This window comes from Nocardia sp. CNS-044 (assembly GCF_059570515.1).
In genome coordinates this window covers 1702797-1760316 of sequence record NZ_JCANSX010000005.1, presented here as the reverse complement: position 1 = coordinate 1760316, position 57520 = coordinate 1702797, and the positions used below count along the sequence as shown (strand labels likewise).

Below are 57520 nucleotides of genomic sequence, written 5' to 3'. Positions count from 1 at the left end.
CACCGCGTGGTGGGTCACCACGACCAGGCGCGCACCCTCGCCGTGCCCTTCCTGACGGACGGTCGAAATGCTCACCCCGTGCTTGGCGAATTCGCCCGCAACCTTGGCCAGGACGCCGGGGACGTCTTCGACCTGCAGGTTCACGTGGTAGCGGGTGGGCGTATCGCCGATCGGCGCGATCGGTAGCTCAGCATAAACCGATTCGCCCGGCGCGCGGCCACCGAAGAACTTGTTGCGTGCGGCCATCACCAGGTCACCCAGCACCGCGGAGGCGGTCGGAGCGCCGCCCGCGCCCTGCCCGTAGAACATCAGCCTGCCCGCGTTGTCCGCCTCGACGACCACGGCGTTGAACGCGCCACTGACCGCCGCCAGCGGGTGCTTGCGCGGGATCAGCGCCGGGTAGACCCGCACCGAGACGCGCTCCTTGCCGCCCTCGGCCAGGCTCGGCTCGCCGGGCCCCGCGTCCACGCGCTCGCAGATCGCCAGCAGCTTGACCGTGCAGTTCACCGCCGATGCGGTCTCCAGGTCCTCCGCGGTGATCTTGGAAATGCCCTCGCGGTACACATCGGCCGCGGTCACGCGGGTGTGGAAGGCCAGCGACGCCAGGATCGCGGCCTTGGCCGCCGCGTCGTAGCCTTCGACATCGGCGGTCGGGTCGGCCTCCGCGTAGCCGAGGCGGGTGGCCTCGGCGAGGGTCGCGGAGTAGTCCGCGCCGGTCTCGTCCATGGCCGAGAGGATGAAGTTCGTGGTGCCGTTGACGATGCCGACCACACGGTTCACCCGGTCGCCGGACAGCGACTGGATCAGCGGACGCACGACCGGGATGGCGCCCGCGACCGCGGCCTCGAAGTACAGGTCGGCGCGGTTGCGCTCGGCGGCCGCGGCGAGTTCGCCGGTGTAATCGGCCAGCAGGGCCTTGTTCGCGGTGACCACGGATTTGCCCGCGTTCAGCGCGGCCAGGATCAGACGGCGCGCGGGGTCGATGCCGCCGATGACCTCGACGACCAGGTCGACGTCCGGGCGGTCGACCAGCGCGTCCGCGTCGGTGGTCAGCAGTTCGGCGGGCAGACCGCGATCCTTGTCCAGGCTGCGCACCGCGACGCCGCGCAGCACGACGGGCGCGCCGACGCGCGAGCGCAGATCGTCGGCGTGCTCGCGCAGAATCCGCACGACCTCGGTGCCGACATTGCCCATGCCGAGGACCGCGACGCCGATCGGGCGATCGGTCCCCCAGGTACCGTTCTTGGCCACTTCGGTCATGCCTCAACCTCCAGACTCAGCAGATCCGCCACCGTTTCCCGGCGCAGCACCAGTCGCGGCTGACCGTCGCGAACGGCGACGACCGCCGGACGGGTCAACTGGTTGTATCGACTGGACATCGAATAGCAATACGCTCCGGTCGCGGCCACCGCCACCAGATCGCCGGGGCCGACGTCGGCGGGCATCCAGGTGTCGCGGATGACGATGTCGCCACTCTCGCAATGCTTTCCGACGACGCGCGCCACGACGGGCTGTGCGTCGGAGGAGCGCGAGACCAGGCGGCAGTCGTAATCGGCCTGGTAGAGCGCGGGGCGGATGTTGTCGCTCATACCGCCGTCGACGCTCACGTAGCGGCGGCGCAGGCCCGCGTCCAGCGAGACGTCCTTGGTGGTGCCGACCTCGTAGAGGGTGACGGTGCCGGGTCCGGCGATGGCGCGGCCCGGCTCGACCGCGATGGTCGGCTCGGGCAGACCCGCGCGGGCCGCCTCCTCGGCGACCAGGCGGCGCAGGTTCGCCGCGAACTCGCCGAGCGGCGGCGGGTCGTCGTTCGGCAAGTACGAAATACCCAGTCCGCCACCGAGATCCAGCGTCGAGATCTGCGCGGTGCGCTCCACGCCGAACTTGTCGATGGCCTCGCGCAGCAGGCCGAGCATGCGACGCGCGGCGATCTCGAAACCGTCGATCTCGAAGATCTGCGAACCGATGTGCGAGTGCAGTCCGACCAGCCGCAGGTTGCTGGCCTCGAAGACGCGGGCGAGCGCTTCCATGGCGTCGCCGCCCGCGATCGAGAAGCCGAACTTCTGGTCCTCGTGCGCGGTCGAAATGTATTCGTGAGTATGGGCTTCCACGCCGACGGTGACGCGGACCAGCACGTCCTGCACCACACCGGCGCGCCCGGCGACCGCCTCGAGCCGGTCGATCTCGATCAGCGAGTCGACCACCACGTGGCCGACACCGGCCTGCACCGCGACCTCCAGCTCGGTGACGGATTTGTTGTTGCCGTGCAACGCGATTCGCTCGGCGGGGAAGCCGGCGTGCAGCGCGATGGCGAGTTCGCCGCCGGAGCAGACGTCCAGCGAGAGGCCCTCGTCGCGGATCCAGCGGGCGATCTCGCCGCACAGGAACGCCTTGGACGCGTAGTGCACCCGGGCGTTGGGGCCGAAGGCCTGCACCATGTCCCGGCAGCGGGAACGGAAGTCGTCTTCGTCGACCACGAACAGCGGGGTGCCGAACTGCGCGGCGAGGTCGTGCACCGGCACACCGGCCAGCCGCACCACGCCGTCGGCGTCGCGAGAGGCGTTGCGCGGCCAGACATTCGCGGGCAGGTCGATCATCTGCTGCGGATCGGTCGGCCGCTCCGGCAGGTTGGGAGCGTGGGGCAGGCGCGTAGCCTGCGAAGCGCCCGAAGAACTCAGCTCCGCGTGGCGTGGCCCGGCGGGGTGCGCGCTCATAGTTGTTCCTTCCTTACCGCACGCGCCGAGCACGTGGACAGATACGAATTCACGAGTCGCCCGCGCACTACATACGCTCCGGTGCGCTGACACCCAGCAGGCCGAGGCCGTTGGCGAGCACCTGGCGGGTGGCCTTCACCAGCTCCAGGCGGGCGGACTTGAGCGGAGTGACCGGCTCGTCGCCCTTGGGCAGCACCCGCATGTCGTCGTCGGACTGGAACGGGTGGTAGGCGCCGGCGAGTTCCTCCAGGTAGCGCACGACCCGGTGCGGCTCCCGGTTCTCCGCCGCCGTCGCGACCACCCGGGGGTACTCGCCGAGGGTGCGGATCAGCTCGCCCTCGCGATCCGAGGTCATCAGGGCGAAATCCGGTGCGACCGAGGCGAAATCGAACGCGGCCGAGTTGTCGATGATGCGGCAGGAGCGGGCGTGCGCGTACTGCACGTAGTAGATGGGGTTGACGCTGTCCTGCTTGGTCCACAGGTCCAGGTCGATATCGATACTGGAGTTCACCGAGGACCGCACCAGCGAGTAGCGCGCGGCGTCGACGCCGATCGCCTCGACCAGGTCGTCGAGCGTGACCACGGTGCCCGCGCGCTTGCTCATGCGAACGGCCGCACCGTCTTTCAGCAGATTCACCATCTGGCCGATCAGCACCTCGACGGTGTCCGGGTCGTCGCCGAACGCCGCCGCGGCGGCCTTGAGGCGGCCGATGTAACCGTGGTGGTCGGCGCCGAGCATGTAGATGCACAGGTCGAAGCCGCGGGCGCGCTTGTCGTGGAAGTAGGCGATGTCACCGGCGATGTAGGCCGACTTGCCGTCGCTCTTGATGACCACGCGGTCCTTGTCGTCGCCGTACTCGGAGCTGGCGATCCACCAGGCGCCCTCCTTCTCGTACAGCTTGCCGGAGGACTTGAGCTCCTCGACGGCCTTGTCCACCGCGCCGGAGGCGAACAGCGAGCTCTCGTTGAAGTAGACGTCGAAGTCGGTGCCGAACTCGTGCAGGGTCTGCTTGATGTGGGCGAACATCAGCTCGACGCCCTCACGGCGGAACACCTCGTGCCGCTCGTCCTCGGGCAGGTCGACGACGCCCGGGTTCTCGGCGACCACCCGGTCGGCGATCTCACCGATGTAGGCGCCCGCGTACCCGTCCTCGGGGGTCGGCGCGCCGGTGGCGGCGGCGACCAGGGAGTTGGCGAACCGGTCGATCTGCGCGCCGTGGTCGTTGAAGTAGTACTCGCGGGTGACGTCGGCGCCCTGCGCGGCCAGGATGCGGCCCAGCGCGTCGCCGACCGATGCCCAGCGGGTGCCGCCGAGGTGGATCGGGCCGGTCGGGTTCGCCGAGACGAACTCCAGGTTGATCCGGGTGCCCGCGAGCGCGTCGGCGGTGCCGTAGGACGCGCCCGCCGTGAGCACCTTCCGCACGATCGCGCCCTGCGCGGCGGCGGCGAGGCGGATGTTCAGGAAGCCGGGGCCCGCGACCTCCGCCGAGGAAACGCTCTCGGTGGCGCTCAGCGCGTCGGCCAGCCAGGTGGCCAACTCGCGGGGATTCGTTCCGGCCTTCTTGGCCACCTGCATGGCCACATTCGTGGCATAGTCACCGTGTTCCGGATTGCGGGGGCGCTCCACGTTGACCTCGTCGGGCAGGACCGCGGGGTCCAGTCCACGTTCGACAAGCACCTTCGCCGCAGTGGAGCGAAGGAGATCTGCAAGGTCAGCTGGAGTCACGAGTCTCTATCCTATGGTCTGGGCAGGTGTACGCCGTCGGGCGGGCACTGCCCCGGATCCGTCCGCAATGAACAGCACAGCGGTTCATCACATCGAGAGAGCAACGAGCAATGCCGAGTAGCAACAGCGCCTCGAAGTCGGCCAAGGCCGTACGAGCCGCGGGGAAGGCGTCGCCTTCCCGCAAGGGGGGCGGCGGCAAGGGCCAACTTCCGAAGAAACGCCAGGTCTCGTGGTTGGCCATCGGCGCGGCCGCAGTAATCATCGCATTGATCGGTGCCCTCGCCTACAACCTGGTCCCCAAATACCGCGAACAGGCCGAACTGGACAAGTACACGCCCAGTGCGCAGAAGAAGGACCCGTCGGATCAGATCGCGGGCGTGGTGAAGAAGGACTACGCGCAGGGCGCGGGCAAGCACGTCGACCCGACGCAGCGGGTGGCCTACGACCAGACGCCGCCGTTCGGTGGTCCGCACGACCAGGCGTGGGCCGACTGCACCGGTGTCGTCTACGCGAAGCCGATCCGCACCGAGAACGCGGTGCACTCACTCGAGCACGGCGCGGTCTGGATCGCCTACAACCCCGACAAGGTGGACGCTGCGGGCATCGACACGCTGAAGAAGAAGGTCGAAGGCAAGCAGTACACGCTGATGTCGCCGTACCCGGGGCTGGACAGCGCGATCTCGCTGCAGTCGTGGGGCCACCAGTTGAAACTGGACGACCCGCAGGACAAGCGGATCAACCAGTTCATCACCGCGCTGCGGCAGAACCAGTACACCTATCCCGAGGTCGGCGCGGCCTGCTCCAACCCGTACTTCGACCGGGAGAACCCGGAACCGTTCGATCCCGCGCCGGCGGGGCCGGACGCGGTGCCGATGGATGGTGCGGGGATCCCGACCGATCCGTCCGAGCTCGGAGGTGGACTGCCGCCCGGTATTCCGGGTGTGCCGGGCCTTCCCGGTGTTCCCGGCCTGCCTGGTACGCCCGGCCTGCCCGGTACCCCTGGCGCGCCCGGCCTGCCCGGCACGCCGGGTCTGCCCGGTGCACCGGCCGCGCCGACGGCGGGTCCCTAGATGCAGGCCGACGCCGAAGCCGAGTCGGAGACCGGGTTCAAGGCGCAGGTGCGCAGGCAGGGGGTGGCGCTGCTGATCCTCGGCGCCATCGGCGCCATTTTGCTCGGGTTCGCCATCGGGACGCTCGTGCGTCTGCCGCTGGACGGCGGCTCCGGTGAACCCGACCCCAACGCGGTCGACATCGGCTTCGCCCAGGACATGTCCGCGCACCACGCACAGGCCGTGGAGATGGCGGGCATCGCCCTGCTGCGCTCGACGGACAACGACGTGCGCAGGCTGGCCTACGACATCATGACGACCCAGCAGAATCAGGTCGGGCGGATGCAGGGTTGGTTGCAGCTGTGGAACAAGCCCGCGCAGGGCGCCGAGGGTTTCATGGGCTGGATGAGCGAACCCGACTCCGGGCACGGGCACGGCGGCGAGCATCAGATGTCCGGGTCGATGGCGAGCATGCCCGGCATGGCGACCCAGGAGGAACTCGCCGCGTTGCGCCAAGCGCCCGTGCCCGAGGCCGACGCCATGTTCCTGCGGCTCATGCTGCGCCACCACCAGGGTGGCATCCCGATGATGGAGTACGCGACCAAGCACGCCGCGACCACCGCCGTGCGCACCCTCGCCGCCAGCATGGTCGAAACCCAACAGGCCGAATCCCGCCTGCTGACCACCATGCTGGCCGCCCGCGGCGGCACCCCCCTCCCCCTCAACTGACCCGGCGTCGGGCCGGACCGTTCGAAAGCGCCCGGCCCGACGCCCTTTTTGGCGTCCAGCGCGCGATGCGATACGCTTGCCCCGCCCGATCGGACCACCCGGCCCGACCGAGATCTATCCCGCCCTCGTAGCTCAGGGGATAGAGCGTCTGCCTCCGGAGCAGAAGGCCGCAGGTTCGAATCCTGCCGAGGGCACGCATGACAAAGGCCCCTGAGCAGCGCATCGGCTGTCGGGGCCTTTCTCGTTCACGATCTCAACTCGCGTCGATGACACGCGATGACACAACCTCGCCCAAAGTCTTCGCCGCTTCCCGAAGCGCATCGTCTTGCGAGTGGGTGTAGATCCTCGTGGTGACACTGGCATCGGCGTGCCCCAACCACGCGGCGATCACCGCCAACGGCACCTGGCGAACGAACATCAAGAACAAGTCAGCGGAACGCTTCAGTGTCGGACAGCTGCTCAAACTCGCCGACCGGCTTGACCTGAACTTCGGTTTCGAACTCTCCCTAATAGGCCTAATAGACCCGAGCTGGGCTTGATCAGGTGGTACCCGCCGATCGCGTCATGAGACACCACACCTAAGTGTCGTTCCCGCCCGCCGCCCTGCCAAGCTCATCAGGAACGGCAGCACCGCTGCCCTGACTACCTCGGACAGCTGAAGAATCGCGCCTAGGAGGTTCCCGAAGCCAAGCCCCGATCTCGGGAGTGAGAGCACCGCTGATGACGCCGAGATCGGCTCGCGCGCAATCGTAGAACTCGTTCCGCAGTCGACCCATCGTCTCAAAGAGCTGCACGTACTCCCCATGGTCGGGGTGCTCACTCAAGGCGAGGTGTCGGAAGCCCCAGATCGCTTCGTTCCATCGTTGCGCGGCGACAACGGCTTTCGGAGAGCCAAGCAAGAACAGCGCCTCCCAATTCGTGATCCTCTCCGCGTCAGTGGCGGCCAACTCCGCGATGGCAGCGTCACGATTGATCGGTGGCCACTCTGCCGAGTAGCCATGCCTCTCCGCCAAACGCATGCACACGATCAGGGCCTTCTTCATCCCGCTCGCGTAGTCGATGTACGCGGCCAGACGCTTGTCATCCCATCGGGTGTCGAGATTTCGCCTCCACTTCGTGCGTTCGATCAGCACGGTTGCCGAGAAGGTCGAACCTGCGCCGAGCACAACCGCGGCGAGCGTGAGAAGTTGTTGTACCACCGGGCTCATAGAGTGAATTTTGGCTAAGACGCAACAAGATCGGAGCCGATATCGACCACTACAGCGGGCGCCCCGATTGCCCTAGCACAGCGCAACCCTCCTGAACCCGAAGACACTAACCTCATGAGACGGCATACCTAGGACTCAATTCGACTGAGGTTTCGTGACATTCGAACGGCGCCGTCACGAAACTCGCACGCGCCTCGGTCTCTAAGAATCAAGGCAGTTGGGTTGATGGCTAGGCATCAACCCTCGGTTGTGATCGGGTACTCGTTCATGATCACTGTGCGCTCGGCGGGCCAGATCGACTCGACCACTTCGAGTGCTCTTCGTGGGTCGAGACGGCGGGCGGATGCGCGGAGACGCCATACGCAAGGCGTTCGCCCGCGCAAGAAGCAGGGTCGGCGTGAAAGTCACCTTCCACTACCTTCGGCACACTGGGCAGACTCTCGCCGCCTCGACAGGCGCCAGCCTGGCGGACCTCAAAAAGCGGCTAGGCCACGCCCTCCGACGCAGCAACGTCGAGATATCTCCACGCTGTCGACGGCCGCGACAAGGAGATTGCCGCCGAGCTGAGTAAGCTTGCCGCACGCAGCAGCGCCGCACCGTTGCCGAAGTCGATCGTGGTCGAGAACTGATGTCGCATTTATCGATACCGCTGGTCACTGCTGAGTGTGCACGCTCGCGGCATACTCACCGAAGGGTATCGCCGCGGCTGACGCCCGGCGCAACAGCGAGAATGCTCCTATGACCGAAGAACTGGTGAGGTTCCTCGAGGCGCGGCTGGATGAGGAGGCCGACTTGGCCCGGCGCTGCGACGGTGACGGATGCGGGGAGTGGTCCGCCCACGGACACACGGTCGACTTCTGTCAGGTCGACCTCTCGGGTTTCCACCCCACGATTGCTCTGCATGTGGCTCTGCACGACCCGGCCCGCGTCCTGCGCGAGATCGAGGCCAAGCGACGCATCCTGGCCCGTCACGCCCGCGATCCCTGGCCGTGCCACGACTTGCGTGACCTTGCTTCGCCCTACACCAACCATCCCGACTTCCCCGCGCAGGCCTGAAGCGGAGGAAGGGCGGCGCAACACACCGCATCTGCGGCCGTACCTCATCGAGCACCTGGAGAAGTGGGCGCATCGGCCTCATCGAGGTTCGCAGATCGAATTCGTTCTGGGAGCGCCGCCGGAGTGAGCGAAGTCGGTCGAGGCACACGAGGGGGTACCGCGCCAGCTGCGCGGTGAACAGCTCGGCAGCGCCGGTGATCCGCTGGGCGTGGACCTTGCGAAGGGCATCGTGCGCCTGCCCGGTGCGAAATGCGCGCAGCGTCAGTCGGACACGCTCGACACCTGATCGGAAGGCAGCCACGAATCCGCCCGGCACCTCGTCGAGGTGGACATAGTCGCGCCATCGGCTGTCCTCGCCTCGGGCGGGGAGCGGAATCGGTGTGTGGCGTTCTTGTCCGAGCCGTGCAGTACGGTCCCGAATCAGACGATCTTGGACGGCACGGTGGGTGTCGCGCCATCTGGTGACAGGCGGCGAGCTGCCTCGGCCGCGAGCGTCTTTTGCACCGGCACAGCGCATTTCGATATCAGAGAGAACTCATGGACCTGCATCAGTCCGCCAGCCGCTACTTCGGCGTCCCCGTTCCCGCTCGCGTGGCTGAGGCCGTCGACGATCGGCTGCTCGAGTATTGGACGGGCGATCGTGGCCCGCTTGTGGACGCCCACTTGGCGATCAACTACCCGTACTTCGGAGCGATCGACAAATCGCTGAGCGGATTCCTCGTCATCGATGACGAAGGGGACGACTACACGCTGCTGGATCTGCGCGGCGATGGCCAGGTGTGGTGGCAGGATCACGAAACCCGAGAACTGGACCTGTGGTTCGAGTCTTTCGATGACTGGCTGGCCTACCGGGACGAACTCGAGCGGGCCGAAGAGAACGACGAGGACGAGCGGTCGAGATTCGATATTCGCGACTCCTTCCGTCCGCCGTCATTCGCCGCGAATTCTGAGCCCGGCCCGACCAGCGCCGAATTGGCGAAGCGCTACCAGTGGCTGGTGTGGCTGTTGGCGCGGCCGTTGCTGCGCGACGGAAAGCCCACGCGGTCCGCGGCGGACCTGACCTCCAGCGCCGCAGGGCACTTCACGCACCTGTGGAGCGCGACCGAGGCCCAGCAGGTGCTCGAGGTGGAATTGCCTCTGCTGCACCGCGATCCACATCTGGCCATCTACTGGCTGTTGCACACGGGCCTGCTCGCACAGGACGACGACCGCGCCCGCGTACTCGCCGAGATCGGCCGTACCGAGGATCGCCCAGACCTGCTGGACGCCTTCGCCGAGGTCTTCGGCACGATGACGATCGACGGCGACGTGGCGTCCGTGCCGGACTTCCGCGTCCGCCGTTCGCTGCTCCAGCAGTTCGTCGCTTCCGATGACGAGGCGCGCACGCGGGCCGCGCTCACGGCCATGGAGATGGCGCCGGAGCACGTGCCGCTGGCCCGGGCGAGCTGGATCAATCACGGCTTGGACGACGGAACGCTCACCGCCGAACAGGTGGGCGCCGCCCTGGATCGGATGCCTGTCACGACCGGTACGGCACTGCTGCGAGCCGAAGCGGATCGGCGAGCTGGACGCGATCACAGCCCGGCCGCGGACACTCTCGTGCGTTTGCTGCCCGCATCCACCTGCGCCTGGTCGATTCGCGTGTGGGCGCTTTCGGTGGCGACGCCGCTGGTGCGCGACGGCGCGGCGCTCGCCGCGGCGGCCGGAGAGCTGCTCGGCAAAGATCCGTACAGCAGGGCCTGCCTGATCGCCCTGCGGCGGGCCCACGAGCTGTGCGAGACCGAACCGGTGCTGACCCGCGCGGAGCTCGACCTCCGCTGGGCCGACGCCGAGGTGTCGTCCCCCTACCTGCAGCGGCTGAGCGCAGGCGACCACGCCGCCGCCCTGGCCGAGATCGATGACTCCGAGCTGAGCGATGTTGTCGCACAACGCGTTCTGCTGCGCGCGGACATCGATGAGTCGCCCGCCGAAGTAATCGAATGGGCGCTCGACGCCATGCTCGGCAGTGCGCACCCGGATCGGGCCGCGCTGGCGGCCAGTGGTATCGAGCACCTGCCCGCCCAGGTGCGCACCCGCGTGGTCAAGGGCATGCGGGTGGACGCCCCGGACAGCGCCTTGGTTCCGGTACTTCTCCGGCTACTCGAGCACACACCGGATCCGGATGCCTCCGACATCGTCGCCGAGATGAACAACGACGAACTGAAGAAGGCCGTCTGCCTCGCCCTGGCTCCGGTCGCGCATCATCCGGAGGTGTTCGACGAACTGCTCCGGCTGGCGGCCCTGCCCGCACCGGCGAGCACGGTCGAAGCGCTGTGGGAGCAGCTGTTCCGGCCGAGCGGGGAGCAGTATGTGCTGCCACGGCTCTCGCCCGAGCAGGCCGTGCGGGCCGCCGCCGCCATGATCGATACCGTCTTGACCCATCCGGGGATAGGCGCTCGCAATACCGCTGGCCACCAGCTGTATCGCTTCCAGCACGCCGGTGCGCAGGACTTTCTCATCGCGGCGCTCGACGACTACGGTCGTCGCTACGCCGACTCCGACCCGGCGCACAGCGTGCTGCTCAGCCACGGGCAGACAGTGGACGACCAGCTCGAAACAGTGGTCGCCAACCTGTATTCGGCGGTACGGAACCTGAAGACCGACACCGCGCGCACGGCATTGATCGAGCGGCTGTTCACCGAACGGCGCAGCATCTGGCGCATGGGAAACGCACTCGGTGAGATCTTCTCGGCGGAGGTGCACCGGGATGTCCTGCGGCGGTTGCGCGATCGGCGCGACCATCGTGCCGCCGCGCACTACGCCAATGCCGTCACCGATCACGTGAAGCAGCGATGGCCTCTCGTCGAACTGCTGCGTGAGATCAGCGGCTGGGCCACACCGGCGGACGAGACCGAACAGCGGGTGTTCAAGTGCGCGCTGGCCGTCGGCATCATGGCCGCGTGGGAAGCCGACGAGTACGACCTCGTCCGAACCGCCTACGTCAGTTGGACGTCCATCGCGGTCGACGCCGTCGAGCCCGACGATCTTTCTCGCGGCCGGGACTGGTTCGATCCGCTCACCTCGGACGACATGCGCGCGCAGCTCGCCGAAGTGCTGTCAGGAGAGGCGGATTCGGCACGGAGCGCGCTGCTCGACAAGGGCGTGCGAGCCCGCGCGGCAGGGCGGCCGCTCGTTCGGATCGGTGACGACGACCTCGGCACCTTGGCGGGCACCACCGTGCGGCGCCGCCTGCTCACCGACCGAAGCACGGGCGAGGTGTGGTTCCTCGACTCGGACGGCGGAATCTACGCCTTCGACGGCTTCGGCATTCTGGGCGACAACCCCTTCCAGACGAGCCCGATCGGCTATCACGGGATGCGGGAGTTCCTGGGCGAGGCGCGCGAACAATCCGAGCGCGCGTTGCTGTGGACGACTTCAGGCAACGAATTCGTCGAACTGGTGCGCTATCTCGACCGAGTCGTCTATCGGTGGGGCGTCAACAACGGCCGCTTCGACACGGTCGGCCTCATCTTCCCCGACCCGGCCGCCGCCGGAAACGCCTTCACCCGAATGAAGACCACCTGCGCGGCGGCGAAATACACCGAATCCGATCCCTGGTATCTGCCCGGTCGTGCGGCCATCATGCGCACCTTCTACCGGCCCGACGCCGACAGCGAACGCCTGGTGGCCTTCGACCGGCCACGGTTCGCGGTGGACCCGGAACTCGCGGCGGCGCACGAACGCCGGGAGCTGGAGCTGTACCGCGACGGTGCGGCGCTGTCCACCCTGGAATGGGTGACCTGGAACGGCTACCGGGTACGCGAGGAACTGACCGTCGCCGAATGGGTCCGCGCCCGCATCCGCGACGACAATCAGGATCCGGCCTGGCATGTCACCGCCCTCGGCGAGATAGCTGAATACCTTGTGGCACAGGGATTCACCACACACTCACCCGGTCTGGACGAGTTGAAAGTGGAAGTCGGCCCGCCCGCCCCGGCCGAGGAGATCGACGCGCTCGAAGAGGCGCTCACGGCACCGCTGCCCGCGAGCCTGCGTACGCTCTGGGAGCGCATCGGCTACGCCGAGTGGCGGATCGGAAGGGCCGGTCTGCGACTGCTGAGTCCCGCCGAGGTACGGCGGGAGCGGGGGCCCATGCGCAAACTCGGGGCGAAGTACACGGTCGCGCTGCGCCCTGACGAGCAACTTCATTGGGACCCCGTGCTGTCGACCCTGAGTGCGCTCGTGGTCGGCCTCGACGGCACGATCGACACCGTATTCTCCGACGTGTCACCGAGTTCCGACGGCCGGGTCTTCACGAATTCGGATGCGCATCCGGCCTACTCGTGGTGGGAGAAGTCGCTGTCGTGGATCCTCGCGACCTCGTTCCTGAGCCTGTTCGCCGACCACCTCGAGCAGGCCGCGCCCGAAACCACCATGCTCTTCGGCGGCCAGCGGCGCGGCCCCGGGCTCACCCGCCGGTACTTCGAGGCCGTCGGGCCGAACGGCACGAAGTTCTGGGAGATCGTCACCGACCCCGGCCTCGATACCGTCGCCACCCGGCACGGTAAAGAAGGCAGCGTCGGCACCGTCAACACGAAGCGCTACGGCGACCCGGCCAAGGCCGCCGCCAAGGCCGCGAAAACGATTGCCGCGAAAGAGAAGAGCGGATACGAGGAGACCGTCGACTGACGCACGGGCCAGCCGAGCAGCTCAGTCCGTCACCGACGGCGGCCGAGCAGCTCGGCGCAGCGGTCCCCCGCACGCACCGCAGCCGACCTTTGGCAGGATGACACCGTGCGTTCTGTATTGCGGGTGGGGGCCGTTGTGGCCGCGATGATCGCCCTGAGTTCTTGTTATCCGGAGGATGTTCCGACATCGGCGTCCACCACGACGTCGGCGGCGGCGCCCACGAGTGTGCTGACGCCGGAGCAGCGGCGGCTTCAGGGCATGCTGGCCGAGGGTACGCGGATGGCGGATGTGCTCGCGCTGCCGACAGATATCGATCCGGAGGTCACGCTGTATGGGCGGGCGGGGGTGTTGACCTCGGCGATGCTGGTGGTGATGGCTGGGCACAGTCAGGAGATGAAGGCGGTGGCCGAGCGCAACGGGCTGCTCACCGGATTCATCTCGCATCGCACGAACGGTGATCGGGAGCGACGGAAAGACCTGACACACGGCGTGATGCGGTTCCCCGATGCCGATACGGCGACGAAGGCGGCCGAGGAATTCGGGGATACCGCGGCGAGCTCTCCCGGCCTGTTGCAGAACGAAGCGCAAACGCCCGCACCGCTGCCCGATGCCCCGGAAACGCGCTTCAGCTACCTGGAAGATCGGGGACGGTTCCGGGGAATGGCCTTCACCGCCGTGCGCGAGTACGTGATCTACACCTCGGTGGGGGCCACGACCCGCGCTGACCTGGAGCGAATCGCGCTGCGCGCCATCGAATTACAGCGTCCCCTGCTCGATGACTTCCGCGCGACACCACCCGCCGACTATCCCGATCTGCCCTACGACCCGGACGGCGTTTACGCCCTCGCCATCGGCGACGGTGACGCGCAGCGTGGCGCGTATCGCCGCCGCGGCGCGGTGCTCTTCGCGCAGGACCAGCCGCGGGCGGCGACTTTGTTCGGCGAAGTCGGATTGAACGCCATGGCGAACAAGGACACGACGGTCTATCGCACCGACGACTCCTCCGGAGCGCAGCGCCTGAGTGCGGCCCTGGCGGAGATGCAGCGCGAGCTGCAGCCCGCGCCGGCCGCTCCCGGCATCCCGTCTTCGTCGTGTCGGTCGGACCCGCAAGGCGGTGCCAATTCCTGGTTCTGCGTGGTGACCACGGGGCGGTACGTCGGCGAGATCTGGGCGAAGACCCAGGACGACGCCCACCGGCTGCTCGAAGACCAGCACCGAGTGCTGCTGGCCGCGAAGTAGATCGGATCGTACGGGCGTTTTGCCGTACCCTCGCGTTCATGAGCTGCTGCGGGCCGTCGCGCCGGACCCTGCTCGGCGCCTTCGCCTCCGCAGCCCTGCTTTCCGCGTTGCCCGCGGGTCGAGCGCGGGCGCACCGCGTTTCGCCGCTGGCGACGGATCTGGAAGTGGTCACCGTCACCGACCGCTCGGTCGCGCTGACCTGGACGACGGTGGCGCCGGACGACTCGGGACGCCTGACGCCGGTCCCCTCCGATGCCGAAGTTCGTTTGGGTCCGGCGGATTCCGCTGGCACGCCGGTCCCCGTCTTCGCCGATCCCGAGCGAACCCCCTTCCACTACGCGGAGATCGGCGGTTTGGAGCCGGGCCGACGCTACCGTTTCGAAGCTCGGTCGCAGGGCGTGCGGGCGACGCCCGCTCTCTCGCTGACGACGCTGACTCCCGGAACACCGGAAACCACCGGCGAATTCACCACCCTGGTGCCGCCGCCAGGCCGCCTGTTGCGCACCATCGCGCTGGCCAACGACGTGCACTACGGCGAGACGGTGAGCGGCCTTGTGGTCGGCGGGTTCCCGCCCGGGTTCCGCCAACTCGCCGGTCTGCCGCCCTACCCGGAAGTCATGCTGGACGCGCTGCTCGACGACCTGCGGGCCAGGGACGTGGACCAGCTGGTCGTCGCGGGTGACCTGACCAGCGAGGCGACGCCGGAGGAAGCGCGCGGCGTCCGCGCCCGGCTGGACACCTGGGGCGCGCTCGGCAGCGACTACCTGGTGACGAGAGGCAATCACGATCGCCCGCACGTCGGTTACCGGGGCTGCACGCACCTGGGCGAACACCGCGACTGCTGGGGCGACAACTTCCTGCCCAGGCAGCAACTGGTCGAACACGAGGTCGGCGGCCTGCGCCTGCTCGGCGTGGACACCAGTGAACTCGACGGCTCGGGTGGCCGCATCGAACGGCCGCAGTTCGATCACCTCGCCGAGGTGCTGCGCGCCGACCCGGACCGCCCGACCCTGGTCTTCGGCCACCACCCGGTGACCCGCGAGTCCGGGCTGACCAACACCGCGGGCCCCGGCTTCGTTCTCAACGGTCCGGACAGCGCGGAGCTACAGCGCCACTACGAGCGCGCGCCCGGCGTCTTCCTGCACCACAGCGGCCACACCCACCGCAACCGGCGCACCCGCCCGGACGCGAACATCGCGGTGGAATTCCTCGAGGTGGCCGCGGTGAAGGAGTATCCGGGTGGCTACAGCCTGCTGCGCGTGTACGAGGGCGGGTACATGGTGAACTTCTACAAGACGCGCGCCGAGGGCGCCCGGCGGTGGAGCAGCACCACCCGCGGCGAATACTTCGGTCTGTTACCCGACTACACCTTCGGCACTTTCGCCGATCGCAATCACGTTGTCGCGCGAGACTTTTCCGGCCTCGCATGAACGATGGCACGCACGCCACCCTGGATCGCCCGCGTCGTGGCGAACGGCCCACGGTGGGTGAACACCCATGCGACCACTCACCGCGTGCGGCAACCGTCGGCGACGCCCCCGATCCGACATCGAACCGGGGCGTCGACGACCGGCGCACCCTTTGCCTGGAGCGAGCGGCGGGAATCGAACCCGCGTAAACGGCTTTGCAGACCGTTGCCTGAACCACTCAGCCACGCCCGCCTCGCCTTCGAGAATGCCGGGCCGGGCATCGAGCGACCAGGCTTGGGCTCGAGGTGATTCGAAAGCGGGCCTGAACCCCGTGCGAGTGATAACGACGCCGGAACGTCGGCGCACGACACGGAAACGGCCACTCGGCATGGAATGATCGGGGACATGTCTCGGCCACGCCCGCTTCCAGTCGACCCGATCGAGGAGGCCCACCGCCAGTGGGTCGGCCACGGCTGGGGCGATGTCGCCGACGGCATGGCGGCGGTGACGTCGCTGGTGCGCGCCCAGCAAATCGTGATGGCCCGGGTGGACGAGGCACTCAAACCGACCGGTCTGACCTTCTCCCGGTACGAGCTGCTGATGTTGCTCAGCTTCAGCAAGACCGGCGCGCTGCCGATGGCGAAGGCCAGCGCCCGACTGCAAGTGCACCCGACCAGCGTCACCAACACCGTCGATCGCCTGGAGGCGGCACGACTCGTGGAACGAGTTCCGCACCCCAGCGACCGCCGCGCCACCCTGATCGAGATCACCGACGCCGGAAGGGAATTGGTCGCCGAGGCGACCAAGGAACTGAACACGAAGGTGTTCGCCCAGCCAGGTCTGCCCCCGCAGCGACTGCACACGTTGTTGCAGTTGCTCGCGGAATTCCGGCATGCCGCGGGCGACTTCGACACCGGGGACGCGCCCGCCCGCTGGAACACCCGCGATCGCTGAACTTCGGTCCGTACCTACCGGTCTCGTACACCACGGAAACGACCGCCGCGTAACGTTCCGGCATCCAACTAGCGAATTAGCGGCGGTGTTGCCTTGGCAGCGGACGGGAAAAGGTCCACCATGTAATCCATGGTGCTGGTCTTGGGGGTATCGGCGGGCGCTGGTGGCGCGCGCGCGATGTTGACACATTCCGACCAGCCGCACTTGCCTCCGATCGACCGCTGCCACGTACCGCGTCGTATGGGCGGCGGCGTCGAGGAAGCAGTGTTCGAGGCGATCCGCCGAATGAGCCGTTCAGCGCAGCTACGAGACGAGCTGATCACCGGAACCGCGGTCACCTGCCGCTGCCCGCTGCACGCCGACGCCATTCGCGCCGCGGCGGGCCGCAGCCGACTGACCATCGTCGACGAGCCGCTCGCCCAGTTGCGATACCTGCGCTTCACCGGAAGCCTGCCGGAGTCGGGCACGGTGATGCTCTACGACCTCGGCAGCTCCGGGCTGACGGTCACGCACGCCGACTGCCGCACCGACACCATCCTCTCCAGCAAACGCAGCACAGTGCTCGGCGGCGACGGCTACGACGCGCTGCTGCGCTGGCAACTCGCCCGCGGCGGCGTGCTCACCGATCGGCTGACCAGCCGACGGCATCGCGAGGCGCTCAGCACCGCGCGGGTGGTCACCGCGACCGACGCCGGCTCCGGCGGGCGCGCCGTGGTGACCCGCAGCGACCTGGCCGAACTGTGCGCGGCCAGCATCCACCACTCCGCGTCGTTCGTCCGCCAGCTCATCGAGGAAAGCGGGGTGCGCCCCGACGCGCTCGTGCTGCTCGGCGGCTGCACCCGCAGCCCCAGCGTGCGCGCCGAGCTGGCCGAACTCGTCGATCTGCCGGTGGTCTACGACCCGGAGCCGGAATACGTCTCGGCCCGCGGCGCGGTGCTGCTCGCCGCCGAACGCCCGTCCGGCGACGTGCGGATGGCGCGCCTGCGGTCGGGCGCGACACTGTACCGGCCGGCCACCGCGGGCGTCGACCGCCGGAAAGTCATCGCGGCCGTGGCGGTCACCGCGGCCCTCGGCGCGACGATCGCCGGTCTGCTCGCGGTGGAACGGAATTCGGCGCGGTCGCCGCACGGCGGAACCGCGCCGACGCAGATCGAACTGCGCAGCACCCCGGAGCCCTCGGGCAACTGAGACCGGAGCCCGCCGCGTCCCGTTGGCTAGCATGGCGCGAGAACCACACGCGCACGACAACGGGGGTGTACACATGGCATTCGCCGCCGCAAGAACCATGCTCACGACCGGATTCGGCGTGCTGACCTCGCATCGCGCTCTTCGCGCGTTTCCGAGGCGGTCGGCCGTCACCGGCGCGGTCGTAATGGGCGCGCCGATGCTGTTGGTCGGCACGGACATCGTCGGCACCGCCTCCGCGACGCCGTTACTGCTGGCGGGCGCCGCCTACCTGCTGACGATGATCGTCACCACGTTCGGCAATGCCGCGCTCATCGCGCAGACCGACATCGTGCTTCGCGGCGGGTACCCCACTGCGGCCGAGGGCAGGCGGGCGGCGCGGGCACGGTGGGCCGCAGTCCTGCTGTGGGCGCTCGCGGCGGCGACCGTGCTGCCGGTGCTGCGCCTGGTCGAGCACGACTTCCGCGACATGCGCGCGATGCGCGGCCGTACCCGCACGGCGTGGGCGGACGTGGCCAACCTGACGCTGCCAAAGATCGTCCTGGAGCATCGGAATCCGATCGACGCACTGCGTGATTCGCGGGCGACGCTGGAGCGCGGGTGGGGCCCCGGCGTGGCGAGCAGCGCGCGCCTCGGCGTCGTCGGCTACGTGCTCGTGCTCGTCGGGCTCCTGGTGAGTGTGTCGGTCGGTGCGGCGTTGGGCGCGCAGGCACAGGCCGGGATCGGCCTCCCCTACGGCGCGGCGGTCGGCGGCTGGTTCGGCCTGTCCGTCTTCACCACCGCGCTGATCTTCGTCTCGGCCGCGACCGCGGTGTATCAGGTCGCGCTCTACCGCTACACGGTCGACGGACGCACGCCGCCCGCGTTCGCCGCGGATCTCACGCGTGCGTTCCAGCCCTGAGCAGAATCGTCTGCGCGCGAAGCCATTCCCGCTCAGGTTCGAACCGAGCCGTACGCCCCGAAAAGAGCGACGGCGCGCGTGAACGCCTCGGAAGGCGACGCACGATGCCTGCGTTCACCGCGAATCTCGAGCGCTCGCTCCAACCCTGAGCGGAGGCGTCCGAGCGCGAAGTCACTCCCGCGCGGGATCGAACCGAGCCGTTCGCCTTCTGGAAACAGCAACGGCTCGCGCGAACGCCTCGGGGGCGGGCGCGCGAGCCGTGCACCGACTCAGCGGTTGTTGAACTTCGCCGGACGCTTCTCGACGAAGGCGGTCATGCCTTCCTTCTGGTCCTCGATCGCGAACAGCGAGTGGAACACGCGGCGTTCGAAGCGCAGGCCCTCGGCGAGGGTGGTCTCGAAGGAGCGGTTGACCGACTCCTTCGCGATCATGGCGACCGGCAGCGACATCCCCGCGATGGTCTCGGCCACCTCGAGCGCGGTGTCGAGCAGCTCGGCGGCGGGCACGATGCGCGAGACGAGTCCGGCGCGCTCGGCCTCCTCGACATCCATATTGCGGCCGGTCAGCACCAGATCCATGGCCTTGGCCTTGCCGATCGCCCTGGTCAGGCGCTGCGAGCCGCCGATGCCGGGGATGACGCCCAGCTTGATCTCCGGCTGCCCGAACTTGGCCGTGTCGGCGGCGATCAGGATGTCGCAGATCATCGCCAGCTCACAGCCGCCGCCGAGCGCGTAACCCGCGACCGCCGCGATGGTGGGCTTGCGGAAGTTCGCCAGCCGGTCCCACCGGGCGAAGAAATCGTCCATGAACATATCCATGTACGACTTGGGCTGCATCTCCTTGATGTCGGCGCCCGCCGCGAAGGCCCGCTCCGAGCCGGTGATGACCACGGCGCCGATCTCGTCGTCGTGCTCGAGCTCGTCCAGCGCGGCGATCACGTCGTCGAGGACCTGCGCGTTCAGCGCGTTGAGCGCCTTCGGACGGTTCAGCGTGATCCAGCCGACCCGGCCCTTGCGCTCCAGCAGAATCGTCTCGAAGTCTGGCCCACCCGTCGCCCGGCCGCCACCCCTCACGGAATCGCTTCGCGATGCATCCATCTTCAGGCCACCTCTTGATCGGATCGGTTACGGATATCGGTGACGATAGCCGAGAAGTCCTTGCCCGCGTCCGTCTGGTTGAACCGGGTGTAGATCTCCGCGGCGAGCGCGCCGAGCTGACCGTCGATGCCGTTGGCGCGCAAAGCGTTCGCGGCCAGACCGAGGTCCTTCGTCATCAGCGCGGTGGCGAATCCCGGCTGGTAGTCGTTGTTCGCCGGGCTGGTGGGAACCGGGCCGGGGACCGGGCAGTAGCTGGTCAGCGCCCAGCTCTGGCCCGACGCGGTGGAGACCACGTCGAAGAACGACTGGTGGCTCAGGCCCAGCTTCTCGCCGAGCACCAGCGCCTCGGACAGGCCGATCATCGAGATGCCGAGCAGCATGTTGTTGCAGATCTTGGCGGCCTGGCCGACGCCCGCGTCGCCGCAGTGCACCACCTTGCCGCCCATCACTTCGAGCAGCGGGAGCGCGTCGGCGAAATCGGCCGCCGCGCCGCCGACCATGAAGGTCAGGGTGCCCGCCGCCGCGCCCGCGACGCCGCCCGAGACGGGTGCGTCGAGCGCGCGGTGCCCGGCCGCGACGGTCCGCGCGGCGGCCTCCTTGGCGTCGGCGACGTCGATGGTGGAGCAGTCGATGAACAGGGTGCCGGGGTTCGCGGCGGGCAGCAGATCGGCGTAGACGTCGAGCACCAGCTTGCCGTTGGGCAGCATGGTGATCACCACGTCGCGGTCCGCGGCGGCCGCGACGGCGGTCTCCACCACGGTCGCGCCATCCTTACGCGCCTGCTCCTTGGCCGCGGGCACCGGGTCGAACGCGAGCACGTCGTAGCCCGCGCGGACCAGGTTGGCCGCCATGGGCGCGCCCATGTGACCGAGGCCGAGGAAACCGATCTTCTGCCCGCCCGTCACCCGGTCACCATCCCTGGTCGAATCGCTGTGCGATGCTGCGTTCACTGCTCTGCCTCCGGTGTCGCCAAACCCAGTTCCTTGTCGCCCAATTCGGCGAAATACGCCGCCACCTGCGCGTCGGTGACCTCGGCAAGGGACGCCGGTCGCCACTGCGGGTTGCGGTCCTTGTCGACGACCTGCGCGCGAATGCCCTCGACCAGGTCGTGCGATCCGAGCGAAGCGATGGACACGCGGTACTCCTCGTTCAGCACCGCCTCCAGGCTCGACAACTCGCGCGCCGCGCGCAACGAGCGCAGCGTGACCTTCAGCGCGACAGGCGATTTGGCGAGCAGATCGGACGCCGCCTTGCTCGCCTCCGGCGCGTCGTAGGCTTGCAGCCGGGCCACGATCTCCTCGACGGTGTCCGCGCTGTAACAGGCGTCGATCCAGTCCCGCTGCCCGAGCAGTTCGGATTCCGGTGCGGCCTTGGCGAACTGGGCGATCGCGGCGTCGGCGCTCGCTGTGCGCAGGGCGTCGAGCAGCGCCGGGATGTCGTCCGAAGGCACGTAGTAGTCGGCGAATCCGGCCGCGATGGCGTCGCCAGCGCCCATCCGCGCGGTGGTCAGCGCGACGTGCGTGCCGATCTCGCCCGGCGTGCGCGCGAGCAGGTAGGTGCCGCCGACATCGGGGATGAAGCCGATGCCCACTTCGGGCATGCCGACCTTGGACCGCTCGGTGACGACGCGGTGGCTGCCGTGGCCGGAAAGGCCGACGCCGCCGCCCATCACGATGCCGTCCATGATCACCACGTACGGCTTCGAGTAGCGGCCGATCAGCGCGTTGAGGATGTACTCGTCGCGCCAGAACAGGCCGGTCGGCGAATCGGCTACCGCGTCACCGGTTTTCGCGGAGCTTGCGGAGCGATCATTCAGCGCGAGCGCGTCGGCGTGGATCGCGACGATGTCGCCGCCCGCGCACAGCCCGCGCTCCCCCGCGCCGGTGACCACGACGGTGCGCACCTCGTCGTCCTCGGCCCACGCGCGCAGCGCATCCGTGATGGCCAGCGCCATCGGGTGATTCAGCGCGTTGATGGCCTTGGGCCGGTTCAGCGTGATCAGGCCGAGGCCGTCGCGCTTCTCGATGAGTACGTCGCTCATGCCTGCGCCTCGCTGACGCTCGGCTCCGGCATGCGCGAGGCGCGCTGGCACATGATTCGCTCACTTCGTTCGCTCATGCTGCTCCTATGACCGAGCGGGCGACGACCACCCGCATGATTTCGTTGGTGCCCTCGAGGATCTGGTGGACGCGCAGATCCCGGACGATCTTCTCCAGACCGTATTCGTGCAGATAGCCGTAGCCGCCGTGCAATTGGAGTGCCTTGTTGGCCACCTCGAAGCCGACGTCGGTGGCGAATCGCTTGGCCATCGCGCACAGTTCGACCTTGTCGGTCGCGTCCGCGTCGAGCGCTGCGGCCGCGCGCCACAGCAGCGTCCGCGCGGCCTCCAATTCGGTGCGCATATCGGCCAATTCGAATTGCAGCGCCTGGTTCTTGTTCAGTGGCTTGCCGAAGGCCTGGCGATCGGCGAGATACGGCACCGCCTTGTCCAGCGCCGCCTGCGCACCGCCGACCGAGCACGCCGCGATGTTCAGCCGCCCGCCGTTGAGCCCGTTCATGGCGATGCGGAAGCCGTCGCCCTCCGCGCCGAGCCGGTTGGCGACCGGGACGCGGGCGTCCTCCAGCACGACCTGGCGGGTCGGCTGGGCGTTCCAGCCCATCTTCCGCTCGTTCGGCCCGACCGACAGGCCCGGCGTGTCGGCGGGGACGATCAGCGCCGAAATGCCGCGCGCCCCTTCCTCACCCGTGCGGACCATCAGCACGTAGACGTCGTTGGCGCCCGCGCCGGAGATGAACTGCTTGGCCCCGTTGAGGATGTAGTCGTCGCCGTCGCGAACGGTCTTGGTGCTCAACGCCGCCGCGTCGGAGCCGACGCCCGGTTCGGTCAGCGCGTAGCTGCCGAGCAACTCCATCGAGGTCAGTCCGGGCAACCAGTGCTGGCGCTGCTCCTCCGTGCCGTAGGCATCGATCATCCAGGCGGCCATGTTGTGGATGGAGATGTAGGCCGCCACCGCCGGACAGCCGGTGGCCAGCTGCTCGAAGATGCGCACGGCGTCGAGTCTGCGCAGTCCCGAGCCGCCCACGTCCTCGCGGACGTAGATGCCGCCGAGACCGAGTGGGCCCGCCTTGCGCAGCACGTCCACCGGAAAGTGTTTCCGCTCGTCCCATTCCAGCGCGTTGGGCGCGAGGAACTCGTCGGCGAACTGACGCGCGGTCTCGCCGATCGCGCGCTCGTCCTCGTCCAAGGTGAACATCCGGCTCAGTCCATCGTCGGGATGACGAACGCGTTGGACTCCTTCAGACCGGAAGGCCAGCGCTGGGTCACCGTCTTGGTCTTGGTGTAGAAGCGGATCGAGTCCGGGCCGTGCTGGTTCAGATCACCGAAGCCGGAACGCTTCCAGCCGCCGAAGGTGTAGTACGCGATCGGCACCGGGATCGGCACGTTGATGCCGACCATGCCGACCTCGACCCGGGACGCGAAATCGCGGGCGGTGTCGCCGTCGCGGGTGAAGATGGCGACGCCGTTGCCGTACTCGTGCTCGTTGGCCAGGCGCAAGCCTTCCTCGTAGTCCTTGGCGCGGACCACGGTGAGCACCGGGCCGAAGATCTCCTCCCGGTAGATCCGCATCTCGGAGGTGACCTTGTCGAACAGGGTCGCGCCGACGAAGTAGCCGTCCTCACCGCCCTCGACGGTCAGGCCGCGACCATCCACGACCAGATCGGCCCCCTCATCGATGCCGATCTGGACGTAGTTGTTCACCCGGTCCACGCCGTCCTTGCCGACCAGCGGGCCGAAGTCGGCGCCCGGATCGTCCGAGCGGCCGATGTTGAGCTTGTGCACGCGCTCGGTCAGCTTGGCCACCAGGCGGTCCGCGGTCTCCTCGCCGACCGGCACGGCCACCGAGATGGCCATGCAGCGCTCGCCCGCCGAGCCGTAGCCCGCGCCGATCAGCTGGTCGGCGACGTCGTCGAGATCGGCGTCGGGCATCACGATGGCGTGGTTCTTGGCGCCGCCGAAGCACTGGGCGCGCTTGCCGTTCGCGGTCGCGGTCTCGTAGATGTACTGCGCGATCGGGGTGGAGCCGACGAAGCCGACGGCCTTGATCCGCGGATCGTGCAGCAGGGTGTCGACGGCCTCCTTGTCGCCGTTGACCACGTTGAACACGCCCGCGGGCAGACCCGCCTCCAGGAACAGCTCGGCGAGCCGCAGCGGCACCGAGGGATCGCGCTCGGACGGCTTGAGCACGAACGCGTTACCGCAGGCGAGGGCCGGGCCCGCCTTCCACAGCGGGATCATCGCCGGGAAGTTGAACGGAGTGATGCCCGCGACGACGCCGAGCGGCTGACGCATCGAGTAGACGTCGATGCCGGTGCCCGCGCTCTCGGTGTATTCGCCCTTGAGCAGGTGCGGGATGCCGGTGGCGAACTCGATGACCTCGAGCCCGCGCTGGATGTCGCCCTTGGCGTCGGCGATGGTCTTGCCGTGCTCGGCGGAGAGCAGCGCGGCCAGGCTGTCCATCTCGTCCTGCACCAGGGTCAGGAACCTCATCAGCACCCTGGCCCGCTTCTGCGGATTGAACGCCGCCCACTCCGGCTGGGCCGCCGCCGCGTTCGCGATGACCGCCTCGACCTCGGCCTTGCTCGCCAGCGGCACCCGCGCCTGCACCTGACCGATGTTCGGGTCGAAGACGTCACCGAAGTTGCCGGAGGTGCCCGGGACGTGCTGCCCGCCGATGAAATGAGTGAGTTCGCGAACCATGCCAGTCCTTGTCTGTCGTCGTCGACGCGCGGAGGCGCGATCTGCGGTCATCCTATAGTTGGATGTCCAAGTAATGATCCGCCGGTTGGTGAATGTGATCCATCCCACCTCGCCGAGTCGCCGTGCGCCTTCAGCCGCCTCTCCGGCCGGGCCGCTTCGGTCGCACCGCCCCGCGTCAGTCGGATCTGCGCGGCGAACGCGTCATAGCGATGGCGCCCGCCGCCAGCAGCACCGCACCGACGATCAGCACGAACCCGGCCGCGCCGAGCCCTCCCGACAGCTCCGAGACCGCCTCGGCGATCGCGAGCGCGACCGCCCCCGCGTACGCCGCGACCTCCGCGCGGAGCTTGCCCGGCGACGGCCGAGCTGCCTCCTCGGCGGCCACCGCCGCCAACACGGCGTCGCGCTGCTCCGCGCTCAGCACACCGTCGTCGACCAGCCGCCGCAGCGCGTTCCCCACCCGATGCTCGCACGCCGTCGGATCAGTATGTCCGAGGGCGTGGAGACAGACCCGGGCTACGCGACGGGCGCCGGGGCGATCAACCGAGACCGCCGCCGGTCGCGAGCCATTCCATCGTGAGCAACGGAACCGGGCCGACCCGCAGATCGGTGAGCACTCGCATCTCGCGCGGTCCGACGGCGGACGCGGAGCCGGGTCGCGCCGGGCGCCAGCAGGCGGCGGCTCGCCCACTCGGGGTCGGGCGATCGCTCATATCCATTGACCTCCAGACCTTTTCGAGAGACCTAGCGAGCACGGGGTGATGCCAGCGGCACGCGACAGGGCGGGGAGCCCGGCGCCGGGACGGACAGCCACCAAAGGAGGACGCGGCGGCGCCCAGACCCTCGCGGTGATGAAGCTGTTCACAATCCGGCCCTTCGCTCCGATTACGACAATCTCCATCGGAACTCGAGTGCGCGGCCGATGTCGCCGGTTGCGGTCAGGCTGATCGGAACCCTCGCGAGGACCGGAAACCGGCACGGTCGCCGGGACCGCCGCGAATCCTGGCGGTGTGATCCCCATCACCGTAGAATTACTTTGACGTCCTAGTATCGGGCGTCAGGACGACTCGCCGGAGGACTCCCGTGGCCGACAGCAGCGCGCTCTACACGCCCACCCATCCCGTGCGTTTCGTGACGTCGGCCGCCCTCTTCGACGGGCACGACGCCGCGATCAACATCATGCGCCGCATCCTCCAGTCCCAGGGCGCGGAGGTGATCCACCTCGGCCACAACCGCGCCGTGCACGAGGTGGTCGCCGCCGCGATCGAGGAGGACGTGCAGGGCGTCGCGGTCAGCTCCTATCAGGGCGGCCACATCGAGTACTTCGAATACCTCGCGGCCGCGCTGAAAGAGGCCGGGGCAGGCCACATCCGGGTCTTCGGCGGTGGCGGCGGGGTGATCGTGGCCGAGGAGATCGAGCGCCTGGCCGCTTCCGGCGTGCGGATCTTCTCCCCCGAGGACGGCCAGCGGCTCGGCTTGCCGGGCATGATCAACGAGTTGGTGCGCATCTGCGATGTCGATCTCGCCGAGGATTTCCCCGCGACCGAGGCGGTGCTCGCGGGCGAGCGACCCGCGTTGGCCCGCGCCATCACCTGCCTCCAGCAGGACACGCTGCCCGCCGCCGCCCGCGAGGCGCTGCTCGCCGCGGCCGACGCGCGCGCCGTGCCGGTACTCGGCATCACCGGCACCGGCGGATCGGGAAAGTCCTCTCTCACCGACGAATTGGTGCGGCGGCTGCGCTCGGACCAGCAGTACAAGCCGCGCGTCGCGATCCTCGCCGTCGATCCGACCCGGCGCCGCGGGGGCGGCGCGCTGCTCGGTGACCGCATCCGGATGAACGCGCTCGACGGCGCGCACCTGTTCTTCCGCTCGCTGGCCACCCGCGGCAATCACGAGCTGCCGCGGAACGTCGACACCATCATCGCGGCGTGCAAGGCGGCCGGATACGACCTGGTCGTCCTGGAGACACCGGGCATCGGGCAGGGCGACACCGCCATCGTCGACCACGTCGACGTGTCGATGTACGTCATGACGCCCGAGTTCGGCGCCGCCTCCCAGCTCGAGAAGATCGACATGCTCGACTACGCCGACGTGGTGGCGATCAACAAGTTCGAGCGCCGGGGCGCGTCCGACGCGGTGCGCGACGTGTCGCGCCAATTACTGCGCAACCGTGAGGCATTCGGCTCGCGCCCGGAGGACATGCCCGTCTTCGGCACCAGCGCGGCAACCTTCAACGACGACGGCGTGACCGCGCTCTACCAGCACCTGACCGGCCTGTTGAGCGAGCACGGCCTGCGGCTCGAGCCAGGGACGCTGCCGCGGGTGGACACCAAGGTCTCCACCCGCTTTGCCCAGATCATTCCGCCTGCCAGGGTGCGGTATCTGGCCGAGATCGCCGAGGCGGTGCGCGAATACCATGCCGAGACGGCCCGGCAGGTCGCGGCGGCGCAGCGCGTCCAGCGGCTCGAGCAAGTGCTGGCCGAACTACCCGAGGCCACCGCGGTGGCCGAGCTGCTCGATACCGCCCGCCGCGAACTGAGTGACGACGATGCCGCGCTGCTGGCCGAATGGCCCTCGGTCGCCGAGAGTTACCGTGGCGCGGAGCAGGTGGTGCGGGTGCGCGACCGTGAGTTGCACACGCCGCTGAGACGGGAGTCGTTGTCGGGCAGCAGCATCGCGCGCGTCGCGCTGCCCCGCTTCACCGATCACGGTGAGCTGCTGCGGTTTCTGCGTGCGGAGAACCTGCCCGGTCGCTTCCCGTTCACGGCGGGGGTGTTCGCGTTCAAGCGGGACAACGAGGATCCGGCGCGGATGTTCGCGGGCGAGGGTGATCCGTTCCGCACCAACCGGCGGTTCAAGGTGCTCTCCGAACACTCCGATGCGAAACGCCTTTCGACCGCTTTCGACTCGGTGACGCTCTACGGCCGCGATCCAGACGAGCGCCCCGACATCTACGGCAAGGTCGGCACGTCCGGTGTCTCCATCGCCTCGCTCGACGACATGAAGGCGCTCTACGACGGCTTCGACCTGACCGCGCCGACCACCTCGGTCTCCATGACCATCAACGGCCCGGCCCCGACCATCCTCGCCTACTTCCTCAACACGGCCATCGACCAAGCGCTGGAACGATTCTCGACGAGCGCGGGCCGCGCGCCGACCGAGCAGGAGGCAACCGACATCCGGGCGCGGACGCTGTCCACCGTGCGCGGGACCGTGCAGGCCGACATCCTCAAGGAGGACCAGGGCCAGAACACCTGCATCTTCTCTACCGAGTTCAGCCTGCGCATGATGGCCGACATCCAGGAATGGTTCGTGCGCAACAAGGTTCGCAACTTCTACTCGGTGTCCATCTCGGGCTACCACATCGCCGAGGCGGGCGCGAACCCGATCAGTCAGCTGGCCTTCACCCTCGCCAACGGATTCACCTACGTGGAGGCCTATCTCGCGCGCGGCATGGACATCGATGACTTCGCGCCCAACCTGTCGTTCTTCTTCTCCAACGGCATGGACCCCGAGTACTCGGTGATCGGCCGGGTCGCGCGGCGCATCTGGGCGATCGCTATGCGCGACCGCTACGGCGCCAACGAGCGCTCGCAGAAGCTGAAGTATCACATCCAGACCTCGGGCCGTTCGCTGCATGCCCAGGAGATGAACTTCAACGACATTCGCACCACGCTGCAGGCTCTGATCGCCGTCTACGACAACTGCAACAGCCTGCACACCAACGCCTACGACGAGGCGGTGACCACCCCGACCGAGGAATCGGTGCGCCGCGCGCTGGCGATCCAGCTGATCATCAACCGCGAGTGGGGGCTGGCGATGAACGAGAACCCGATGCAGGGCAGCTTCATCGTCGACGAACTCACCGATCTGGTCGAGGAGGCGGTGCTCACCGAGTTCGAGCGGATCAGCGAGCGCGGCGGCGTGCTCGGCGCCATGGAGACCGGTTACCAGCGCGGCAAGATCCAGGACGAGTCCATGCTCTACGAGCGGCGCAAGCACGACGGCTCGCTGCCGATCGTCGGAGTCAACACGTTCCGCAATCCCCACGGCGAACAGCACCGGGTGCTGGAACTCGCCCGCGCCACCGAAGCGGAGAAGAAGTCCCAGCTCGATCGGGTGCGCGAGTTCCAGCAGCGCCACCGGGACGCGGCGCACACGGCGCTGGCCCGCCTGGACGCGGTTGCCCGCACCGACGAGAACATCTTCGAGGTGCTGATGGACGCCGCGCGGGTATGCACGCTGGAGCAGATCACCGACGCCTTCTTCACCGTCGGCGGGCAGTACCGCCGCAACGTGTGAGGCGGGGGCGATCGGCGACACCGGGCGAAGTCCGTCAGCAGCCCACGCACGGCCGGAGCGAAGCATTTCCCCCAGGCCCGGCACCGGTCGTGTGACAATCGCCGGGCCGGGAAATCCGCCAGACAGGAGGGACACGATGGACCTCGCGGGTCTACGCGTGATCGACGCGCACATCCACCAGTGGGATCCGCTGACCACGCCGCGCGATTTCAGCAATCTCGCCCGGCTGTTCAAGTACCTGCCGGTGCCGATCGATCTCGCCACCCGGCTGGCCCCGCGCCGCGACCGCGAATTCGTCGGCGACCCAACACCATACGTGCATCCGTACCTGCCCGCCGACTACCGGACCGACACCGCGGGCGTCCCGGTCGAGTCGATCGTGCACATCGAGGTCGAATGGACCGGCACGGGTCCGACCGCCAAGGCCGACGAGACCCGCTGGGTCGCCAGCCTGCCCTTCGGTGTCGACACCCCGCGGCTCGGCGCCGTCATCGGATCGGCCGACCCGGCCGCCGACGGCTTCGCGGCCCTGCTCGACGCGCACCAGACGGCGTCGCCGCTGTTCCGCGGCATCCGCACGATGGTCGCGCACCACCCCGACACCGCCATCCGCTCCTTCACGGGCAACGCGGGCGCACTCACCACGAGCCGCTTCCTCGACGGGTTCGCCGAGCTCGCCGAGCGCGGGCTGTCCTTCGAGGCGTGGGTGTACTCGCACCAGCTGCCGGAGGTGACGGCACTGGCCGCGCGCTATCCCGACGTCACCATCGTGCTGAACCATCTCGGCACGCCCGCGGGACTGTTCGGCAAGGTCGGCAAACACACCGGAGCCAACCCGGGCGAGCGCAGGAAGCTGCTGCTGACCTGGCGCGACGACCTGAGCGCACTGGCTGCCCAGTCGAATGTGGTCGCGAAAGTCAGCGGATTGATGATGCCCATCCTCGGCCACCCGGTGCCGACGCGCGGTAGCGCGACGCCGGTGCCGACGCTGGTCGAGCGGATCGGTCCGCTGGTCACGCACGCGATGGATGCCTTCGGACCCGACCGCCTGCTGTGGGGCTCGAACTTCCCGGTGGATAAGCCCATCACCAGCATCGACCACAGCGCCCGGGCCATCGCCGAGATCGTGACCGGCCACGGTGGCGGCCCCGCCGACCTGGCCCAGATCTTCCGTGGCACCGCGGAACGCGTCTACCGTGTCGAGGCTCCCGAGTAGCACCGCGGCCCGTTGACAAAGCCGGCGGGCGCGCGCCTAATGAGGTGGCAGGTGCGGACAATGATGTCGCCCGACATCACATGGGTTCGTACGCCGGACTCATGAAGCGAGCGGTGCGATGAACGACGAGACCATCGACCACGAAGTGATCATCGTCGGAGCCGGGTTCTCCGGCATCGGCGCGGCGATCAAGCTGCGCGAGGCCGGTTTCGAGGACTTCCTCATCGTCGACGACGCGGACGGCGTCGGCGGCACCTGGCACTGGAACACCTATCCCGTTGTGGCCGTGGACATTCCGTCGTTCAGCTATCAGTTCTCGTTCGATCAGCGGGCGGACTGGACCCGCGTCTACGCGCCGGGTCGCGAACTCGAGGCCTACGCCGAATCGTGCGTCGACAAGTACGGGCTGCGCCCGCGCATCCGCTTCAGCACCACCATCTCCGACGCCGAATTCGACGAAGAGCGGCACCTGTGGCGGCTACGCACCGGCTCCGGGAAGGAGTTGCGGGCACGCTACGTGATCAGCGCGACCGGTGTGCTGACCCGGCCGAAGATGCCGGAGATCCCGGGCGTCGGCGATTTCCGCGGCGTCACCATGCACACCTCGCGCTGGGACCACGGGCAGAGCCTGCGTGGCAAGCGGGTCGCGATCATCGGGACCGGCGCCTCCGCGGTGCAGGTCATCCCGGAGATCGCGCCCGAGGTATCGCAGCTCGTCGTCTTCCAGCGCACGCCGATCTGGTGCCTGCCGCGCCCGGACATGCCGCTGCCCGCCCCGCTGCGGCTGGCCTTGCGGCTGCCCGGTGGACGGTCGCTGACCAGGTTGATCAGCCAGACCTACGTGGAACTGACCTTTCCCATCGCGGCGCACTACTACAAGTCACTGCCGACCGCCGCCGTGGGCGAGCGCGCCGGGCTCGCCCACCTGCGCCGCCAGGTCCACGACCCGGTGATCCGCGAAAAGCTCACGCCCCGTTACGCACTCGGCTGCAAGCGCCCCAGCTTCTCCAACGACTACCTGGCCGCTTTCAACCGCGACAACGTGCTGCTGGAGACCGATCCGATCCGGGAGATCACCGCGACGGGCGTGCGAACCGACGCGACCGAGCATCGGGCGGACGTGCTGATCCTGGCCACCGGGTTCAAGGTGATGGAGTCTGGCAACATGCCGACCTACGACCTGCGCGGTGTCGGCGGCCGGGACCTGGAGAAGTGGTGGGACGAGCACCGGCTACAGGCATACGAGGGCGTCAGCGTCCCCGGCTTCCCGAACTTCTTCTCGGTGATCGGGCCGTACGGCTACAACGGTTCGTCGTATTTCGCGCTGATCGAGAACCAGGTCCGCCACATCCTGCGCTGCCTGCGGCACGCCCGCGCGACCGGCTCGACCCTGGTCGAGGTCACCGAGGAAGCCAACGACCGCTTCTTCCAGGAGATGCTGTCCCGGCGCGGCGGGCAGGTGTTCTGGCAGGAGTCGTGTTCGGTGGCCAACAGCTACTACTTCGACAAGCACGGTGATGTTCCGCTGCGGCCGTCGACCACGGTGGAGGCGGCCTGGCGCAGTGGGCATTTCGATCTGACCGACTACCGGTTCGCCTCGGTGCCTCAGGCCCTGTCTAGCGGTGGTCGGCGGTCGCGGCGGTGATCTGCCTGGTCAAGGTGTCGCGGGCGGTGACGAGCGAGGGGCCGTACCAGGTGAGGCTGCGTCCTTCGACCAGCGCGACCGGTATGCCCGGAAAAGCTTCGGGTCCATCGGTTTCGGTGAAGACGTACGGCTCGTCGGGCAGGATCGCGAGTTCGACGCCGCGGGTGAGTTCGTCCTCCGTGACGCGCGGGTAGCGCTCCGGGCGGTCGGCGTGGACGAGTCGCAGCCCGAGGCGGCACGCCAGGTCACCGGTGAAGGTGTCGCGACCGACGACCATCCAGGGCTTGCGCCAGATCGGGATCACTGCCGCCCGAACTGGCTCCGCAGGAGGGGCGGCCCAGACCTTTTCGGCTTCGACCAGCCAGGACGGCGCCGGGACTCCGAGCGCCTCGACGAAAAGCCTGGTGAGCGAGGGGAACGCGTCGTCCAAGGTTTCGATCCTGGTGACCCACACCGGGATACCGGCCTCGCGCAGCCGCTCCACGTCCCTGCGGCGATTCTCCTCCTGATTGCACAGCACCAGATCGGGAGCCAGCTCGACGATCCGGCGGACATTCGGGTTCTTGGTGCCGCGCACCCGCTCGACGGAGAGGTCGGCCGGGTGCGTGCACCACTGCGTCGCCGCGACGAGCAGCTCGGGGCAGGTGACCGCGACCGACTCGGTGATCGACGGCACCAGGGACACGACCCGCCGGACCGGGCGGACGATAGGGACCTCGCCGCCCAAGTCGTCGGTCGACGAGATACGCTGCGGCGGAACGGCATTCACGACAGGATCCGGTCGCACAAGACGCGCAGCCGCTCGGGCGGCACCTCGGGCAGCGTGTTGCCCGCGCCGAGCACCAGCAGGTAGAGGATCTGCGCGGTCTGCTCGGCGGCGGGTTCCGGGTAGCCGATCTCGCCGAGCAGCTCGCGCAGGAACGCCAGCCTGGCCGCGTCGACGCGCTGTTTGGCCGCGGCCGCGACCGGATCGTCCAGCGCCCAGGCCCGGACCGCCACCTCCAGGCGTGCGGGTGCGCCATCGGCGAGCACCAGGTCGATCAGCAGATCGAGTTTGGCGCGCGGGTCCAGATTCTCGGCGGCCTGCACCTCGCGGATGTAGCGCAGCGTCTGCACCTCCTCGAAGTGCGCGAGCAGCGCCTTCTTGTAGCCGGGCATGCCCGCGAAGTGGTGATAGAAGGACCCGGTGCTGAGTCCGGTGGACGCGACGAGCTTGTCGATGGTCAGCGCCGTCGGTCCCGCCGCGCCGAGGATCGTCAGCCCGGATGCCAGCCATGAGGTCTTGCCCGCCACATCGCCCACCCTATAACATAAATTTTGTTCTGTTCTGGGTATGTCAACTCTCGGAGGTCGCGATGACCGCGATGACGTCCACCATTCAGCCCAACCCCATCGTCGCCCGATGGCCTTTACCGGCCCACTACGCGGGCGGCGTGTTCCTCGGCCTGATCGGCTTCGGCCACTTGCTCGCGCTGCACGTCTTCAACGGGGCCGATGTCGCGGGCGAGGAAGTGATCAACGAGCTGGGCAGGAACACCACGACCGCGCTGTTCGAAGGCGGCAGGGAAGTAACGGTATTCGGGCTCAATACCGGCTACAGCGTGGCCTTGGGGCTGTTCGGAATGCTCTTCCCGCTGCTCGCGGCCGTCGCGGTGCGGGCGGCTCCCGAGCTGATCGCACGCTGGTCGCTGTTCAACTGGATCTGCGCGGTCACGGCGGGCGGCACGTTCTGGATCTCCTGCCTGTACTTCCCCGAGACCGTGGTCGCGTTCGCCGGGCTGTCCGCGCTTTGCTACGCGGCCGTGCTGGCGGGCGGGTCGCCCAAGTCGGCATATCAGCGCAGGTCAGCTGGGTAGCGCGACGGGTCGGGTCGGCCGCGCGATCCTGGAAGCGCCTGGCAGCGCAGGTTCGGCACATGGGCAGTGGATGGACAGCGCTCAGGCATTACCTCGCCGGTCCCGCGAGAGCAGACTTGGAAGTGGCACCCGGTACCGAGAAACCGGCACCCAGCGCACGGACGGGATCCGCCCGACGAAGTCCGGAGACGCGGGGCCCGACCTCGATGCCGGGTGCTGGCCGCGCGGCAGCGGATCGCCGCGGCGATCTCAGCGCCGCAGCAGCGCATACAACGCACCGAGTTCGCGCAACCCGGCGGCGGCGCTCGCCTCGTCCTCCGAGCTCATGCGCAGCGCCTTGCGCAGCAGTACGGGATCGAGATCGTCCATCGCGGAACGGAATTCGACCTTCGGCAGGTCGGGAAGCAGCGCCTCGTCGCCGTACAGATCCTCCGTGGCGACCGGTCGCGGATCGCGCTCGATACCGCGAATCAGCGTGTCGAGGTCCAGTCCGCGCAGCGTGAGAATCTCGCGGGGCCGCTCGTCGAGGCGCTCGGCGAGCAGGTAGCAGACGGCCGCGACGTGTTTGCACGGCCAGCCGGGGTCCGGGCAGGTGCAGTCGAAGTCCAGCTCGGCCGCGGTGGTCGGCAACAGCAGCGGGCCGAGTCCGGAGGGCAGCGCGCCCGACGCTATCTCGGCCAGCATGCCCGGTGAGCTGCGGATCGTCTCGATCAGCAGCTCGAGTTCGTCCTCGCGCAGCGCGCGGACGCGGAACGCCGCGGTGAACGGGCGCGGCTGACTGCCCTGCACCTCCGCGACCACCGCGCCCGGTTCGATCCGATAACTCACCACCTGTCCCGAGCGCGCGTAACTGCGCCCTCGGGCCAGCCTGCCGGGCTCGGCCATCGCCTCGACCGCGTCGATCAGCGCCTTGCCCCACCAGGTGCGCCCGAATCCGCCGCGCCTGCTGCGCGCCGTCACGCCGCCCTCGACCGGTAGCCGCTTGCCGTACTTGCTGTAGTCCTCGAAGCTCATTCGCCCACCGCCTCGGCGCCGAGGGTGAACAGGTCACGCAGTTCGTCGGTGCTCAGCTCGGTGATCCAGTTCTCCCCCGCGCCGACGGCCAGGTCGGCGAGCCTGCGCTTGCCGTTGATCATCTCGTCGATCCGCTCCTCGATGGTGTCGACGCAGACGAGCTTGCGCACCTGCACCGCGCGCCGCTGGCCGATGCGGAAGGCACGGTCGGTCGCCTGGTTCTCCACCGCGGGATTCCACCAACGGTCCAGGTGCATTACGTGATTCGCCGCCGTCAGGTTCAGTCCGGTGCCACCGGCCTTGAGCGACAACAACATCAGCGGCGGACCGTCCTCGGCCTGGAACCCGGTCACCATGGCGTCGCGGCGGCGTTTGGGCACACCGCCGTGCAGGAACGGGATCGGGGCGCCGAAGCGCTCGGCGAGGAACGGCGCGACGAGCTCGCCGAACTCGCGAAACTGGGTGAACAGCAATGCCTTCTCACCATCGGCGAGCACCGCGTCCACCACGTCCTCCACCAACGCCAGCTTGCCGGAACGGTGTTTGCCGCGCGCCAGCACGCCGGAGCCGTCGCCGAGGAAGTGCGCGGGGTGGTTGCACACCTGCTTGAGGCGGGTCAGCGCGCCGAGCACAGCGCCCTTGCGCGCCATGCCTTTCGCGTTTTTGATCTTGTCCATCATGTCGTCGACCACCGCCTGGTACAGCGCGGCCTGTTCGACGGTCAAGTTGGCCCGCACCGTCATCTCCAGCTTTTCCGGCAGGTCGCTGATGACGGACGGATCGGTCTTCACCCGGCGCAGCACGAACGGCTGTGTGACGAAGCGCAGCCGCGAGATCGCGTTCTGATCGTTCTCCCGCTCGATCGGCACCGCGAACCGCGCGCGGAACGTCTGCGCGCTGCCGAGCAGCTTCGGCATCGCGAAATCCAGCAGCGAACGCAGTTCCTCGAGCCGGTTCTCGACGGGAGTTCCGGTGAGCGCCAAGCGATGTCGCGCTTGCAACGAGCGGGCCGCGCGGGCCTGGCGAGTCGCGGCGTTCTTGATGTGCTGGGCCTCGTCGAGCACGACGCGCTCCCAGTCCTGTCTGCCTAGCGCCTCGACATCCCTGGCGAGCAGCGAGTAGGTGGTGAGCACCAGGTCCGCTTCGGCGATCGCCGCGTCCAGGTCCGCGCCGCCCCGCCGACCCGCGCCGTGGTGGACCAGCACGCGCAGGTCGGGGGCGAACCGCTCGGCCTCGCGCTGCCAGTTGCCGACCACCGACATCGGGCACACCAGCAGCGTCGGGCCAGGGTTGTCGGACTGTTCCCGCTCGTGCACCAGCAGCGCGAGCACCTGGATCGTCTTGCCGAGGCCCATGTCGTCGGCGAGGATCGCCCCGCAGCCCATTCGGCTCATGGTGACCAGCCAGGACAGCCCGCGCAGCTGGTAGGGACGCAGCTGCGCCTTCAGACCGCTCGGGGCGGGCACCGGCTCGGCGTCGTGCTGCCGATCGAGCAGATCGGCCGCCCACCCCGTGGCGGTGACCTCGGTGATCGGCACCTGCTCGACGCGCCCGCCCGCCAGTTCGCCGATCATGTCGGCGAAGGTGATCGGCGAATCGTCGCTGTGCGCGGCGACGTAACGAGCCGCGGCGGCGAGCACCTTGTGATCTGCCTGCACCCACTCGCCGCGCAACTGGACGAGATCGGATTTCGCGCGGACCAAGCGCTCCATCTCGGCTGTGGTCAGCACAGTGTCGCCGAGCGCCAATTCCCAACGGTAACGGACCAATCCGCGCATACCGACGGTGCTCTCCGCCGCCGGGACCCCGCTCTCCACGCGCAACCGCATCGACGGCGCGGAGATGCTCCACGCGCGCGGCAGCAGCAACCGGACGCCCGCCGCCTGCAACGCGTGCGCACCGTGCGCGACGAGATCGGCGACCACCTCGGTGGGCAGCAGCAGATCCATCGTGCGCGGATCGGTCGGCAGATCGCGCAGGCGCGGATAGGCGCGCTGCGCCTCGCCCAGCTTGTCGATCGCGGTGCGGATCAGGCTCGGGTCGCCGTGCAGCGGGATCGGCGAGGGCGCCTCCCCCTCGGTGCGCAGGCAGACCTCGAGCCGCCACAGCGCGACCGACTCGTCGGCGACGCCCAGCTCGCCGTCCGGCTCGAGCAGCCGAAGCACCAGTTCCGGCTCGTCCACGGTGAGACTGGCCCGCCAGCGCTCCAGCACCTCGGCGAGCTGATGGCTGCCGCTGTCGAGCGGACTGTCGCCGACCAGCGCGGCGAGCAGCGGGTGCGACGGCGGCGGGCCGTCCAGCAGCCGCCTGGCGATCGGGTCGGTCAGTTCGCCGACGAGGTCTTCCAGCATCGCGGCGGGGCGTCCGGCCACGTGCAGCGCTGCCGGTGCGGCCACCGCGAGCTCGGCCAGCCAGGCGCGCTGGGCCGCGCCGCCGACCAGTCGCCAGCGCACCCACCATTGGCCGTCGTCCCTGCGCAGTTCCGGGACGACCCGCCCGGCCCGCACCCAGCGTTCGACACCGTGCGCGACATGAGCGAGAAAGCGCAGATCACCCGCGACGGCCGAAGCGGGCAGCGGCTGGCGCAACGCCGCGGCGGCGGCCTCGGGCGCGAGCGCGTGCGCGCGCACCGTGGCGGGCTCGGCCGAACCGGACGCGAACACGAGAACCTCGGCCCGGTGCCGGAACCGCGACGCGCGCAGAACGGCGCCCAACGGGTCGGGCAGCGCGTCCGGCACCCCGTCGTCGGTCCACAGCAGCAGACCGGCCCCTGGCGACCACAGTCCGTGCAGCATCCGCCCATCAAATCAGGTGAGTCCGACACTTCGCCGCGGGGTGCGCGCGGTGTTCCGCAGGTGCGTCCATGCGAAGTTCGCGGTTCAGGGGCACTATGGACGGTACCGAGAGCATGCCGCGACCAGCGGAGACAGCCCGGGTCCAGTGGTACCGGGTGTCCGTCGACGCGTCCCCGAGCCACGCCGGGATGTGCTGCTACCGCTGGCGCCGTTTTCGGCACATACTGGGATATTCGCTGGTCACGACTGAGAACCACAGCTGGGCGTCAACGAGCGGAGGGCAGCAGCATGACGATTCTGCTCCAGGTACTCGAGCAGAGCTTCACGCCGACTACGCATTGGGAACGACGCAAGTACACCTTCGTCAACGCCGCCAAGATCGTCGGGATGCGTCTCGACGGCGAGTGCGGTGTGTGGCTGGACCTGTCACGCCCCGGGGAATCACAGCACCTCGCGCACACCCCGGACCCGCATCAGGCGATCACGTTCCTGCTCACCACTTTCGCCAAGATCGCCGAGTGCGAGGAGCGCGGCGGCTCGTGGTTGATCGGGCACGACGGCGCGCACCACGAGTCCATCGCGGCCACCCGATACCCGCCGCGGGCCAGCGAGGTCGCCGATGACGACCTGCTCGCGCGCGCCTGGTTGTGAGCAAACCTCGCCGCTGATCGGCGCCGTCCCGGCGAAGCCCTCGGATGTCGGTGCCCCCGAGTACAACTGGCGCCGTGCGCATCCGTGGTCGTTTGCTCGTGCCGCTTCTCGCGGCGCTGCTGCTTGTCGGCTGCGGCGGGTGGCCTGCCGGACCGGTGGCCCCCGCGCCGGGTAGTCCGAGCCGAGCCCAACTCGAAGAGCTGCTCGCCGAGGTGCGGGTGGTCGCCGAGCGGCCGCGGCCCGGCGGGTACGAGCGCGGCTGCGGGAATGGACAGGCTTGCGTCTTCGGGCCGTCCTGGAGCGACGACTACGACGGCCCCGGCGGGCACGACGGCTGCGACACCCGCAACAACGTGCTCGCCGCCCAGCTCAGCGACGTGCGTTTCCGCGCGGGCACCCGGGACTGTGTCGTCGTGTCCGGCACTCTCGACGACCCATACACCGGTGAACGGAGCGCGTTCCGCAAGGCCGATGCCCGCGCCGTGCAGATCGACCACGTCTACCCGCTCGCGGCCGCCTGGGACATGGGCGCGTTCGCTTGGCCGCCGCAGCGCCGCGTGCGGTTCGCCAACGACGTCGAGACGAATCTGCTGGCCACCGCGGCGGGCGTCAACCAGGCCAAAGGCGACAGCACGCCCGCGGAATGGCTGCCGCCGTCGCGCGCGAACCACTGTTTCTACGCGGGCCGCTACCTCACTGTCGCGGTGCGCTACGAACTGCCGCTGACCGCGGCCGACAACGCCACGCTGCACGACATCGCACGCACGTGTCCATGACGCCGGTCCGTCGACCAGAGGTGCTATCGACGGACCGGGCGCCTTCGTTCCAGCAGGATGCCGCCCGTTGCCGCGGCGGCCGCGCTACCTCGTCGTAGGCGTCTCGCACTCGCCGACCGACTACTGCGCGCCCGTGGCGACCGGACGTTTGGGATCGTTCGACCACTGCGACCAGGAGCCCGGGTACAGCGCGGCCTCGACGCCCGCGACCGCGAGCGCGGCGACCTGGTGGGCGGCGGTGACGCCGGAACCGCAGTACACCGCGACCGGGCCGGAGCCGAAACCCGCGAAGCGCTCGCGCAATTCGGCCGCGGCGCGGAAACGTCCGTCGGCGGCCAGGTTCTCGGCGGTCGGCGCGCTCACCGCGCCGGGGATGTGTCCGGCTTTCGGGTCGACCGGCTCGATCTCGCCGCGGTACCGCTCGCCCGCGCGGGCGTCGAGCAGCACGCCCTTCCACTTCGCGACGGCGTCGGCGTCGACCACCGGCAGCTGGCCGGGCCGCAGTTCGACGTCGCCGGGTTCCGGATCGGGTTCGGCGCCCGCGGCGAGTTCGCCGCCCGCGTTCGTCCAGGCGGGCAGGCCGCCGTCGAGAATGCGCACGTCGGCGATGCCCGCCCAGCGCAGCAGCCACCAAGCCCGTGCCGCGGCCATGCCGCCGGTCGCGTCGTAGACGACCACCGGATCGCCGGTGCGGATGCCCCAGCTGCGCGCGCACTTCTCCAGCTGCGCGATGTCGGGAAGCGGATGCCGTCCGCGCGCGGGTGAGGGCGGTGCGGCCAGCTCGGTCTCCATGTCGACGAAGACCGCGCCGGGAATGTGGCCCTCCAGATAGTGCTGCGGCCCGTCCGGGTCGCCCAGTGCCCATCGCACATCGAGCAAGCGAACCCGCTTGTCCGCCAATGTTTCCCGAAGGTCCCCCGCAGAGATCAGTACCGCGCTCAACCCAGCTCCTCGTCCAGTTTCTCTCGCGCGCCGACCGTCTCACCTTAATCGACACCGCACGACGACGTCGTCGATAGCGGCGCATGTTCGGAGCGAATGCTGAGGTACGCCTGCGCACCGCGCGCCGCGGATGTGCGGGCTCGCGCGATATACCCATCGGTAGGAAGTCGGTCCAGTTTCCCGGCACTGGCCGGTGACACGCCGTCCGACCAGCGGCATCATCCGAACAATGGCCACGATTTCCACGCCCGCCGGGCTGGCACAACCGCTCGGGGCGGGCGCGGTGACGGCGCTCGTCGGGTTCACCAGTTCGTTCGCGGTGGTGCTGAGCGGGTTGACGGCGGTCGGCGCCACCGCGGCCCAAGCCGCGTCCGGACTCCTCGCGCTGTGCGTCACCCAGAGCATCGGGATCATCCTGCTCAGCTACCGCTACCGGATGCCGATCACGCTGGCCTGGTCGACGCCCGGCGCCGCGCTGCTCGCGGGGGCGGGCACGATCGCGGGGGGCTGGCGGGCCGCGCTCGGGGCTTTCGCGCTCACCGGGGTCCTGATCGTGATCACCGGCCTGTGGCAGCGGCTTGGGAATCTGGTCGCGGCGATTCCGGTCGAGATCGCGCAGGCCATGCTGGCGGGCGTGCTGTTGCCGATGTGCCTCGCGCCGGTGAAGGCGGTGGCGACCAGCCCGGCGGTGGTGGTTCCGGTGATCGCGGTGTGGCTGGCGCTCCAACGTTTCGCCAAGCGCTGGGCGGTGATCGCCGCGTTCGTCGTCGCCGCCATCGGCGCCGCGGTGAGCATCGTTGTCGAGCATCGCGAACTCGATCTCACCGCCATGGCGCCGACAGTGGAACTCGCTCTGCCGCAGTGGAATTGGCAAGCGATGATCGGCATCGCCATCCCGCTCTACATCGTCACCATGGCCTCGCAGAACATTCCGGGCACGGCGGTGATGCGGTCGTTCGACTACCGGGTGCCGTGGCGCGCGGCGATGACAGTCACCGGTATCGGCACCATTCTCGGCGCACCGGCGGGCGGCCACGCCATCAATCTGGCCGCGATCAGCGCCGCCCTGTCCGCCGCGCCCGCCGCGCATCCGGACCCGAAGCGCCGGTGGATCGCGGCCTGCACCGCGGGGGTCGCCTACCTGCTGCTCGCGCTCGGCTCCGCGGCGCTGGTCACCCTGGTGGCCGCCGCGCCGGAGGGGACGTTGGAAACGGTGGCCGGGCTGGCGCTGCTGGCGACCCTGGCGGCGGCGCTGGCGGGTGCTCTGCGCTCCGAACAGCACCGGGAAGCGGGGGTGATCACCTTCGTCATCGCCGCGTCCGGTGTCGGATTCCTCGGCATCGGGGCCGCGTTCTGGGCGTTGCTCGCCGGGTTGATCGTGCGGCGGGTGCTGGATACGCGAGCCGCGCCGGAGGCGACCGTCAGCGGAACACCGCAGGCGCTCGCCAGCCCTGCGCGCGCTACATCCGACTGAGCAGGGTGAGTGGGTCTTCCAGCAGTCCGGCGGTGGTCGCGAGGAAGCGCGCGGCCAGTTCGCCGTCGATCATGCGGTGGTCGAAGCTGACGCCGAGCGTGGTCACCCAGCGGACGGCGAGTTCGTCGCGGAACACCCAGGGCCGCTTGCGGATCGAACCGAGGCACAGGATCGCGGCCTCGCCGGGATTGACCAGCGGCACCCCGGCGTCGACGCCGAAGACGCCGACGTTCGTGATGGTGAAGGTGCCGCCGCGCAGGTCGGCCGGAGTCGCCGAGCCGGAGCGCGCGGTCTCGGCCAGCCAGCCGATCTCGCGGCACAGGTCGCGCAGGCTGAGCGATTGCGCCTCTTTGAGATTGGGCACCAGCAGGCCGCGGTCGGTGGCCACCGCGATGCCGAGATTCACGTAGTGCTTGGTGACGATCTGCTGATTCGCCTCGTCCCAGTACGCGTTGACGCCGGGGAAGTCCGCGATGGCGGCCAGCGTCGCCTTGGCGACCAGCGCCAGCGGCGTGAGCGTCAGTCCCGCAAAGGATTTGGTGGTGCGCAGGTGGTCGAGTAGTTCCATCGACGCGGTGCAGTCGATCGTGACGAAGGCGCTGGCCTGCGGAATCGTCCGCGCGCTCACCACCATGGCCGCCGCGGTGCGCTTGCGGATGCCGGTGATCGGCGCACGCTCCTCGCGCACCGCGGGGCGGATCACGCCGGCGTTCGGCTCGGTCACCGGCTGCGCGGGGCGGTTCACGGGCGCGATATCGGTTCTGGGCGCGGCGATTCGGGGTTGCGAGACGGGCACGGCGCCGCGCACGTCGTCGACCGTCACCGCTCCGTTCGGGCCGGAGCCCGCGACGAACCACAGGTCGATGCCGAGTTCCTTGGCCAGTTTGCGCGCGGCGGGCGTTGCCGCGGCGCGTCCTTCCGGCGCGGGCCTGCGCCGCCGCGACTCGGCTTCGCCTTCCGGTCCGTAACCGACGAGCACCGAGGTGCGGCCGTTGCCGTCGGCGGTGTCCGGCGACGACGGGACGGCCTCGGTCGCGTCGGCCTCGGAGGACGGCGGGACCGGCGCTTGTGTCGCGTCAGTGCCGGGAGACGGCGGAAGCGGGGCTCGGATCGCGGCGGACTCCCGAGCGGCGGAAGGCGACGACTCGACCCGCACCCGGATCAGCGGCGCGCCCACCTCGACCGTCTCCCCTGGCTCGGCGAGCAACTCCTCGACCCGTCCCGCGAACGGCGAGGGCAGCGCCACCACGGCCTTGGCGGTCTCGACCTCCGCGATCGTCTGATTCAGCTCGACACTGTCGCCGACGGCCACCGACCAGGACACCACTTCGGCCTCGGAAAGACCCTCCCCGAGATCCGGGAGCCGGAATTCCAGAACGTGGCCGTCGTCTTCCACGGGGCGCCTCTCGGATCGGGTCGGCGGTCAGGCGGCGAGCGAACGGTCGACCGCGGCGAGGATGCGATCGGCGTCGGGCAGGTGGTGCTTCTCGAGCTTAGCCGGGGGGTAGGGGATGTCGAACCCGCCGACGCGCAACACCGGCGACTCCAGGTGATAGAAGCAGCGTTCGGTGATCCGTGCCGCGATCTCGGCGCCGAGCCCACCGAAGACGGGAGCCTCGTGCACGATGACCAGCCTGCCGGTCTTGTCCACCGATTCCTCGATGGTGTCGAAATCGATCGGCGCGAGGCTGCGCAGATCGATGACCTCGAGCGAATGTCCTTCCTCCGCGGCGATTCTGGCCGCCGTGAGCGCGGTCGCGACGGTGCCGCCGTAGGCGACGAGAGTGGCGTCCTCGCCGGTGCGACAGACCCGGGCCCGATCCATCGCCAGCTCCGGCGGTGCGTCGAAGTCGACGTCGGCCTTGTCCCAGTAGCGGCGCTTCGGCTCGAAGAAGATGACCGGATCGTCCAGCGCGATCGCTTGGCGCACAAGGTGATACGCGTCGGACGGATTGCTCGGCGTCACCACCCGCAGCCCCGCGGTGTGCGCGAAGTAGGCCTCCGGCGATTCGGAGTGGTGTTCCACCGAACCGATGCCGCCGCCGAACGGTATGCGAATCGTGATGGGCGCGATCACCTTTCCTTTGGTCCGGTAGTGGATCTTGGCCACCTGGGAGACGATCTGGTCGAACGCCGGATAGACGAACCCGTCGAACTGGATCTCGCAGACCGGCCGGAACCCGCGCAGCGCCATGCCGAAAGCCGTTCCGACGATGCCGGATTCGGCCAGCGGGGTGTCGACGACGCGGTTGTTGCCGAAGTCCTTCTGCAAGGTGTCGGTCACCCGGAAGACGCCGCCGAGCTTGCCGATGTCCTCGCCCATGAGCACAACCTTGGGATCGTCTTCCAGCGCCCGGCGCAGCCCGGTGTTCAGCGCGTTGGCGAAGGTGGTGATCATGGTCGGACTCCTTCCGGTCGCGCGGAGGACGCACCGGGATCGCCGGTCAGGTACTCCGCGTACTCCCGCCGCTGTTCGTCGAGCAGCGAGTGTGGTGTCGCGTAGACGTGGTCGAACAGCTCCATCGGCGCCGGGTCCGGCATCTCGATGGTCGCGGCGCGCAGCTGTCGCGCGACGTCGTCGGCATGGGCGGTGACCTGCCGCGCCCAGTCCTCGTCGAACTGCCCCTCCCGCTCCAGGAGCCTGCGCACCCGGTCGATGGGATCGCGGCGCTTCCACTCCTCGGTCTCGGCCGCGGCGCGGTACCGGGTGGGGTCGTCGGCGGTGGTGTGCGGACCCATCCGGTAGGTGAGCGCCTCGATGAAGGACGGCCCGCCGCCCGAACGCGCCCGCGCCACGGCCTGCCTGGTCACCGCGAGCACGGCGAGCACGTCGTTGCCGTCGACCTGAACGCCGGGCATGCCGTAGCCGTAGGCGCGGCGGGCGATCGGCGTCGCGCTCTGGATCCGCACGGGAGCGCTGATCGCCCAGTGGTTGTTCTGGCAGAAGAACACCACCGGCGCGCTCCAGCTCGCGGCGAAGCCGAGCGCCTCGGCGATGTCGCCCTGGCTCGTCGCGCCGTCACCGAAGTAGGCGATGGTGGCGATCTCGGCGCCGTCCAGGTTCGCGGCGTAGGCGTATCCGGTGGCGTGCAGGCCCTGCGAGCCGACCACGATGTTCGGGTTGGTCATGTTCACCGCGCCGGGGTCCCAGCAGGAGTGCGCCGCGCCGCGCCACAGCCGGGTGAGCTCGGTGGGCGAGACGCCGCGGCAATAGGCGACGGCGGCTTCGCGGTAGCTGCAGAACACGTAGTCGTCGGCGTGGAGGGCGCGCGCCGAACCGACCTGCGCGGCTTCTTGGCCGAACAACGGCGGCCACAGACCCAGCTGGCCTTGGCGCTGCAACGCGGTCGCCTCGACGTCGATGCGGCGACTCACCACCATGTCCTCGTACAGCGCGCGCAGCTGATCCGGGCCGACATCGGCGACGAGCGCCGCGTGCTGACGATCGAGAACGCGGCGGCCGTCGGGCTGGATCAACTGCACCGGGTATGTGGGCTTGTCCGCCATGACCGCTCGCCTCCTCATCCTGCGCCGAGCACGATGTGTCCTACCTCACAGCATCCACGAGAAAGCGGTCTGCGCAAGTGACCGGTAGACCAATGGGCAGAATGCTCAAATCGGTGGGCCACGGTGGTGTCATACTGCGTTGTATGTCCAGTAAGGAACCCGTCGACGCCACGTTGGACGCCACCGATGCGCGCCTGCTGCTGGAGCTGGTCGCCAACCCGAGGGCGACCGGCGTGGAGCTGGCGAACCGGCTCGGCCTGTCCCGCAACACCGTGCAGGCGCGGCTGTCTCGCTGGGAGGCCAGCGGGGTGCTCGGCAGTTTCGAACGGCGGGTGCGGCCGCGAGCGCTTGGCTATCCACTCGCCGCGTTCGTCGCGGTGGTCGTCGATCAGCACCAATTGGACTCGGTGGTGGACGAACTCGCCGAGGTCCCGGAGGTCACCGAGGTGTGCGGCATGACCGGACTCACCGACCTCACCGTCCGCGTCGTCGCCCAGGACGCCGACGACCTGTATCGAATCGCCGGACAGATCCTCAAGATTCCCGGGGTGGAGCGGACCAACATGGCGCTGGTCATGCGGGAGCTGGTGGGGCCGCGGACCGCGCCGTTGCTGGATCGGCTGGCCGGGTCGAGCTGATCGCCGTGCCCGCTACTGTGCGGGTATGGAGATTTCGGGCAAGGTCGCGATCGTCACGGGGGCGGGAGCGGGTATCGGTGCGGCGCTGGCTCGGCGGCTGGCCGAGCGCGGAGCGCGCGTCGTGGTCGCCGACCTGGACGGCGAGTCGGCTGCTGCGGTAGCGGAATCCATTGGCGCCCAGGCGGTATCGGTGGGCGGCGACGTCTCCGACGAGCAGGTCGTCCGATCACTGATCGATCGCGCCGAGGCCGAATTCGGCCCGGTGGACTTCTATTTCGCCAACGCGGGCATCGGCGGCGGTCCCGGACTGGAGAGCACCGACGAGCAGTGGTCGGCCGCGCTGGAGGTGAACGTGCTGGCGCACGTGCGCGCCGCTCGGCTGCTCGTCCCCGGTTGGGTGGCGCGCGGCGAGGGATATTTCGTCGTCACGGCGTCGGCTGCGGGGCTGTTGACCCAGATCGGCTCGGCGCCGTACTCGGTCACCAAACACGCCGCGGTCGGTTTCGCCGAATGGCTCTCGGTCACCTACGGGGACAACGGGATTCGAGTCAGCTGCGTGTGCCCGATGGGCGTCGACACCAAGCTGCTGCACGGCGATCTGATCCCCGGCGACGAGGCGGCCGCCGCGATGGCGATCAAGGCGGTCACGTCGGCGGGCGCGGTGCTCTCGCCCGAAGAGGTCGCCGATGTGGTCTTGGCGGGCGTCGAGGCCGAGCAGTTCCTGATCCTCCCCCACCCGGAGGTGCTGGAGATGTACCGCCGCAAGGGCGCCGACTACGACCGCTGGCTGGCGGGCATGCGCCGGTTCCAGAGCGCGCTGCGCGGATAGCCGCGCGCTGCCGCGGCTCGAGCTCTTCGAGGGAACCGTCAGTCGGTGACGAGTTCGGCCGCGGCAGTACGGACGACCTCCGGGATCTCGACCGGCTTGCGGGTCTCGGCGTCCACGTAGACGTGCACGAAGACGCCCGTGGCCGCGAGCTCGAGCGAACCGTCGGCGTCGCGGAAGATCGCCAGGTCGTAGGTGATGCTGGAGCGGCCGAGCCGGGATATCCGCAGGCCGACCTGCAGCTGGTCGGGGAAGCTGATCGAGCCGAGGTACTGGCAGGAGGTCTGCGCGACCACGCCGAGCGCGGGCAGCTCCCTGATGTCGGTGCCCGTCGCGTGCATCAACCAGGCGTTCACCGCGGTGTCGAAGTACGAGTAGTACGTCACGTTGTTCACGTGGCCGTAGTGGTCGTTGTCCGCCCACCGGGTCGGCATCGGCCAGAGCACGGGATACTGCTGCGTCACCCGGCCGACGATAGCTCAGCGTGGGCGGCGCCCTGCCGGTGGTCGCGCGGACTCACCCCGAAGTGGCGTTTGAAGGCGGCGCTCAGCGCGAAGGCCGAACCGTAGCCGACCTGGCGCGCGATGGCCTCGATGGTGGCATCCGACTCCTGGAGCAGATCGGCGGCCAGCGCGAGGCGCCATTCGGTGAGGAAGGCCATCGGCGGCTCGCCGACCAGGTCGGTGAACCGCCGAGCCAGCGCGGCGCGCGAGACGCCGACCGTCTCGGCCAGGCTCGCGACGGTCCAGCCGTGCGCGGGATTGTGCTGGAGCAAGCGCAGGGCCTTGCCGACCAGCGGATCGCTGTAGGCGTGGTACCAGGCGGGTGCGTCGTTGCGGGCGAACCAGGCGCGCAGCGCGGCGATCAGTACCAAGTCGAGAAGGCGGTCCAGCACCGCGCCTTGGGCGGGCTGGTCCTTGGTCGCCTCGTCGGCGAGGATGTCGAGCAGGCGGCTGTCGAAATCGCCGTGCGACAGCACCGCGATCGGCGGCAGGGCGCGCAGCAGCCGCTGGCTCGCCGCGCCCGCCGACTCGTAGGTGCCGGTGACCATCATGGTCGCGCCCTCCGGGTCGGTGCCCCACTGACGCACGCCGAGACTCAATGTCTCGCAGAGGATCTCACCGTCGGGCGTCTTCGTGATCTGGCCCGGATGGATGATGATCTGCGGTGGCGTCGCTGGATCGTCGGCGACGGTGTAGGGATGCGGGCCGCGGAAGATGGCGACGTCGCCCGCGAGCAGTTGGCGCGGCTCGCTCTTGGCCGAAACCTTGCTCGCCCGAGGCGAATTCGAGGTGCCGTCCGGGACGATCCAGGCGGTGCCGCGGATCATCGAGAGCACGGTGAGCGGCGCTTCGTCCTGGATGCGCAACGACCACGGCGGATCCAGCAGCGAACACATCAGGAACGCGCCCCTCGCGCGTGGGCCTTCGAGCAGACTGGCGAGCGCATCCACGTCTCCAACAGTAGACGCACGCGCATGGTCGCGAGCGGCTGAACTATGTTTCGTCTCGGCTCGAGACGGTGTACTCGAATCATGAACAGCAACGACAGCCGACAGCCCCGCATCCTCGTCACCGGCGGCACCGGAAAGACCGGTTCCCGGGTGGTGTCCCGGCTCCTGGCGGGTGGCCACGAAGTCCGTATCGGGTCCCGTTCCGCGGAGATTCCGTTCGACTGGACCAACCGCGCCACCTGGGGACCGGCGCTCGCCGATGTGGACGCCGCCTACCTGGCCTACCAGCCCGATCTCGCCGCGCCGGGAGCGCCGGACGTCATCCGGGCGTTCGCCGCGGCCGCGAAGACGGCCGGTGTGGGCAAGTTGGTGCTGCTGTCCGGGCGCGGCGAACCCGAGGCGCTGGAGTGCGAGCGGATCGTGCGCGAATCCGGGCTCGACTGGACCGTGGTGCGCTGCGCCTTCTTCGCCCAGAACTTCAGCGAGGGCGCGTTCGCGGACTACATCCCGTCCGGAACGGTCGCGCTGCCCAACGGCGACGTACCGGAACCGTTCGTACACGCCGACGACATCGCCGACGTGGCGGTCGCCGCGCTGACCGAGCCGGGGCACGACGGCGAAGTCTACGAACTCACCGGGCCGCGGGCGTTGTCCTTCGCCGAGGCGACCGCCGAGATCGCCGCGGCCACCGGCCGCGACATCCAGTTCATCCCCCTCACCCGCACGGAATTCGTCGCGGGGCTGACGGAATACCAGGTTCCGGCCGACGAGGTCAGCCTGCTCGACTACCTGTTCGGCACGCTTCTCGACGGACGGAACTCGGCGGTCACGGACGGTGTGCGGCGGGCGCTCGGGCGAGAGGCCAAGGATTTCGGCGACTTCGTCGCGGAGACGGCGGCGGCCGGGGCATGGGCGGGGGCGGAGGTACCGGTGCGGTGATCCGAGGGTTCGCGGCTCGAAGAGCGTCAGGGACAACAGGATTGGAGCAGGAGTCATTGTCGACTCGACTGAGTCCAGTTGATGCGGTCCGCTGGTTCGGCGCGGAATAGCGGATGCCACCAGCCTGTTGAAATTGTCGGAAGCGAAATGTACCCACCCGCGGACGTGGAGCTCAACGGAGCGCCCCACGCAACCGGACCAGCCCGGGCCGACGATGTCCCGAACCGGCCCCGTGGGTGGGTGCTGCGGGACCCGCCCACTCCCAGCGCGGGTCCACTGGCGAACCGAGCTATCAGTGGGCGTCGTCCGTGGCCTTGGCGCTGAGGTCGGGCGCGGAGGGGGCCGGGGCGACGACGCCCGCCTTCCAGCAGCAGAGCAGCACCGCGACGAGGGGCACGAGCATGGCCGCGGTGAGGGGAACCAGTTCGGTGAGCCAACCGATGACGGCAGGCCCCGCGAGCAGGCCGAAGTAACCGAGGCCGAAGACGCGAGCCATGTCGGTGGCGGCGGTGCTGGTTCCGAGATTGCCTGCGGCGGTGAAGATCTGGGGGACGCTGCCGGAGAGGCCGAGGCCGCAGAGCGCCCAGCCGACAAGGGTCAGCGGTGTCCAAGCGGACAGCATGATGACACCGAGGCCGAGGGCGGCGAGCAGGGTTCCGTAGCGGACCACGGCGACCCGCCCGAACGCGCCGCTGACGCGGTCGGCGGCGAAGCGACCCGCGGTCATGGTCACCGAGAACGCGCCGAACGCCAGCGCGGCGGTGGCTTCGTCGACGCCGAGGTGGTCGCGCATCTGCAACGTGCTCCAGTCGGCGGCGACGCCTTCGGCGAGCAGCACTGCGAAAGCGATAGCGGCCAGCGCCAACACCTTTCGTCGGTGTCCGGGTTCCGGCACGTCGGCGGCGTCCTCAGTATGCGCGGGGCCGATGACTTCCGAGCTGGGTGGTTCGGGCCGCTGGGGCGCGGCCGGATCGGCCAGTAGACGCGGCACGCTCGCGACGACCAGCGCGACACAACTCGCCGAGGCCAGGACGAGAGTGACGCGCACGTCCCAGCCCGCGCGCAACGCGGCGGCGCCGAGCAGGGAACCCAGCAGGCCGCCGCCGGAGAACAGGGCGTGGAATGCCGACATGATCGGCCGCCCGTAGGCCCGCTCGACCTGCACCGCTTGGGCGTTCATCGAGACGTCGAGTGCGCCGTTGCCGAAGCCGAAACAGGCCAGCGCCACCGCCAGCGACACCGGGCCGGTCGCGAAGCCGGGACCGAGCACGGCTGTCGACGCGACGAGCGCGGCCACGCCCACCAGCCTCCTGCTGCCGAACCGGTCCGCGAGCGGGCCCGCGATGCGCATGCCGACGATCCCCGCGCCCGCCATGAGCAGGATGAACATGCCCAGCGTCGAATGCGAGACGCCCGTCCGATCGGTGATGACCGGGATGTGCACGACCCACATCGCCAGCAGGGCACCGTTCGCACCGAATACGGTGAACACCGCGCCGCGCGCCGTGCGTGTTCGACCGTCGACCGTTTTGGCTGGCACCAGTTCGACGGTACCGGTGTTCGGCTTCCGGCTTGGTCGATCGCGGACGACGCTGGCGAAACCCCGCGCTCGCAGCGCCTACAGGTACATCCCCGACTCCGGTTCGGGTGCGGTGGTATCGAGACTGGGCACGCCGCCTTGGAGGGCGATGAGTTCGGCGAGGGAGAAACCGTCGTCGGGGATCGGGGCCGGGTGGTCGCCGAGCCAGCGCCGCGCCTCGGTCGCGGAGAGGCGGCCGATCTCGAGTTGGGCGAGGCAGCGGCCGGGACGCGTGACGGCGGGGTGCAGGCGGGACAGGTCCTCGTTGGTGGTGATGGCGACGAGCACATCGCGACCTTGCCCGAGCATCCCGTCGGTCAGGTTCAGCAGACGCGAGAGCCCCTGCCCCGCCGAGGCTTTCGCTTCGGCACGGATGAGCTCGTCGCAGTCCTCCAGCACCAGCAGGCGCCAGCGGCGGCGCTCGTCGTCGACCTCGGTGGCGGCCGACATGAGGTAGCCGGGCTGACTGAACAGCATGTCCGGATCCAGCACGCAGTCGACCTGGCACCACGGCTGCCACGCTCTGGCCAGCGCGCGCAGCGCCGTGGTCTTTCCGGTGCCCGGCGGCCCGTGCAGCAACAGGAGCCGACCGCGAATATCGTTGGGCGACAGCGCCATCAAACGATCCAGTGCGGCCGCGGCCGAGTCAGGATAGTTGCGGCGGATGTCCGACCAGACCGGTGTCTCGATGTCGTGTTGACGCCGCCGCGGTCCCTGCTGGTTGTGCAGGTACCAGAACCCCATCTCGATGCCGTCCACCACCTCGGACGGCTCCTCGGCGTCGCGGATCGCCTCGGCCAGAACATCGTTGGCCAGCTCGTCGGTGACGGCGGTGACCTCGACGACGGCGGAACGGTCGGCCCAGCGGTCCGCGCGCAGCGTCCAGCCGTCGCCGACCACCAGGATCGAGCGGCTGTTGTCCTCCTCGATGGCGCGGGCGATCCGCGAACCCGGCGGGCGCAGCGGCGCGTCGGCGCGCACGCGTTCGAGCTGTTTCTTGCGGTAGCGACCCTGTTCGCCTTGGACGAAAGGGGTCAGCGCGAGCACGTCGAGCACATCGCGCGGCGAGTAGTACGAATCCAGTGCGACGGACCACCGTAGGCTCTCGGCCGGATCGGCCGGCCCCGGCTCGGGCCCGACCAACCGAAGTGGTTCCTTGCGTTCCAACATTCCGACCATGATCGGCGTGTCGGACCGGCGACGTCCACCGAATTAAACGCGAAGCAGCCCCCGCTCCGGTGGAACGAGGGCCGCTTACCTGGTGCCTTACAGCGCCTTCAGTTCCTCGGTGACCGCACCGACGGACTTCTTGGCGTCGCCGAACAGCATCGAGGTGGTGTCGGCGTAGAACAGCGGGTTGTCGATGCCGGCGAAGCCGGAGTTCATCGACCGCTTGAGCACGATGACCGACTTGGCCTGGTCGACGTTGAGCACCGGCATGCCGTAGATCGGGCTGGAGGCGTCCTCGCGGGCGGCCGGGTTGGTGACGTCGTTGGCGCCGATGACCAGGGCGACATCGGTGCGGCCGAACTCGCCGTTGATGTCGTCCATTTCCTTCATCGCGTCGTAGGAGACCTCGGCCTCGGCCAGCAGCACGTTCATGTGCCCGGGCATCCGACCGGCGACCGGGTGGATGGCGTACTTGACCTCCACACCCTTCTTCTCCAGCAGCTCGGCCATCTCCTTGACCGCGTGCTGGGCCTGCGCGACGGCCATGCCGTAGCCGGGGACCACGATGACCTGGTTGGCATACGCCATCTGGATCGCGGCGTCCGCGGCCGAGGTGGCCTTGGCCTGCTTCTGCTCGCCGCCACCGGCGCCAGGCGCGGTGCCGCCGCCACCGAATCCACCGGCGACGATGGCCGGGATGGACCGGTTCATGGCCTTGGCCATCAGGTTGGTCAGGATGGTGCCGGACGCGCCGACGATCATGCCCGCCACGATCATCGCGGTGTTGTTCAACGCCAGACCCGCCGCGGCGGCCGACAAACCGGTCAACGCGTTGAGCAGCGAGATGACCACGGGCATGTCCGCGCCACCGATCGGCAGCACCACCATCAACCCGAGCACACCGGCGGCGAGGAGCAGCAGCACCATCCACCACCACGGCGCACCACCGTCGGCGGCGCCGATGCCGATCACCACGGCCGCGACGATCGCGACCACCAACAGCAGCAGATTCAGCGGCTGCTGCAGGCGGCCGATCCCGATCGGCTTGCCCGGCAGGATCTCCTGCAACTTGCCGAAGGCGATCAGCGAGCCCCAGAACGACACCGAACCGATGATCGCGGCGAACAGCGAGCCCACGATGATGTGGACCGTCGGTTCCTCACCGTGCTTGAAGTTGGAAAAGCCCGTGGTATCCAGGAACTCGGCCCACGCGATGAGCGCGACCGTGCCACCGCCGACACCGTTGAACGCGGCCACCAGCTGCGGCATGGCGGTCATCTTGGTGTACTTCGCGGGCGGCACACCCAGCACCACACCGAGCACCAGACCGGCGACGATCAGGATCCAGTTGGAGGTGTCGCGCACCGCGATCAACGTCGCGACCACGGCGATGCCCATACCGACGGCGGCGATCCAGTTGCCGCGCACCGCGGTCTTCGGGCCGGTCAGGCCCATCAGACCGTAGATGAACATCGCGAAGGCGACGATGTAGAGAATGTTGACCAGGTTGTCCATAGCTTTACTCGCCCGCCTTCTCCGCCGCGGCGACCGGCTTCTTGGCCTTGAACATGCCCAGCATCCGGTCGGTGACCACGAAACCACCGATGACGTTCAGCGTTCCGAAGACAACGGCGACGAACAGAATGATCTGGATGCCGATCGAGGGGTTCTCCACCCGGCCCAACGTCACCAGCGCACCCAGCACCACGATGCCGTGAATGGCGTTGGTGCCCGACATCAGCGGGGTGTGCAAGGTGTTGGGGACCTTGGAGATGACGGCGAAACCGACGAACCCGGACAGCACCAGGATCGCGATGTTCGCCAGCAGTTCGGTATACATCAGTTCACCTCACGAGTGACGCAGGAGTCCGCGAGAACCTGATCCTCGAAGTCGGGGGCGACCTTGCCATCCACGAGCATCAGTTCCAGCAGGGCCGCGATGTTCTTGGAGTACAGCTCGCTGGCGTGCTCCGGCATGGTCGCGGGCAGGTTCAGCGGCGAGGCGATGGTGACGCCGTGCTTGACCACGGTCTGTCCCGGCTCGGTCAGCTCGCAGTTGCCGCCGGTCTCACCGGCCAGGTCCACGATCACGCTGCCCGGCTTCATGCCCTCCACCGCGGCGGCGGTCACCAGCCGCGGCGCGGGACGACCCGGCACCAGCGCGGTGGTGATCACCACGTCGAAGCCCTTGATCGCGTCCTCGAGCGCCTGCTGCTGCTTGGCCTTCTCCTCGTCGGTCAGCTCACGCGCGTAACCGCCCTCGCCCGCGGCGTCGATGCCCAGGTCCAGCCACTGCGCACCGACCGAACGCACCTGATCGGCGACCTCGGGACGCACGTCGTAACCGGTGGTCCGGCCGCCTAGTCGCTTGGCCGTCGCCAGCGCCTGCAGACCGGCCACACCCACGCCGAGCACCAGCACGGTCGCGGGCTTCACCGTGCCCGCCGCGGTGGTCAGCATCGGGAAGAAGCGGGTCGACTCCGACGCCGCCAGCAGCACCGCCTTGTATCCGGCGACATTCGCCTGCGAGGACAGCGCGTCCATCACCTGCGCACGCGAGATACGCGGGATCGCCTCGACCGCGAAGGCCTGCACACCGGCCGACTTCAGCGCCGCGATCTGGTTCTCGGCATTGCGCGGGGCGAGGAAGCCGATCAGCGTCTGCCCGTCGGACAGCTTGGCCACCTCGGCATCGCTGGGCGGGGCCACCTTCACGACCACCTCGGCCGACCACGGATCGCCGATGGTCGCACCGGCCTCCGCGTAGGCCTCGTCGGGAATGAGCGCACCCAGTCCGGCGCCGGCTTCCACGACCACCTCGACGCCCTGCTTCAGCAGCGCCGGAATGATCTTGGGCACCAATGCGACACGCCGCTCGCCCGCGTTGGACTCGCGAACGACTCCGACACGCGCTCCGCGCGGCGACGAGTCGCCAACGTTTTGCGTTGTCTCCACTTGTCAGACTTCCTTCTCGTGCTGGCTGTTGGCCACCGACCGATGTCCGGACGAAGTTACTAACGAGTAAGTTCGCCGAAAATCCTCGCAACTGTACCCGGCTCGCCGTGAGCGTAGCTGAGATGCCCGTCACAGAACGTGGTCGGATTCCGCCCATATGCCGGATTCGAACCGCGTCGACGCGCTGTGTCGTCGCCTCCGTTCTCGCTGCGCCGACGCGAAAAACTCGACTTCGATGATCGTCCGCGCAGGTGAGGGCCACAAGATCGAACCCTCAGGTCTCTTACTTACCCACACGTCAGCGAACTGGTCAGGCGCTCGAGACCGCGACAGAGAGTGACGCGCGTCATGTTCGACAGGGGATTCGGGGTGTTCCGCGCCACTCGTACGCCGTATGGTCGCGGTGTGAACGACTGCGTCTTCTGCCGCATCGTGGCGGGTGAAGCTCCGGCTACCAAGGTCTACGAGGACGAACTGCTGTGCGCGTTCCTCGATATCCGCCCCGTCGCGCGCGGCCACACACTGGTCGTGCCGAAGCGGCACGCGGCGGAACTGGACGATCTCGACGCCGATCTCGGCGCGGAGCTCTTCCGCGCCGGGCACCGGATCGCGCTGGCCATGCGGCGCAGCAGTCTCGTCGCCGACGGCGCGAACCTGGTGATGAACGACGGCAAGGCCGCGTTCCAGACCGTCGCGCACGTGCACCTGCACGTCGTCCCGCGCAGGCACGGCGACAAGCTCAGCTTCGCCAAGGGCTTCCTGCTGCGCAGACCGAACGATCCGGAGGGCACCGCCGACGCCATCCGGGCGGGCCTCGCGACGCTGGCCCGCCAGGACGACGCCGAGGACGTGGGCACCGAGGAAGGAACGCAGGCATGACCGACCAGACATTCGACCGCACCGAGCTGACCGCGCTGCTGACCGAGCAGTGGGACGCCATCGCGGCGCTGGTCGCCGACCTGGACGAAAACCGGTGGCGCACACCGTCGAAGCTGCCCGGCTGGACCGTGTTCGACATCGTGGCACACGTGGTCGGCACCGAATCGTGGCTGCTCGGCGAGAAGCCGCCGCCGCACGATCCGATGCGCGAGAAGACCGACGTCCGTTCGCTGCCGTACGTCCGCAACGAGACCGCGGTGCTCAACGAGATCTGGGTCGACCGGCTGCGTCCGATGCCCGGCGCCCGTCTGCTCGAGCTGTTCCGTGAGGTGATGGACCGGCGGCACAAGGCGCTGGCCGAGATGGACGACGCCACATGGACCACGCCGACGGTCTCCCCGATCGGCCAGGTCCCCTACGGCCGGTTCATGCGGGTGCGGCTGTTCGACTGCTGGATGCACGAACTCGACATCGCCGACGCGCTGGACGTGCGAGTGAACGAGGGCGGCAGGCGCGGTGAGCTGGCGTTCGCCGAGTTCGCCGGATCGCTGCCGCGGGTCGTCGCCAAGCTCGGCAAGGCGCCCGCCGGGTCACGGATCACCTTCGCGCTGTCCGGCGCGCTACCGCGGACCCTGCACATCGCGGTGGACGAGCGGGCCGCCTTCGTCGACTCGTTCGACGGTGCGGCCGATGTCGAGATCGCCATGGACTCGGGGCTTTTCGTCCGGTTGGGCGGCGGTCGACGCAGTGCGGCAGAACATCTCGACGAGATCGCCGTCACGGGCAACGAAGAGCTCGGCGTCCGTTTGGTCCGCCACCTCGCGTTCACCCTCTGAGCCGGTGCGGCTCTTCCTGTCCAGCTACCGATTCGGCAAGCACCAGGACCGGCTCGCCGCACTGGTCGGCGCGCCGGGCCGGGTTGCCGTGATACCCAACGCCTGCGACGCCTGGCCGGACGCGTGGACGTCGGCGGTGACCAGCGATCTGGTTCCGTTGCGCAAGCTCGGGTATACGCCGGAGGTGCTGGATCTCCGCGAGTACGTCGGGCGCGCAGAGGAATTGGAGCATCGACTCGCCGAGTTCCCGCTGATCTGGGTACGTGGCGGCAATACCTTCGTGCTGCGTGCCCAATTCGCCCGTAGCGGAGCCGATCTCGCCTTGACGCGGTTGCTCGAAGCCGACGCGCTGGTCTACGCGGGGTACAGCGCGGGCGCTTGCCTGCTGACGCCGGACCTACACGGGCTGGAGTCGGTGGACGACCCCGCCGAGGTGGAACCGACGTGCGGTGTCGAACCGCGTTGGGACGGATTGGGTTTGGTCGATCGCCGGATCGTCCCGCACATCGACTCCCCCACCGACCCGGATGGGTTCGGCAACCGGCTCGCGGCCGAGTACCGCGCCGCCGGGGTCGCGCACTGGGCGCTCACCGACGACGACGTCGTCGTAATCGACGGCGCGCGACCACAACTCCTGCACTGACATCCCCCTTCCCCAACCCGTCGGTTCCCACACGTCGTCCGTACGCGTCACATAGTCGGTGCCTATGTGAGGCGTGCGAACGGCGTGTGGGAGCGGTCAGGTCTCGTCGGTGGGGCGGGCGCGGAAGACGATCCAGCGCATGGCGGTATACATGTAAAGGGCTTCGCAGGCGCCCGCGAGCAGCCGGGCCACGTGGTATTCGACGCCGAGCGCGGTGAGTCCGCCGCCGACGCCGAGGATGAAGGCCACGTAGTTGATCACGACGACCACGACGTACACCGCGGCCTGCCTGCCGACGGGGGCGTGCGAGTGGAAGTTGAAGGTGCGGTTGAGGACGAAGGCGAGCCCGAACGCGCAGATGTAGCCCAGTGTGATCGAGACCGGCACCGGCCAGTTCCACCAGCCGTGAAAGAGGGTGAGCAGCACCAGGTCGACGCCGAAGGTGAAGCTGTTGATCAGTGCGAAGCCGAGGAACGTCGGCGGGACGATCCGGTCCAATCCCAGGGGCAGCCGCGCGACGACGAGCTCACACCAGCGGGTGAACCGGTCGGCGAGGGAGTCGGCGGCGACGGCCAGATCGGACACGCGGCCAGCATGGCAGCGGCAGGTGTCCGCGAGGTGAGCTGTTGGCAAACGTCCGCCGAGTCGCCCCGGTCAGCCGATCTGGCCCAAGGGTTCCGGGCGGTCCAGGCTCGACCAGGCCATCAGCCAGCGGCGGCGGGTGACGTCGTCG

At 68.9% G+C, this 57520-nt stretch carries 52 protein-coding genes and 2 tRNA genes (2 of these 54 only partly in view); 25 read left to right on the top strand and 29 right to left on the bottom strand.

Annotated elements, in window-relative coordinates; translation table 11 throughout:
* The 3 genes from T333_RS08675 to argS all read right to left on the bottom strand — a co-directional run.
* On the bottom strand, nucleotides 1-1260 hold the 5' portion of the coding sequence (locus tag T333_RS08675; RefSeq protein WP_357256664.1) for a homoserine dehydrogenase. The gene continues 96 nt to the left of window position 1, outside the view; only the first 1260 of its 1356 coding nucleotides appear in the window; its start codon is at nucleotides 1258-1260; the stop codon falls past the left edge of the window.
* Nucleotides 1257-2711: a diaminopimelate decarboxylase gene (gene lysA / locus T333_RS08670; RefSeq protein WP_496424104.1), complete on the bottom strand. Its 1455-nt coding sequence runs from the start codon at nucleotides 2709-2711 to the stop codon at nucleotides 1257-1259. Before lysA ends, T333_RS08675 begins: the two co-directional genes overlap by 4 nt.
* A gap of 67 nt (nucleotides 2712-2778) precedes the next feature.
* Nucleotides 2779-4437 (bottom strand): arginine--tRNA ligase, encoded by a 1659-nt coding sequence (gene argS, locus T333_RS08665; protein WP_496424103.1) that lies wholly within the window; start codon nucleotides 4435-4437, stop codon nucleotides 2779-2781.
* A 110-nt stretch (nucleotides 4438-4547) separates the two neighbouring features.
* Between argS and T333_RS08660 the strand changes: the two genes are divergently transcribed.
* The 4 genes from T333_RS08660 to T333_RS08645 all read left to right on the top strand — a co-directional run bounded on the left by T333_RS08660 (nucleotide 4548) and on the right by T333_RS08645 (nucleotide 6754).
* The gene (locus T333_RS08660; RefSeq protein WP_496424102.1) at nucleotides 4548-5507 is read left to right on the top strand and encodes a thioredoxin-like domain-containing protein; all 960 of its coding nucleotides are present in this window, start codon (nucleotides 4548-4550) and stop codon (nucleotides 5505-5507) included.
* Nucleotides 5508-6215, top strand: a complete 708-nt coding sequence (locus T333_RS08655) for a DUF305 domain-containing protein (RefSeq protein ID WP_496424101.1) — start codon at nucleotides 5508-5510, stop codon at nucleotides 6213-6215.
* Nucleotides 6216-6336: 121 nt separating this feature from the next.
* Nucleotides 6337-6409, top strand: a tRNA-Arg gene (locus T333_RS08650).
* A gap of 156 nt (nucleotides 6410-6565) precedes the next feature.
* Nucleotides 6566-6754, top strand: coding sequence for a hypothetical protein (locus T333_RS08645; RefSeq protein WP_496424100.1), 189 nt, complete (start codon nucleotides 6566-6568; stop codon nucleotides 6752-6754).
* Nucleotides 6755-6793: 39 nt separating this feature from the next.
* On the opposite strand, the gene T333_RS08640 is transcribed toward T333_RS08645, so the two are convergent.
* On the bottom strand, nucleotides 6794-7423 hold the full coding sequence (locus T333_RS08640) for a hypothetical protein (RefSeq protein WP_496424099.1): 630 nt from the start codon (nucleotides 7421-7423) through the stop codon (nucleotides 6794-6796).
* 343 nt (nucleotides 7424-7766) lie between these two features.
* Here T333_RS08640 and T333_RS08635 point away from each other — a divergent pair, with 343 nt between their 5' ends.
* The 5 genes from T333_RS08635 (at nucleotide 7767) to T333_RS08615 (ending at nucleotide 15816) form a co-directional block, all read left to right on the top strand.
* Nucleotides 7767-7994: a site-specific integrase gene (locus T333_RS08635; protein WP_354999897.1), complete on the top strand. Its 228-nt coding sequence runs from the start codon at nucleotides 7767-7769 to the stop codon at nucleotides 7992-7994.
* 167 nt (nucleotides 7995-8161) lie between these two features.
* A complete protein-coding gene (locus T333_RS08630; protein ID WP_354999898.1) occupies nucleotides 8162-8479 on the top strand; it encodes a DUF6221 family protein in 318 nt (105 codons plus the stop codon).
* 537 nt (nucleotides 8480-9016) lie between these two features.
* Nucleotides 9017-13147, top strand: a complete 4131-nt coding sequence (locus T333_RS08625) for a WGR domain-containing protein (protein WP_496424098.1) — start codon at nucleotides 9017-9019, stop codon at nucleotides 13145-13147.
* A gap of 105 nt (nucleotides 13148-13252) precedes the next feature.
* A complete protein-coding gene (locus T333_RS08620; protein WP_496424097.1) occupies nucleotides 13253-14386 on the top strand; it encodes a DUF7373 family lipoprotein in 1134 nt (377 codons plus the stop codon).
* A 38-nt stretch (nucleotides 14387-14424) separates the two neighbouring features.
* Nucleotides 14425-15816: a metallophosphoesterase family protein gene (locus T333_RS08615; protein ID WP_496424096.1), complete on the top strand. Its 1392-nt coding sequence runs from the start codon at nucleotides 14425-14427 to the stop codon at nucleotides 15814-15816.
* Between the two features lie 156 nt (nucleotides 15817-15972).
* On the opposite strand, the gene T333_RS08610 is transcribed toward T333_RS08615, so the two are convergent.
* Nucleotides 15973-16047, bottom strand: a tRNA-Cys gene (locus tag T333_RS08610).
* Nucleotides 16048-16200: 153 nt separating this feature from the next.
* On the opposite strand from T333_RS08610, the gene T333_RS08605 reads away from it, so the two are divergent.
* The 3 genes from T333_RS08605 (at nucleotide 16201) to T333_RS08595 (ending at nucleotide 18835) form a co-directional block, all read left to right on the top strand.
* Entirely contained in the window at nucleotides 16201-16749 is a 549-nt protein-coding gene (locus tag T333_RS08605) for a MarR family winged helix-turn-helix transcriptional regulator (protein WP_354999902.1), read from the top strand.
* A 285-nt stretch (nucleotides 16750-17034) separates the two neighbouring features.
* Nucleotides 17035-17937 carry an Hsp70 family protein gene (locus tag T333_RS08600; protein WP_496424095.1) on the top strand — a complete coding sequence of 301 codons (903 nt, stop codon included), beginning with the start codon at nucleotides 17035-17037 and terminating at the stop codon, nucleotides 17935-17937.
* A 73-nt stretch (nucleotides 17938-18010) separates the two neighbouring features.
* Nucleotides 18011-18835, top strand: coding sequence for a DUF6159 family protein (locus T333_RS08595; RefSeq protein ID WP_357256643.1), 825 nt, complete (start codon nucleotides 18011-18013; stop codon nucleotides 18833-18835).
* A 269-nt stretch (nucleotides 18836-19104) separates the two neighbouring features.
* Here the strand turns inward: T333_RS08595 and T333_RS08590 are convergent, their stop codons facing one another.
* From T333_RS08590 to T333_RS08560, 7 genes are all read right to left on the bottom strand, one after another.
* On the bottom strand, nucleotides 19105-19932 hold the full coding sequence (locus tag T333_RS08590) for an enoyl-CoA hydratase (protein WP_354999905.1): 828 nt from the start codon (nucleotides 19930-19932) through the stop codon (nucleotides 19105-19107).
* Between the two features lie 2 nt (nucleotides 19933-19934).
* Nucleotides 19935-20837 carry a 3-hydroxyisobutyrate dehydrogenase gene (mmsB, locus tag T333_RS08585; RefSeq protein ID WP_357256681.1) on the bottom strand — a complete coding sequence of 301 codons (903 nt, stop codon included), beginning with the start codon at nucleotides 20835-20837 and terminating at the stop codon, nucleotides 19935-19937.
* A 41-nt stretch (nucleotides 20838-20878) separates the two neighbouring features.
* Complete coding sequence (locus T333_RS08580; RefSeq protein WP_496424094.1) at nucleotides 20879-21973, bottom strand: enoyl-CoA hydratase/isomerase family protein; 1095 nt, start codon at nucleotides 21971-21973, stop codon at nucleotides 20879-20881.
* 73 nt (nucleotides 21974-22046) lie between these two features.
* The gene (locus T333_RS08575; RefSeq protein ID WP_496424093.1) at nucleotides 22047-23186 is read right to left on the bottom strand and encodes an acyl-CoA dehydrogenase family protein; all 1140 of its coding nucleotides are present in this window, start codon (nucleotides 23184-23186) and stop codon (nucleotides 22047-22049) included.
* 5 nt (nucleotides 23187-23191) lie between these two features.
* A complete protein-coding gene (locus T333_RS08570; RefSeq protein WP_354999909.1) occupies nucleotides 23192-24691 on the bottom strand; it encodes a CoA-acylating methylmalonate-semialdehyde dehydrogenase in 1500 nt (499 codons plus the stop codon).
* A gap of 175 nt (nucleotides 24692-24866) precedes the next feature.
* Nucleotides 24867-25151 (bottom strand): hypothetical protein, encoded by a 285-nt coding sequence (locus T333_RS08565; RefSeq protein WP_496424092.1) that lies wholly within the window; start codon nucleotides 25149-25151, stop codon nucleotides 24867-24869.
* 79 nt (nucleotides 25152-25230) lie between these two features.
* Nucleotides 25231-25404, bottom strand: a complete 174-nt coding sequence (locus T333_RS08560) for a hypothetical protein (protein ID WP_357256637.1) — start codon at nucleotides 25402-25404, stop codon at nucleotides 25231-25233.
* A 370-nt stretch (nucleotides 25405-25774) separates the two neighbouring features.
* Here T333_RS08560 and icmF point away from each other — a divergent pair, with 370 nt between their 5' ends.
* From icmF to T333_RS08545, 3 genes are all read left to right on the top strand, one after another.
* Nucleotides 25775-28993, top strand: a complete 3219-nt coding sequence (gene icmF / locus T333_RS08555) for a fused isobutyryl-CoA mutase/GTPase IcmF (protein WP_496424091.1) — start codon at nucleotides 25775-25777, stop codon at nucleotides 28991-28993.
* A 136-nt stretch (nucleotides 28994-29129) separates the two neighbouring features.
* Nucleotides 29130-30209, top strand: coding sequence for an amidohydrolase family protein (locus T333_RS08550; RefSeq protein WP_357256633.1), 1080 nt, complete (start codon nucleotides 29130-29132; stop codon nucleotides 30207-30209).
* 118 nt (nucleotides 30210-30327) lie between these two features.
* Nucleotides 30328-31854, top strand: a complete 1527-nt coding sequence (locus T333_RS08545) for a flavin-containing monooxygenase (protein WP_496424090.1) — start codon at nucleotides 30328-30330, stop codon at nucleotides 31852-31854.
* Here T333_RS08545 and T333_RS08540 read toward each other — a convergent pair.
* Both T333_RS08540 and T333_RS08535 read right to left on the bottom strand, forming a co-directional pair.
* Nucleotides 31826-32623 (bottom strand): helical backbone metal receptor, encoded by a 798-nt coding sequence (locus T333_RS08540; RefSeq protein ID WP_496424089.1) that lies wholly within the window; start codon nucleotides 32621-32623, stop codon nucleotides 31826-31828. The two genes, T333_RS08545 and T333_RS08540, sit on opposite strands and share 29 nt — an antisense overlap.
* Nucleotides 32620-33147: a TetR/AcrR family transcriptional regulator gene (locus tag T333_RS08535; RefSeq protein ID WP_496424088.1), complete on the bottom strand. Its 528-nt coding sequence runs from the start codon at nucleotides 33145-33147 to the stop codon at nucleotides 32620-32622. Before T333_RS08535 ends, T333_RS08540 begins: the two co-directional genes overlap by 4 nt.
* Before the next feature lie 62 nt (nucleotides 33148-33209).
* Here T333_RS08535 and T333_RS08530 point away from each other — a divergent pair, with 62 nt between their 5' ends.
* Entirely contained in the window at nucleotides 33210-33710 is a 501-nt protein-coding gene (locus T333_RS08530; protein WP_496424087.1) for an LIC_13387 family protein, read from the top strand.
* Between the two features lie 249 nt (nucleotides 33711-33959).
* Here the strand turns inward: T333_RS08530 and T333_RS08525 are convergent, their stop codons facing one another.
* Together T333_RS08525 and T333_RS08520 are read right to left on the bottom strand one after the other, a co-directional pair.
* The gene (locus T333_RS08525; protein WP_354999918.1) at nucleotides 33960-34724 is read right to left on the bottom strand and encodes an SWIM zinc finger family protein; all 765 of its coding nucleotides are present in this window, start codon (nucleotides 34722-34724) and stop codon (nucleotides 33960-33962) included.
* Nucleotides 34721-37519 (bottom strand): DEAD/DEAH box helicase, encoded by a 2799-nt coding sequence (locus T333_RS08520; protein WP_496424086.1) that lies wholly within the window; start codon nucleotides 37517-37519, stop codon nucleotides 34721-34723. The genes T333_RS08525 and T333_RS08520 overlap by 4 nt, the downstream gene beginning before the upstream one ends.
* 288 nt (nucleotides 37520-37807) lie before the next feature.
* Between T333_RS08520 and T333_RS08515 the strand changes: the two genes are divergently transcribed.
* Both T333_RS08515 and T333_RS08510 read left to right on the top strand, forming a co-directional pair.
* Nucleotides 37808-38170 carry a hypothetical protein gene (locus tag T333_RS08515; RefSeq protein ID WP_354999920.1) on the top strand — a complete coding sequence of 121 codons (363 nt, stop codon included), beginning with the start codon at nucleotides 37808-37810 and terminating at the stop codon, nucleotides 38168-38170.
* Between the two features lie 44 nt (nucleotides 38171-38214).
* Complete coding sequence (locus T333_RS08510; protein WP_496424085.1) at nucleotides 38215-38946, top strand: HNH endonuclease family protein; 732 nt, start codon at nucleotides 38215-38217, stop codon at nucleotides 38944-38946.
* A 120-nt stretch (nucleotides 38947-39066) separates the two neighbouring features.
* Here the strand turns inward: T333_RS08510 and T333_RS08505 are convergent, their stop codons facing one another.
* Entirely contained in the window at nucleotides 39067-39876 is an 810-nt protein-coding gene (locus T333_RS08505; RefSeq protein WP_357256677.1) for a sulfurtransferase, read from the bottom strand.
* 241 nt (nucleotides 39877-40117) lie between these two features.
* On the opposite strand from T333_RS08505, the gene T333_RS08500 reads away from it, so the two are divergent.
* Nucleotides 40118-41362, top strand: coding sequence for a benzoate/H(+) symporter BenE family transporter (locus T333_RS08500; RefSeq protein ID WP_496424084.1), 1245 nt, complete (start codon nucleotides 40118-40120; stop codon nucleotides 41360-41362).
* Here T333_RS08500 and T333_RS08495 read toward each other — a convergent pair.
* From T333_RS08495 to pdhA, 3 genes are read right to left on the bottom strand one after another with little or no spacing between them, the layout of a single operon-like run.
* Nucleotides 41349-42758, bottom strand: coding sequence for a dihydrolipoamide acetyltransferase family protein (locus T333_RS08495; protein WP_496424083.1), 1410 nt, complete (start codon nucleotides 42756-42758; stop codon nucleotides 41349-41351). The two genes, T333_RS08500 and T333_RS08495, sit on opposite strands and share 14 nt — an antisense overlap.
* Before the next feature lie 27 nt (nucleotides 42759-42785).
* Complete coding sequence (locus T333_RS08490; RefSeq protein ID WP_354999924.1) at nucleotides 42786-43760, bottom strand: alpha-ketoacid dehydrogenase subunit beta; 975 nt, start codon at nucleotides 43758-43760, stop codon at nucleotides 42786-42788.
* A complete protein-coding gene (gene pdhA / locus T333_RS08485; protein WP_354999925.1) occupies nucleotides 43757-44869 on the bottom strand; it encodes a pyruvate dehydrogenase (acetyl-transferring) E1 component subunit alpha in 1113 nt (370 codons plus the stop codon). The genes T333_RS08490 and pdhA overlap by 4 nt, the downstream gene beginning before the upstream one ends.
* Nucleotides 44870-45012: 143 nt before the next feature.
* Between pdhA and T333_RS08480 the strand changes: the two genes are divergently transcribed.
* A complete protein-coding gene (locus T333_RS08480; protein ID WP_354999926.1) occupies nucleotides 45013-45507 on the top strand; it encodes an Lrp/AsnC family transcriptional regulator in 495 nt (164 codons plus the stop codon).
* Between the two features lie 25 nt (nucleotides 45508-45532).
* Nucleotides 45533-46336 carry an SDR family oxidoreductase gene (locus T333_RS08475; protein ID WP_496424082.1) on the top strand — a complete coding sequence of 268 codons (804 nt, stop codon included), beginning with the start codon at nucleotides 45533-45535 and terminating at the stop codon, nucleotides 46334-46336.
* A gap of 38 nt (nucleotides 46337-46374) precedes the next feature.
* Here T333_RS08475 and T333_RS08470 read toward each other — a convergent pair whose 3' ends face one another.
* A complete protein-coding gene (locus T333_RS08470) occupies nucleotides 46375-46767 on the bottom strand; it encodes an acyl-CoA thioesterase (RefSeq protein WP_355000522.1) in 393 nt (130 codons plus the stop codon).
* A 26-nt stretch (nucleotides 46768-46793) separates the two neighbouring features.
* Nucleotides 46794-47786, bottom strand: coding sequence for an AraC family transcriptional regulator (locus T333_RS08465; RefSeq protein WP_496424081.1), 993 nt, complete (start codon nucleotides 47784-47786; stop codon nucleotides 46794-46796).
* Between the two features lie 81 nt (nucleotides 47787-47867).
* On the opposite strand from T333_RS08465, the gene T333_RS08460 reads away from it, so the two are divergent.
* On the top strand, nucleotides 47868-48725 hold the full coding sequence (locus tag T333_RS08460) for an SDR family oxidoreductase (RefSeq protein WP_496424080.1): 858 nt from the start codon (nucleotides 47868-47870) through the stop codon (nucleotides 48723-48725).
* 292 nt (nucleotides 48726-49017) lie between these two features.
* Here T333_RS08460 and T333_RS08455 read toward each other — a convergent pair whose 3' ends face one another.
* The 5 genes from T333_RS08455 to T333_RS08435 all read right to left on the bottom strand — a co-directional run bounded on the left by T333_RS08455 (nucleotide 49018) and on the right by T333_RS08435 (nucleotide 54429).
* Nucleotides 49018-50265: an MFS transporter gene (locus T333_RS08455; RefSeq protein WP_496424079.1), complete on the bottom strand. Its 1248-nt coding sequence runs from the start codon at nucleotides 50263-50265 to the stop codon at nucleotides 49018-49020.
* A 78-nt stretch (nucleotides 50266-50343) separates the two neighbouring features.
* A complete protein-coding gene (locus T333_RS08450) occupies nucleotides 50344-51474 on the bottom strand; it encodes a DUF5925 domain-containing protein (RefSeq protein ID WP_496424078.1) in 1131 nt (376 codons plus the stop codon).
* A gap of 96 nt (nucleotides 51475-51570) precedes the next feature.
* Nucleotides 51571-52989: an NAD(P)(+) transhydrogenase (Re/Si-specific) subunit beta gene (locus tag T333_RS08445; protein WP_354999931.1), complete on the bottom strand. Its 1419-nt coding sequence runs from the start codon at nucleotides 52987-52989 to the stop codon at nucleotides 51571-51573.
* Nucleotides 52990-52993: 4 nt separating this feature from the next.
* Nucleotides 52994-53314, bottom strand: a complete 321-nt coding sequence (locus T333_RS08440; RefSeq protein ID WP_141807164.1) for an NAD(P) transhydrogenase subunit alpha part 2 — start codon at nucleotides 53312-53314, stop codon at nucleotides 52994-52996.
* Nucleotides 53314-54429, bottom strand: a complete 1116-nt coding sequence (locus T333_RS08435; protein WP_354999932.1) for a Re/Si-specific NAD(P)(+) transhydrogenase subunit alpha — start codon at nucleotides 54427-54429, stop codon at nucleotides 53314-53316. Before T333_RS08435 ends, T333_RS08440 begins: the two co-directional genes overlap by 1 nt.
* 405 nt (nucleotides 54430-54834) lie before the next feature.
* On the opposite strand from T333_RS08435, the gene T333_RS08430 reads away from it, so the two are divergent.
* Genes T333_RS08430 through T333_RS08420 form a run of 3 tightly spaced genes read left to right on the top strand, consistent with a single transcriptional unit; the run spans nucleotide 54835 to nucleotide 56787 of the window.
* On the top strand, nucleotides 54835-55308 hold the full coding sequence (locus T333_RS08430) for an HIT family protein (RefSeq protein WP_354999933.1): 474 nt from the start codon (nucleotides 54835-54837) through the stop codon (nucleotides 55306-55308).
* Entirely contained in the window at nucleotides 55305-56144 is an 840-nt protein-coding gene (locus T333_RS08425; protein WP_496424077.1) for a maleylpyruvate isomerase family mycothiol-dependent enzyme, read from the top strand. Before T333_RS08430 ends, T333_RS08425 begins: the two co-directional genes overlap by 4 nt.
* Nucleotides 56145-56148: 4 nt before the next feature.
* Nucleotides 56149-56787, top strand: coding sequence for a Type 1 glutamine amidotransferase-like domain-containing protein (locus T333_RS08420; RefSeq protein ID WP_496424076.1), 639 nt, complete (start codon nucleotides 56149-56151; stop codon nucleotides 56785-56787).
* A 96-nt stretch (nucleotides 56788-56883) separates the two neighbouring features.
* On the opposite strand, the gene T333_RS08415 is transcribed toward T333_RS08420, so the two are convergent.
* The gene (locus tag T333_RS08415; protein WP_496424075.1) at nucleotides 56884-57372 is read right to left on the bottom strand and encodes a GtrA family protein; all 489 of its coding nucleotides are present in this window, start codon (nucleotides 57370-57372) and stop codon (nucleotides 56884-56886) included.
* A gap of 69 nt (nucleotides 57373-57441) precedes the next feature.
* Nucleotides 57442-57520, bottom strand: the 3' end of a protein-coding gene (locus T333_RS08410; protein ID WP_354999936.1) for a hypothetical protein. 233 nt of this gene lie beyond the right edge of the window; 79 of the gene's 312 nt are visible here — the last part of the coding sequence; its start codon lies beyond the right edge, outside the window; it ends in the stop codon at nucleotides 57442-57444.

Bases quoted from the DNA above. Each gene is read 5' to 3' on its own strand.
- T333_RS08470 (WP_355000522.1), bottom strand. From the start codon at position 46,767: ATGCCGACCCGGTGGGCGGACAACGACCACTACGGCCACGTGAACAAC.
- T333_RS08605 (WP_354999902.1), top strand. From the start codon at position 16,201: ATGTCTCGGCCACGCCCGCTTCCAGTCGACCCGATCGAGGAGGCCCAC.
- T333_RS08525 (WP_354999918.1), bottom strand. From the start codon at position 34,724: ATGAGCTTCGAGGACTACAGCAAGTACGGCAAGCGGCTACCGGTCGAG.
- T333_RS08655 (WP_496424101.1), top strand. From the start codon at position 5,508: ATGCAGGCCGACGCCGAAGCCGAGTCGGAGACCGGGTTCAAGGCGCAG.
- T333_RS08660 (WP_496424102.1), top strand. From the start codon at position 4,548: ATGCCGAGTAGCAACAGCGCCTCGAAGTCGGCCAAGGCCGTACGAGCC.
- T333_RS08530 (WP_496424087.1), top strand. From the start codon at position 33,210: ATGACCGCGATGACGTCCACCATTCAGCCCAACCCCATCGTCGCCCGA.
- T333_RS08425 (WP_496424077.1), top strand. From the start codon at position 55,305: ATGACCGACCAGACATTCGACCGCACCGAGCTGACCGCGCTGCTGACC.
- T333_RS08510 (WP_496424085.1), top strand. From the start codon at position 38,215: ATGTCGGTGCCCCCGAGTACAACTGGCGCCGTGCGCATCCGTGGTCGT.
- T333_RS08490 (WP_354999924.1), bottom strand. From the start codon at position 43,760: ATGATCACCACCTTCGCCAACGCGCTGAACACCGGGCTGCGCCGGGCG.
- lysA (WP_496424104.1), bottom strand. From the start codon at position 2,711: ATGAGCGCGCACCCCGCCGGGCCACGCCACGCGGAGCTGAGTTCTTCG.
- T333_RS08560 (WP_357256637.1), bottom strand. From the start codon at position 25,404: ATGAGCGATCGCCCGACCCCGAGTGGGCGAGCCGCCGCCTGCTGGCGC.
- pdhA (WP_354999925.1), bottom strand. From the start codon at position 44,869: ATGGCGGACAAGCCCACATACCCGGTGCAGTTGATCCAGCCCGACGGC.
- T333_RS08550 (WP_357256633.1), top strand. From the start codon at position 29,130: ATGGACCTCGCGGGTCTACGCGTGATCGACGCGCACATCCACCAGTGG.
- T333_RS08445 (WP_354999931.1), bottom strand. From the start codon at position 52,989: ATGGACAACCTGGTCAACATTCTCTACATCGTCGCCTTCGCGATGTTC.
- T333_RS08450 (WP_496424078.1), bottom strand. From the start codon at position 51,474: ATGTTGGAACGCAAGGAACCACTTCGGTTGGTCGGGCCCGAGCCGGGG.
- T333_RS08545 (WP_496424090.1), top strand. From the start codon at position 30,328: ATGAACGACGAGACCATCGACCACGAAGTGATCATCGTCGGAGCCGGG.
- T333_RS08625 (WP_496424098.1), top strand. From the start codon at position 9,017: ATGGACCTGCATCAGTCCGCCAGCCGCTACTTCGGCGTCCCCGTTCCC.
- T333_RS08500 (WP_496424084.1), top strand. From the start codon at position 40,118: ATGGCCACGATTTCCACGCCCGCCGGGCTGGCACAACCGCTCGGGGCG.
- T333_RS08630 (WP_354999898.1), top strand. From the start codon at position 8,162: ATGACCGAAGAACTGGTGAGGTTCCTCGAGGCGCGGCTGGATGAGGAG.
- T333_RS08590 (WP_354999905.1), bottom strand. From the start codon at position 19,932: ATGGATGCATCGCGAAGCGATTCCGTGAGGGGTGGCGGCCGGGCGACG.
- T333_RS08475 (WP_496424082.1), top strand. From the start codon at position 45,533: ATGGAGATTTCGGGCAAGGTCGCGATCGTCACGGGGGCGGGAGCGGGT.
- T333_RS08635 (WP_354999897.1), top strand. From the start codon at position 7,767: ATGCGCGGAGACGCCATACGCAAGGCGTTCGCCCGCGCAAGAAGCAGG.
- T333_RS08440 (WP_141807164.1), bottom strand. From the start codon at position 53,314: ATGTATACCGAACTGCTGGCGAACATCGCGATCCTGGTGCTGTCCGGG.
- T333_RS08600 (WP_496424095.1), top strand. From the start codon at position 17,035: ATGAGCCGTTCAGCGCAGCTACGAGACGAGCTGATCACCGGAACCGCG.
- T333_RS08575 (WP_496424093.1), bottom strand. From the start codon at position 23,186: ATGTTCACCTTGGACGAGGACGAGCGCGCGATCGGCGAGACCGCGCGT.
- T333_RS08515 (WP_354999920.1), top strand. From the start codon at position 37,808: ATGACGATTCTGCTCCAGGTACTCGAGCAGAGCTTCACGCCGACTACG.
- T333_RS08595 (WP_357256643.1), top strand. From the start codon at position 18,011: ATGGCATTCGCCGCCGCAAGAACCATGCTCACGACCGGATTCGGCGTG.
- T333_RS08580 (WP_496424094.1), bottom strand. From the start codon at position 21,973: ATGAGCGACGTACTCATCGAGAAGCGCGACGGCCTCGGCCTGATCACG.
- T333_RS08480 (WP_354999926.1), top strand. From the start codon at position 45,013: ATGTCCAGTAAGGAACCCGTCGACGCCACGTTGGACGCCACCGATGCG.
- T333_RS08640 (WP_496424099.1), bottom strand. From the start codon at position 7,423: ATGAGCCCGGTGGTACAACAACTTCTCACGCTCGCCGCGGTTGTGCTC.
- T333_RS08460 (WP_496424080.1), top strand. From the start codon at position 47,868: ATGAACAGCAACGACAGCCGACAGCCCCGCATCCTCGTCACCGGCGGC.
- T333_RS08615 (WP_496424096.1), top strand. From the start codon at position 14,425: ATGAGCTGCTGCGGGCCGTCGCGCCGGACCCTGCTCGGCGCCTTCGCC.
- T333_RS08520 (WP_496424086.1), bottom strand. From the start codon at position 37,519: ATGCTGCACGGACTGTGGTCGCCAGGGGCCGGTCTGCTGCTGTGGACC.
- T333_RS08570 (WP_354999909.1), bottom strand. From the start codon at position 24,691: ATGGTTCGCGAACTCACTCATTTCATCGGCGGGCAGCACGTCCCGGGC.